Annotated in this window: 45 protein-coding genes, 1 tRNA gene and 2 pseudogenes (1 of these 48 cut by a window edge); 17 read left to right on the top strand and 31 right to left on the bottom strand. The window is 40.6% G+C overall.

What is annotated here, in order from left to right; all coding sequences use genetic code 11:
* Positions 1-118, bottom strand: partial view of an SIR2 family protein gene (locus BSHG_RS12295; RefSeq protein ID WP_005795771.1) — the 5' portion only. Its footprint begins 2,336 nt before the window's first position; 118 of the gene's 2,454 nt are visible here — the first part of the coding sequence; its start codon is at positions 116-118; the stop codon falls past the left edge of the window.
* Between the two features lie 97 nt (positions 119-215).
* Between BSHG_RS12295 and BSHG_RS12290 the strand changes: the two genes are divergently transcribed.
* From BSHG_RS12290 to BSHG_RS12265, 6 genes are read left to right on the top strand one after another with little or no spacing between them, the layout of a single operon-like run.
* Positions 216-419 (top strand): helix-turn-helix domain-containing protein, encoded by a 204-nt coding sequence (locus BSHG_RS12290; RefSeq protein WP_005795769.1) that lies wholly within the window; start codon positions 216-218, stop codon positions 417-419.
* 1 nt (position 420) lies between these two features.
* On the top strand, positions 421-3,651 hold the full coding sequence (locus BSHG_RS12285; protein WP_005795768.1) for a type I restriction endonuclease subunit R: 3,231 nt from the start codon (positions 421-423) through the stop codon (positions 3,649-3,651).
* A gap of 5 nt (positions 3,652-3,656) precedes the next feature.
* Positions 3,657-5,318, top strand: coding sequence for a class I SAM-dependent DNA methyltransferase (locus BSHG_RS12280; protein ID WP_005795766.1), 1,662 nt, complete (start codon positions 3,657-3,659; stop codon positions 5,316-5,318).
* Positions 5,311-6,312: a virulence RhuM family protein gene (locus BSHG_RS12275; protein WP_005795764.1), complete on the top strand. Its 1,002-nt coding sequence runs from the start codon at positions 5,311-5,313 to the stop codon at positions 6,310-6,312. Before BSHG_RS12280 ends, BSHG_RS12275 begins: the two co-directional genes overlap by 8 nt.
* A 30-nt stretch (positions 6,313-6,342) precedes the next feature.
* Positions 6,343-6,645, top strand: coding sequence for a hypothetical protein (locus tag BSHG_RS12270; protein ID WP_005795762.1), 303 nt, complete (start codon positions 6,343-6,345; stop codon positions 6,643-6,645).
* Positions 6,642-7,817, top strand: coding sequence for a restriction endonuclease subunit S (locus tag BSHG_RS12265; RefSeq protein WP_005795760.1), 1,176 nt, complete (start codon positions 6,642-6,644; stop codon positions 7,815-7,817). The genes BSHG_RS12270 and BSHG_RS12265 overlap by 4 nt, the downstream gene beginning before the upstream one ends.
* On the opposite strand, the gene BSHG_RS21685 is transcribed toward BSHG_RS12265, so the two are convergent.
* The 10 genes and pseudogenes from BSHG_RS21685 to BSHG_RS12230 form a co-directional block, all read right to left on the bottom strand.
* Positions 7,741-8,349, bottom strand: coding sequence for a restriction endonuclease subunit S (locus BSHG_RS21685; RefSeq protein ID WP_005795759.1), 609 nt, complete (start codon positions 8,347-8,349; stop codon positions 7,741-7,743). The two genes, BSHG_RS12265 and BSHG_RS21685, sit on opposite strands and share 77 nt — an antisense overlap.
* Positions 8,346-9,227: a DNA damage-inducible protein D gene (gene dinD / locus BSHG_RS12260; RefSeq protein WP_005795758.1), complete on the bottom strand. Its 882-nt coding sequence runs from the start codon at positions 9,225-9,227 to the stop codon at positions 8,346-8,348. Before dinD ends, BSHG_RS21685 begins: the two co-directional genes overlap by 4 nt.
* 69 nt (positions 9,228-9,296) lie before the next feature.
* Positions 9,297-10,289, bottom strand: coding sequence for a site-specific tyrosine recombinase/integron integrase (xerA, locus tag BSHG_RS23440; protein WP_005799512.1), 993 nt, complete (start codon positions 10,287-10,289; stop codon positions 9,297-9,299).
* 39 nt (positions 10,290-10,328) lie between these two features.
* A pseudogene (locus BSHG_RS23445) lies at positions 10,329-11,066 on the bottom strand (restriction endonuclease subunit S); the annotation flags it as partial.
* A 53-nt stretch (positions 11,067-11,119) separates the two neighbouring features.
* A complete protein-coding gene (locus BSHG_RS12255; protein ID WP_005795756.1) occupies positions 11,120-11,518 on the bottom strand; it encodes a hypothetical protein in 399 nt (132 codons plus the stop codon).
* Between the two features lie 35 nt (positions 11,519-11,553).
* Complete coding sequence (locus BSHG_RS12250; RefSeq protein WP_005795755.1) at positions 11,554-12,495, bottom strand: relaxase/mobilization nuclease domain-containing protein; 942 nt, start codon at positions 12,493-12,495, stop codon at positions 11,554-11,556.
* Positions 12,485-12,793: a MobC family plasmid mobilization relaxosome protein gene (locus BSHG_RS12245; RefSeq protein ID WP_005795754.1), complete on the bottom strand. Its 309-nt coding sequence runs from the start codon at positions 12,791-12,793 to the stop codon at positions 12,485-12,487. Before BSHG_RS12245 ends, BSHG_RS12250 begins: the two co-directional genes overlap by 11 nt.
* A 137-nt stretch (positions 12,794-12,930) precedes the next feature.
* Positions 12,931-14,010 (bottom strand): DUF6371 domain-containing protein, encoded by a 1,080-nt coding sequence (locus BSHG_RS12240; protein WP_005795753.1) that lies wholly within the window; start codon positions 14,008-14,010, stop codon positions 12,931-12,933.
* A 77-nt stretch (positions 14,011-14,087) separates the two neighbouring features.
* A complete protein-coding gene (locus BSHG_RS12235) occupies positions 14,088-15,464 on the bottom strand; it encodes a DUF3987 domain-containing protein (RefSeq protein WP_005795750.1) in 1,377 nt (458 codons plus the stop codon).
* Positions 15,465-15,475: 11 nt separating this feature from the next.
* On the bottom strand, positions 15,476-15,841 hold the full coding sequence (locus BSHG_RS12230) for a helix-turn-helix domain-containing protein (RefSeq protein ID WP_005795748.1): 366 nt from the start codon (positions 15,839-15,841) through the stop codon (positions 15,476-15,478).
* Between the two features lie 182 nt (positions 15,842-16,023).
* Here BSHG_RS12230 and BSHG_RS23640 point away from each other — a divergent pair, with 182 nt between their 5' ends.
* The 3 genes from BSHG_RS23640 (at position 16,024) to BSHG_RS12220 (ending at position 17,405) form a co-directional block, all read left to right on the top strand.
* Positions 16,024-16,158, top strand: coding sequence for a hypothetical protein (locus tag BSHG_RS23640; RefSeq protein WP_255343988.1), 135 nt, complete (start codon positions 16,024-16,026; stop codon positions 16,156-16,158).
* A gap of 148 nt (positions 16,159-16,306) precedes the next feature.
* Positions 16,307-16,522, top strand: a complete 216-nt coding sequence (locus tag BSHG_RS12225) for a hypothetical protein (RefSeq protein WP_005795746.1) — start codon at positions 16,307-16,309, stop codon at positions 16,520-16,522.
* A gap of 25 nt (positions 16,523-16,547) precedes the next feature.
* Complete coding sequence (locus tag BSHG_RS12220) at positions 16,548-17,405, top strand: reverse transcriptase family protein (protein ID WP_005795743.1); 858 nt, start codon at positions 16,548-16,550, stop codon at positions 17,403-17,405.
* Positions 17,406-17,435: 30 nt separating this feature from the next.
* Here BSHG_RS12220 and BSHG_RS12215 read toward each other — a convergent pair whose 3' ends face one another.
* The 5 genes from BSHG_RS12215 to mnmE all read right to left on the bottom strand — a co-directional run bounded on the left by BSHG_RS12215 (position 17,436) and on the right by mnmE (position 22,696).
* A complete protein-coding gene (locus BSHG_RS12215) occupies positions 17,436-18,317 on the bottom strand; it encodes a hypothetical protein (RefSeq protein WP_005795741.1) in 882 nt (293 codons plus the stop codon).
* 265 nt (positions 18,318-18,582) lie between these two features.
* On the bottom strand, positions 18,583-18,948 hold the full coding sequence (locus BSHG_RS12210; protein WP_005652581.1) for a hypothetical protein: 366 nt from the start codon (positions 18,946-18,948) through the stop codon (positions 18,583-18,585).
* A 9-nt stretch (positions 18,949-18,957) separates the two neighbouring features.
* A complete protein-coding gene (locus tag BSHG_RS12205; protein ID WP_005795739.1) occupies positions 18,958-20,064 on the bottom strand; it encodes a site-specific integrase in 1,107 nt (368 codons plus the stop codon).
* Positions 20,065-20,148: 84 nt separating this feature from the next.
* Positions 20,149-21,051, bottom strand: coding sequence for a helix-turn-helix domain-containing protein (locus BSHG_RS12200; RefSeq protein ID WP_005795737.1), 903 nt, complete (start codon positions 21,049-21,051; stop codon positions 20,149-20,151).
* Between the two features lie 247 nt (positions 21,052-21,298).
* Positions 21,299-22,696: a tRNA uridine-5-carboxymethylaminomethyl(34) synthesis GTPase MnmE gene (gene mnmE / locus BSHG_RS12195; RefSeq protein WP_008658947.1), complete on the bottom strand. Its 1,398-nt coding sequence runs from the start codon at positions 22,694-22,696 to the stop codon at positions 21,299-21,301.
* A 121-nt stretch (positions 22,697-22,817) separates the two neighbouring features.
* Between mnmE and BSHG_RS12190 the strand changes: the two genes are divergently transcribed.
* Both BSHG_RS12190 and BSHG_RS12185 read left to right on the top strand, forming a co-directional pair.
* Positions 22,818-24,725: an ATP-binding protein gene (locus tag BSHG_RS12190; RefSeq protein WP_008658948.1), complete on the top strand. Its 1,908-nt coding sequence runs from the start codon at positions 22,818-22,820 to the stop codon at positions 24,723-24,725.
* An 86-nt stretch (positions 24,726-24,811) separates the two neighbouring features.
* Entirely contained in the window at positions 24,812-25,462 is a 651-nt protein-coding gene (locus tag BSHG_RS12185) for an NAD(P)-dependent oxidoreductase (RefSeq protein ID WP_005801072.1), read from the top strand.
* Here BSHG_RS12185 and BSHG_RS12180 read toward each other — a convergent pair.
* From BSHG_RS12180 to BSHG_RS12160, 5 genes are all read right to left on the bottom strand, one after another.
* A complete protein-coding gene (locus tag BSHG_RS12180; RefSeq protein ID WP_008658950.1) occupies positions 25,446-25,973 on the bottom strand; it encodes a 3'-5' exonuclease in 528 nt (175 codons plus the stop codon). The two genes, BSHG_RS12185 and BSHG_RS12180, sit on opposite strands and share 17 nt — an antisense overlap.
* Positions 25,973-26,851, bottom strand: a complete 879-nt coding sequence (locus BSHG_RS12175; protein WP_005785714.1) for a nucleoside phosphorylase — start codon at positions 26,849-26,851, stop codon at positions 25,973-25,975. The genes BSHG_RS12180 and BSHG_RS12175 overlap by 1 nt, the downstream gene beginning before the upstream one ends.
* A gap of 126 nt (positions 26,852-26,977) precedes the next feature.
* Complete coding sequence (floA, locus tag BSHG_RS12170; RefSeq protein ID WP_005785715.1) at positions 26,978-27,979, bottom strand: flotillin-like protein FloA; 1,002 nt, start codon at positions 27,977-27,979, stop codon at positions 26,978-26,980.
* Between the two features lie 25 nt (positions 27,980-28,004).
* On the bottom strand, positions 28,005-28,475 hold the full coding sequence (locus tag BSHG_RS12165; RefSeq protein WP_005785717.1) for an NfeD family protein: 471 nt from the start codon (positions 28,473-28,475) through the stop codon (positions 28,005-28,007).
* A 6-nt stretch (positions 28,476-28,481) separates the two neighbouring features.
* On the bottom strand, positions 28,482-29,909 hold the full coding sequence (locus BSHG_RS12160) for a tetratricopeptide repeat protein (RefSeq protein WP_005795728.1): 1,428 nt from the start codon (positions 29,907-29,909) through the stop codon (positions 28,482-28,484).
* Between the two features lie 140 nt (positions 29,910-30,049).
* On the opposite strand from BSHG_RS12160, the gene BSHG_RS12155 reads away from it, so the two are divergent.
* On the top strand, positions 30,050-30,799 hold the full coding sequence (locus tag BSHG_RS12155; RefSeq protein ID WP_005801071.1) for an ATP-binding protein: 750 nt from the start codon (positions 30,050-30,052) through the stop codon (positions 30,797-30,799).
* A 13-nt stretch (positions 30,800-30,812) separates the two neighbouring features.
* Positions 30,813-31,181, top strand: coding sequence for a DMT family protein (locus BSHG_RS12150; RefSeq protein ID WP_005785723.1), 369 nt, complete (start codon positions 30,813-30,815; stop codon positions 31,179-31,181).
* Positions 31,182-31,517: 336 nt separating this feature from the next.
* Here BSHG_RS12150 and BSHG_RS12145 read toward each other — a convergent pair whose 3' ends face one another.
* From BSHG_RS12145 to BSHG_RS12125, 6 genes and pseudogenes are all read right to left on the bottom strand, one after another.
* Complete coding sequence (locus BSHG_RS12145) at positions 31,518-32,534, bottom strand: FAD:protein FMN transferase (protein WP_005785727.1); 1,017 nt, start codon at positions 32,532-32,534, stop codon at positions 31,518-31,520.
* A 71-nt stretch (positions 32,535-32,605) separates the two neighbouring features.
* Positions 32,606-33,191 (bottom strand): annotated as a pseudogene (locus BSHG_RS0220270) (manganese efflux pump MntP family protein).
* Between the two features lie 4 nt (positions 33,192-33,195).
* Positions 33,196-33,948 (bottom strand): DUF6048 family protein, encoded by a 753-nt coding sequence (locus tag BSHG_RS12140; protein WP_005785732.1) that lies wholly within the window; start codon positions 33,946-33,948, stop codon positions 33,196-33,198.
* On the bottom strand, positions 33,905-34,432 hold the full coding sequence (locus BSHG_RS12135) for a DUF6452 family protein (protein ID WP_005785734.1): 528 nt from the start codon (positions 34,430-34,432) through the stop codon (positions 33,905-33,907). Before BSHG_RS12135 ends, BSHG_RS12140 begins: the two co-directional genes overlap by 44 nt.
* Positions 34,433-34,456: 24 nt before the next feature.
* The gene (locus tag BSHG_RS12130; RefSeq protein ID WP_008658955.1) at positions 34,457-35,410 is read right to left on the bottom strand and encodes a glycosyltransferase family 2 protein; all 954 of its coding nucleotides are present in this window, start codon (positions 35,408-35,410) and stop codon (positions 34,457-34,459) included.
* 26 nt (positions 35,411-35,436) lie between these two features.
* Positions 35,437-35,985: a DUF4199 domain-containing protein gene (locus tag BSHG_RS12125; protein ID WP_032497371.1), complete on the bottom strand. Its 549-nt coding sequence runs from the start codon at positions 35,983-35,985 to the stop codon at positions 35,437-35,439.
* A gap of 307 nt (positions 35,986-36,292) precedes the next feature.
* Between BSHG_RS12125 and BSHG_RS12120 the strand changes: the two genes are divergently transcribed.
* Positions 36,293-36,366 (top strand) — tRNA-Thr (locus BSHG_RS12120).
* Positions 36,367-36,539: 173 nt separating this feature from the next.
* Here the strand turns inward: BSHG_RS12120 and eno are convergent.
* The 3 genes from eno to crcB form a co-directional block, all read right to left on the bottom strand.
* On the bottom strand, positions 36,540-37,829 hold the full coding sequence (eno, locus tag BSHG_RS12115) for a phosphopyruvate hydratase (RefSeq protein ID WP_005785741.1): 1,290 nt from the start codon (positions 37,827-37,829) through the stop codon (positions 36,540-36,542).
* 147 nt (positions 37,830-37,976) lie between these two features.
* Positions 37,977-38,642 (bottom strand): pentapeptide repeat-containing protein, encoded by a 666-nt coding sequence (locus BSHG_RS12110; protein WP_008658957.1) that lies wholly within the window; start codon positions 38,640-38,642, stop codon positions 37,977-37,979.
* 14 nt (positions 38,643-38,656) lie between these two features.
* Positions 38,657-39,040: a fluoride efflux transporter CrcB gene (gene crcB / locus BSHG_RS12105; protein ID WP_008658959.1), complete on the bottom strand. Its 384-nt coding sequence runs from the start codon at positions 39,038-39,040 to the stop codon at positions 38,657-38,659.
* A gap of 153 nt (positions 39,041-39,193) precedes the next feature.
* Here crcB and BSHG_RS12100 point away from each other — a divergent pair, with 153 nt between their 5' ends.
* Positions 39,194-41,353: a glycoside hydrolase family 97 protein gene (locus BSHG_RS12100; protein WP_005795718.1), complete on the top strand. Its 2,160-nt coding sequence runs from the start codon at positions 39,194-39,196 to the stop codon at positions 41,351-41,353.
* Positions 41,354-41,764: 411 nt separating this feature from the next.
* Here BSHG_RS12100 and BSHG_RS12095 read toward each other — a convergent pair whose 3' ends face one another.
* Entirely contained in the window at positions 41,765-42,124 is a 360-nt protein-coding gene (locus BSHG_RS12095) for a helix-turn-helix domain-containing protein (protein ID WP_032496694.1), read from the bottom strand.
* A 227-nt stretch (positions 42,125-42,351) separates the two neighbouring features.
* On the opposite strand from BSHG_RS12095, the gene BSHG_RS12090 reads away from it, so the two are divergent.
* A complete protein-coding gene (locus BSHG_RS12090) occupies positions 42,352-43,866 on the top strand; it encodes a hypothetical protein (protein ID WP_008658962.1) in 1,515 nt (504 codons plus the stop codon).
* Between the two features lie 45 nt (positions 43,867-43,911).
* A partial coding sequence (locus BSHG_RS12085) for a BT1926 family outer membrane beta-barrel protein (RefSeq protein WP_008658963.1) occupies positions 43,912-44,276 on the top strand: 365 nt, incomplete at its 3' end.

Consider the following 44,276-nt stretch of genomic DNA (forward strand, 5'->3'; position numbering starts at 1 on the left):
GAGTTGCTGTCTCGATTTTTTTATTCCCCTCATTAATTGCTCCAAGTGAAAAACCAGAACCAATAAATAATATGGCATCACCATCTAATGCATGAATAATTGCTTCTCTAATTTCCATAAAATCGTTTATTTAAAATTATGCTTGCAAAAATACGAAATAATCCTGATTATTGAATATAATTCACTATATTTGCACTACAAAATCACATCAAAGAATGAAATTGAATAGAATAAAGGCTGTCCTTTTGGAAAAAGGCATTTCTCAAACATGGTTGGCGAAGAAGCTTGATAAAAGTTTCAGTATGGTAAATGCTTATGCTTGTAATAGGATTCAACCAAATTTAGAGACCTTGCAACAGATAGCAGAGATATTGCAGGTCGATTTGAAGGATTTGATAACCGACAAAAAGGATAGGTGATATGAAACAGTTTTCGGAAGCTACACGGGTGCAGATGCCTGCAATGGTTCACCTCACCCGAATAGGATATACTTACTTCGGCAAGTTGAGTGAAGATAAGAATGGCACGGTCTATGACAGTGACACGAATATTCTTTTGCAGGTATTTGAACAGCAGTTTAAGAATCTGAATCCCGGACATGAGGGAGAGTTTCTTCAAATTTTGAAAGATATTCGTAAGGAACTGAACGATGATGACCTCGGTCGAGGCTTTTACAACCGTCTCAAAGCTGTTTCGCCTGTAAAGCTGATAGACTTTGATAACATTGGGAATAATACGTTCCATTTCACAGCCGAATTTACCTGTAAGAACGGACAGGACGAATTTCGTCCTGACATTACTTTGTTCGTAAACGGATTGCCACTTTGCTTTGTAGAAGTGAAGAAGCCCAACAATCAGGGTGGAATGTTGGCGGAGAGCGCACGAATGAACAAAGAACGTTTCCCAAATAAGAAGTTCCGTCGTTTCATTAATATCACACAGTTAATGATATTCAGTAACAATATGGAATATGATGCACTTGGTGGCATTGTACCCATACAAGGGGCTTTCTATTGTACTGGAGCACGCTCATATTCTCCCTTTAACTGTTTCCGTGAAGAAAATCTGTCTGCGCAAAAGATTGCACCTTTCCATTGTGATTATCCATATAAGGACATTGACAAGACAGCGGAAAAGCAAATATTATCAGATTATAATTGCCAAGTCATTCATACAAGCCCAGAATATCAAACCAATCTCGATTTCAATACGCCTACTAATAGGATACTGACTTCCATGTGTTCACCGGAACGTTTGCTGTATATTATTAAATACGGTATAGCATACGTTAGAATGGAACGAGAGGTAGATGGAAAGATTGAATCTACCGACCAAAAACATATCATGCGTTACCAACAATTGTTTGCATCATTGGCTATTCGCAAGAAACTGGCCGAGGGGGTGAAATCTGGCGTAGTCTGGCATACACAAGGAAGTGGTAAAACCGCCTTGTCATACTATCTGACCTATATTCTCAACGATTTCTACTCCAAACAGAATAAGGTCGCCAAATTCTATTTCATAGTTGACCGTCTTGATTTGTTGGAACAAGCTACACAAGAGTTTGAAGCTCGTGGTTTGGTGGTATCAACAGCCAATTCAAGAGCTGAATTGATGGCGCAATTCCGTAGTAATCAAGCACAGCAGGGGGTAAGTGGTCAGGCTGAAATAACGGTAGTAAATATACAACGCTTTGCGGAGGATAAAGAAAAAGTACGTATTAACGACTATGCAACCAACTTTCAGCGTATCTTTATTCTTGACGAGGCACATCGTGGGTATAAACCCGGTGGCTGTTTCCTTGCTAATCTGTTTGATGCGGACACTGATGCAATAAAAATTGCTCTTACTGGTACTCCGCTATTGAAGGAAGAACGTGCTAGTTGTAAAGTGTTCGGAAACTATTTGCATACTTATTATTACGATAAATCCATTGCAGATGGTTATACGCTGAAAATTATTCGTGAAGATATTGAAACTTCCTACAAAGAGCGTTTGTCTGATGTGTACGACAAACTGGAAACCCTTGTGCAAAAGAAAGACATTCGTAAGTCGGAAATCATAGAGCATCCAAGTTATGTAAGCGAGTTAGCCCGTTACATTATGACGGACTTAAAAGAGTTTCGCAAGATACAAGGAGATGATACTTTAGGCGGTATGGTCATTTGTGAAACCAGCGAACAGGCAAGGCGGCTTTATGATGTATTTCAAGAAGAATGGCAGAAGTATCAGCCGAAGCCCATCAAGATAAAACTTTCCGATGGTTCGTATGTAGTGGGTGAACCGGAAGTGGATTACAAATCAAAATACAGACCGCTGAAAGCTGGAATCATTCTTCACGATACGGATGACAAGGAAACTCGCAAGCAGATAGTCAAAGACTTCAAGAAAAATATGACAGTGGATATTCTCATTGTCTTTAATATGCTTTTGACTGGTTTTGATGCGCCACGCTTGAAACGCCTGTATTTCGGGCGCAAACTGAAAGACCACAATCTGCTTCAAGCCATAACACGTGTAAACCGTCCTTATCCCGGTATGCGTTACGGTTTTGTCATTGACTTTGCCGACATCAAGCGCAACTTCAAGGAAACCAACGAAGCATATTTACAAGAATTAAACCGCTTTAATGACGTGGATGAGACTGGCGAATCCGCTGCCGCCGATACCTTTACCCAAGTCATTGAGGACAAGGAAGAGATATTGAATCAGATGAAGAAAGTTCGGCAAACGCTTTTCAATTACACATACGATAATGCGGAAGAATTTTCTTCTGAAATCTCCACCGAAGAGGATAAAGCTGTATTGCTCGACCTCAAACAGGCATTGGAATCAGCCAAGAACATGGCGAACATCGTGCGTACATTTGGTGATGATGAAATGAAAGAGCAATTTGCCAAACTCGAAATCACCAAGTTGCCGCAACTACTCTCTGAGGTGCAAAGACGGATAAGTATCATCAATCAGAAAGAGGCTTTCAATACAAATGAGGAAACGAAAACTCTAATCAATGAGGCAATGATGGATATAGAGTTCACTTTCTCCAAAATAGGACAAGAGGAAATGCGCCTTATATCCGGTGGTGTGGAATTGAAAGAGAAATGGCAACGTACCATTTCTTCATTTACCCAAAACTTCGACCAAGACGATCCGGAGTTTATCTCGTTGCGTGAAGCCTTTATGGAACGCTTCAAGGAACACGGTTTTGTGATTGACACGATAGCCAAGTTCAACGAAGAAACACAGGCTTTGGATGAAATCATCGGTCGTCTGCAAGACTTACAAAAGCGCAATAATGTCTTGTTGAAAAAGTACAAGGGCGATGAAAAATTTGCTCGTGTACACAAGCGTATTCGTGAAGTGAATAAGCAGAGGGAAGATAAGGGACAGAAGCCTATGTTCTCTTTCCTTGACGAAGAGATTGCTGCCATTCTCAATATTATAAAAGAGGATGTGGATGCCAAAGTGTATGATCGTAACGACATTCTGAAAAAGGATGCTTATTTCGGACGCACGGTGATGGCTCTTATCAATGGATGTTTGTTCCATTTCCCACAAATAAAGCCCGAAATGGAGGATTACAAATTTATTCAGACACGCATTTCACAACAGTATATCAACCAATATAACGCCACTTACGGCATTGCATAAAGATTATGTCAGATATTAAAGAAAAAACATTAAGGCTCATCGACGGACTTAAAGCCACCTGCCAATCATACGGTATGGGAAACGATGGTAACGAATATAAGATTATCACTCAGGTATTTCTCTATAAGTTCCTGAATGACAAATTCGGTTATGAATTAAAAAATGCGAAAAGTGAGATTGCCAAGAAACTGACCGGGGATGTAAAATGGGAAACAGCATACGAGAATCTTTCTGATGATGAACGTATGCTTATTCAGAGTGCCATCTCTCCAGATGTTCCGATGCTTGAACCTTATCATCTGATAGCCAATCTTTGGAATCAACAGGGAAAAGGGGATTTTGATACTATCTTCGATTCCACTATGACAGATATAGCGGAACAAAATGCAGATATATTTTCCACGCAGACCACAGCCAACACGAAGATTCCATTGTTCGAGGCATTGACACCGTTTGTGACCGATTCGGCACAACGTGCGCCATTCGCCCGTGCTCTGGTGGATAAACTCGTGAATTTCTCCTTTGAAGAAGCGTTTGCACAGAATTACGATTTCTTCTCCAGCATCTTTGAGTATTTGATTAAGGATTATAATACCGCTGGAGGTGGAAAATATGCGGAGTATTATACGCCTCATGCCATAGCAACGATTATGGCTCGTCTGTTAGTGGGGGATAATGTTGATTTGCATAGCATGGAATGTTATGACCCCTCGGCAGGAACAGGTACGCTTCTGATGGCACTTAGTCATCAAATAGGAGAAGAACGCTGTACCATATTTTCGCAAGATATTTCCCAGCGAAGCAACAAAATGTTGAAACTTAATCTGCTACTTAACGGACTTGTGTCTTCGCTTGATAATGCCATTCAAGGCGATACACTTGTAAGCCCTTACCATAAGAGCGATGACGGACAACAGTTACGCCAGTTTGATTTTGTGGTGAGCAATCCTCCTTTCAAGATGGATTTCTCTGATACCAGAGAGAAGATTGCCGCCATGCCAGCCCGTTTTTGGGCAGGAGTTCCAAATGTACCCGCCAAAAAGAAAGAGTCAATGGCTATATATACCTGTTTCATTCAGCACGTTATCAATTCACTGAAAAAGACAGGCAAGGGTGCAATTGTCATTCCGACAGGTTTTATCACGGCCAAAAGTGGCATTGAGAACAAAATTCTTCATAAAATTGTAGATGACAAAGTGGTATTTGGCTGTGTTTCTATGCCAAGCAACGTGTTTGCCAATACAGGTACAAATGTCAGTGTGCTGTTCTTTGACAGGTCTGCAACTGCCGACAAAGTAATTTTGATTGATGCCAGCAAATTGGGCGAGGAATATAAAGATGCTAACGGATTGAAAAAGGTGCGTCTGAACGATGAAGAGATAGAAAAGATTGTCGGCACATTCCAGCGAAAGGAGGCTGTGGAAGATTTTTCTGTGGCTGTCTCTTACGATGAGATAAAGGAAAAGGGATATTCTCTTTCTGCTGGGCAATATTTCGACATCAAGATTGATTATGTAGATATAACGGAAGAAGAGTTTAATTTCCGAATGGCGGACTACAAGCAAATCCTTTCCGAGCAATTTGCAGAGAGCCATCGTTTGGAAGAGGAAATAATGAAACAGTTGGATGCTTTGCAGTTCAACGCAAATGTAGGCAACAATGAGTAACGAGATACAGTTTTTATTATACAGCCTGCCAGATGAACAAGGGAAGGTGCAAGTCGTTATCAAAGACGAAACCATTTGGTGTACGCAAAAGGCTATGGCAGAGCTTTTCGGTATTGATAAATCCGGTATTAGTCGCCACATATCCAATATTTTTAAGGAAGATGAACTTCAGCAAGACACGACAGTTGCAAAAATTGCAACCGTCGTAAATAGAGGTATCAGAGGGGAGGTTGAAGAACTGGTTGACTTTTATAATTTGGATATGATTATTGCAGTGGGTTATCGTGTTTCTTCGCCTAAAGCAACCAAGTTTCGCCAATGGGCAACCAAGATTCTCAATGAGTACATCAAGAAAGGATTTGTACTTGACGATGAGCGTTTGAAGCAAGGCACGGCTGTATTCGGGAAAGACTATTTCCGTGAATTACTGGAAAGAGTACGCTCTATCCGTGCCAGTGAACGCCGTATTTGGCAGCAAATTACTGATATATATGCAGAATGTAGTGTTGACTATGACAAGAACTCGCCCACAACACGTGATTTCTATGCTATGATACAGAACCGTTTTCATTATGCCATTACAGGACAGACAGCTGCCGAAATTATCTACACAAAGGCAGACCATCGCAAAGAACACATGGGTTTGACCACATGGAAGAATGCTCCCGATGGACGTATATTGAAGTCTGATGTATCAATAGCCAAGAACTATTTGCAGGAAAAGGAAATCCGCCAGTTGGAACGTGCTGTAACAGGTTTCTTTGATTATATAGAAGACCTTATCGAGCGTGAGAATACATTCAATATGTCCCAATTTTCTGAAAGTGTCAATGAATTCCTCACATTCCGCCGTTATCAGATTTTACCGGACAAAGGGCGTATTTCTGCCTCGCAAGCCAAAGCAAAGGCAGAAAGCGAATATGATATTTTTAATAAGACACAGCGGATAGATTCTGACTTTGACAAACAGGTTAGGGGTATATTGGATAAGTAATTATTGTGGTGTAAAGTAATATGGATTTGAATGATTGATTACGATAAAATAAATGAATATATAGCCACTATGATTTCAAAGTCAGGTGGATGTGCGCAGTTAACAGGTGTGGCTTTCAATGATTTATTTGGAGCAGGAAATCTGGTTATATCGGAAAAGGATTTGCATGATGGCTTTGAGTATATAATTGCTCGTCATAAAAAGGAAATAGAAGAGAACCGTTATGCTACCACTGAACAAAAAGAAGTGGAAAAGAATATTCGAGAGCTTATTCTGAAATCCATTGAAGAACAAATCAATGTGTATCTTAAAAGCCAAAATAGATTATTATGAAACTTACGAGATATAAATTGGGAGAAATTCTTGAGTTGCAGAGAGGATATGATTTGCCCTCTTCTCAAATGAAAAAAGGAGATATCCTTGTTGCTGGTTCTAATGGTGTTATTGGTTATCATAACGAAGCTCGTAGTAATCATCCTTGTATTACAGTAGGGCGAAGTGGCAGTGTGGGAAAAGTTCATTATTATGAACAGGCAACATGGGCGCATAATACTGCTTTGTTTGTGAAAGATTTCAAAGGAAATGACCCTAAGTATTTATATTACTTCCTTAAGAATTTACATTTAGATAAGATGTTTGATAAAGGAAGTAGTGTTGTCCCTTCACTTGATAGGAAAGTTGTTCATTCTTTGAATGTTCCATGTCATAAAGACATAGATTGTCAAAAACGTATTGCTGCAATATTATCAAAAATAGACCGCAAAATAGAACTTAATTGTGCGATAAATCAGAATTTAGAGGCAATGGCGAAACAACTCTACGATTACTGGTTTGTGCAGTTTGACTTTCCGAATGAGGAGGGTAAGCCTTATAAATCAAGTGGAGGGAATATGGTTTGGAATGAAAAACTGAAACGAAATATACCAATAGGATGGAATAATGGCACACTTATAGACATCGCCAATATAACAATGGGGCAATCACCAGACGGTACCAGTTACAATGAAATAGGGGAAGGGGTGCTCTTTTATCAAGGAAGTACAGATTTTGGGATGAGATTCCCATCAGTCAGACAATATACAACGGCACCATCTCGATTTGCAAAGAAAGGTGACATACTAATGAGTGTGCGAGCACCTGTTGGCGCCGTTAATATAGCAAACAATGACTGCTGTATTGGACGAGGTTTATCAGCACTTAATTCAAAAATAGGTTCTACAACGCACTTGTATTATATACTCAATGATTTGAGAATTGCATTTGATCAAAGGAATGCTGCTGGTACAACATTTGGCTCTATTACTAAAGAAGATCTATACAACCTACCAATTGTTATTCCCGCAAAAGAGGTTATAAGTGCTTTTGACAAGATTTGCTCACCTATGTTTGATAGACAAATGCTTTTAGGTGAAGAGATTGATACTTTGATTAAGCAGCGAGACGAACTTCTCCCACTTCTGCTGAATGGTCAAGTGTTGGTAAATTCTGATTTATCTGACGATTGATAGCGATTTTCCTCTCTAAACCTTGGAGAATAGCTACAATATTGTTTTGGATGCTTTCACTAATATCTTCAATTGGTATAGCAGCAAAGGCTGCATCCAATTGGAGATTTTTTATACCGGATGTTTTGCCTTCGAAATTAAAAAACGCCCCAAGATTATAGATAAACTGAAGATAATAGTAGACATAGAGGGGAATCCAACCTTTCTTTACTCGAAAGGCAGTACAAAAATTGGAGCATATAACAGCCCCGGCATGGTCAAGTAGCTCTTGTGATACCAAAGATACACGCCCTGTGGATTGAGTTGGGCTACCACCTGACTTTTCAATGATAATGTCTCCTACTTGAAGACATTTTCTTGCATATGCTTGTTGGTTAATATAGCGGACTGGAATTGCCGAGAAATCATATTCTGATATTGGAATAATATCAGCCCCACGTACACAAGTTACCGCACAAGGTGTTTCTTTAGAGTAAGTTTCCTCGCCCCAATCTCCAGCAATGAATACTTCTATAATGTCAATTAATTTCATTTGTTGTCTTCAGGTTTAAGTTTAGGGAGTTTTGAAGAAGACTTCTCAATTTTCTTTTCATTGGAAGCAACGCGTCGTTCTACCTTCTTGATGTCCTCAGCTGCTGGCAGTTCTTCCGGGCGTATGCCTCGCTGACCGAGCATTTGTCGGATGCTGCGGTTGTTGTCCATATGTTCGGTAGTTATACTATGCTCACCATAAAGGTCTTTTTGTTCGACATTGTAATTTGTCATTTCTGTGGCAAGGTTTTTTGCTGCAATTGTAAGAGTTGGAAGAAAATCTGCTAATGGGCGTGTCGATTTAATGCCAAGCCGGTTCTTCATATCTTCTGTTGTATGCCCACCGAATAACACACCATCACCTTTAGAACGAATGCGTCCAAAACCTTTATCATCCACTCCGCGCTCATAAATATTACGTGATAATTGTTTTTCGGAAGAACGCAAACGATCTCTCGTTTCAAGTCGCGACAATTGTTCTATATGCTCCGCAATAAGTTCTGCGCGTCGAGTTTGTACGGCAAAATAACCTTGTGCAAAAGCTATTTCTTCTTTCTTGGGGTCGCCATTCTGTGCGACAAGATAGCACGCATAACGAGTCAGCATGAAATCTTGTATTTCACGCTTAGCTCCGCTACCCAAAGTAACCATTTTCGTGACCTCACGAAAATGGTCGTCGATGTTGATATTCTGTGTTTTACATGATTCAACAGCGCGAGTCAATGCTACTTGAAAATTCTCCCATCTTGCATATCCCAATATAATCTGCAACTCTCTCGCAAACCATACTTCTACTTTATCCGCTCCATTATCGTCTTCGATATAATGGCAAATGTCATCAAACGATTGCTTATGTTTATTGATTCTCTGCAAGTCCATAGTGCTTTTATTAGCGTTCCATATTAGATTGCAAAAGTACAAATTTTAAAGCAGAAATCAGCACGGTTATTATCCCAAATATTTCTTATGCGCCAACTTTACATTATTTTGGTTCACAATGGCATAGTGCAGTGTTGTGTCAATGCGTACATGACCAAGTAGTCGCTGCACCTGTTCGATGGGCATACCTTTGTCGATAGCCATTGTTGCAAGGGTACGACGGAACTTGTGAGGATGGACTTTGGGCATAGAAAGTGTGTGTCCTAATTTTCGGATTCTCACTTCTACACCACTGATTGTAAGGCGTGTGTGAGGAGAATGGAGTGAGACGAATAAAGCAGGATTGTCGTCAGTACGCCCATTGAGGTATTGTTGCAAATGTAGTTTTGTACGGGCGTTGAAGTAAACTACACGCTCTTTGTTACCTTTTCCGAATACCACGCATTGACGCTCATGGAAATCTATATCCTCACGGTTCAGTTTAACCAACTCACCCACACGGATGCCCGTGGATGAAAGAAAGTCTATAATAGCAAGGTCTCGTTTGGTCGTGCAACTATCTCGAAGTTGCTCCAACTGTTCGTCAGAAAGCACCTCTTTTACAAGTGAATCTGTCTTAACTTTGTGAATGCGTCTTACCGGGCTTTTAGCGATATAATCTTCATCTTCCAACCATGCAAAGAAGCTGGAAAAGATGCGTCGCATATTGTCAATGGTCACTTTGCTCGATTGGTGTTCTTCTTGATAATTGGATAGATAAGTACGAATATCTGTTGTCGTGATGTGACAAATTGCCAATGAAAGCGAGACTAACAACCGTTCAATGGTATTACGGTAGTAAGTTAATGTCTTTTCTGAACATCCCTCTATCTTTTTGGCTGATATAAAAGAGTTCAGAAGATGTTCATTCTCCTGCGTTTGCAGTGTGGCACAATCGCTCTTTTCAATGATTTCTACATTATGCAGTTCTGATGTAAGCACAGCTTTAAGCCGTGCCATTTGTCGGCAATCTAAGTCACGCTGCATTTCCGCAACTATCGCCTGAATAATGTTCTCTTTCATAATTCTGATATTTATGTCTTTATATATAATATAAGAGACTGCTAAATCAGAATTTACCGACACTTGACCATTCATCAGAAGTGGGAGAAGTTCGTCTCGCTGCTTAGTCAAGGAATCTATTTGTTGGTAGTTATTTACAATCGTTTGGTAAATGCTTCCAATCTTTTCATCAAATAGTTTCAGAATATTTCTTGTTGGTATGGGCAATAAGATATTCTTGATTGTATCTTGAGAAATATTATCCCTTGCAGAACCCGTACTGAGTGTAATGAAATGGCTATACAATGATGATATATGGAAGTACACATAGTATAACATATTTTCTATTGTAGGGATAACGCCACAAACGGCTTGATTAGAACAAGCCTCGAATGTAAGCAAGCTAACTTTACCTGCTGTTGCGCCATACATTGCGACCAATATACTGTTGCTTGGATATAACTTTGCACTTGAGTTTTCTAATCCACATTTTGTAATATAATTGGTAGTCTTAGTGATTATAGGACTATTCAGTTCCCCACTGTTTATCCAAGCTATTTCTCCATTATCGTAGTATTCTATATTTGTTGATTTGGGTGTACCTCCTGAATATGTGGTAGCAATATCTTTTATTAAAGATATATCCCATCCTTCGGGAATTTCTCGCTTCAACTTCTCATTCCAAACCATCTTACCTCCACTAGATTTATACGGTTTCCCCTCCTCATTCGGGAAATCAAACTGTACAAACCAATAATCATAAAGCTGCTTTGCCATCGCCTCTAAATTCTGATTTATCGGTATATAAGAAAAGGAGAGGAAAAATCCCCTCCTTAACTCTAAACCATGTCTCAGACATTCAAATCCTTCAGTGCAAGTGCATAATTGGGATAAAAACCGTCCATTATACACTTTAAACCAAGTGTCTGATAATACTTGTAGTCATCATCTTCGGTGCAGAGGTATTTGTAACCGTAGCGTGGCATGTACTCCTTGAAGAACCGAGCCAAGTCTTTCAGGCTTTCTTCTTGGTTCTTTTTGAAATTACTGCGCACAATGATGATAGACCAGTCGGGAAAGTTGCCTCTTCCACAGCTATACTCCCAGAAGCGGATATAGCAGTCCAAATCACGTTCACGAATGTCCACACAAAAGCCGTTGGCATGGGACATCACGCTACAGCTTTCTCTGTAGCCAAATTTCTCACACAAGTAGAGATTGAAATCAAGAATTAAATCTTTTTGTACCATAAATAATTGGGTTTTAAAAATTAATAAATAGAGAATTATAAATGAAAGCCTCGCTTACGCTTAGCCTTTTTCTTTTTCATTAGGCGATTGAACTCTGCTTCTTCTGCGGCAGTGGCATCGTAGGATGAGCTACCGTTTAGCAAACCGAGACTGATGCCAAAGCTATCATCGGAATGGGAAACGCTTTGCTGTACCTCTTCTTTTTGTTGTTTGGATTCCTGTTTGGCAGACTCCAACAAAGATGCACAAGCATTCTCTTCCAGTCGGTTGTCGATATTCAAGTAGCTGAACTCTCGACCTACTTTTGAGCCGGAGAAAGAAAAGCCGTTATGTTCAAACTTGACACCTTGTATTTCCCGTGTAGTCCGGCTGACTTTGAATTTCATATCAATCTCCCGGTCGGCAAGCGCATCTTTCAAATCATCCCAACTATGAGCTGTGGGCAGTTCTTTTTTCAATGCCTTGTATATCTCGTACTTTGCCTTATCGTATGGGCGCAAGCGTTCCTCTTTGATATGGTCTTTACCATTGGCAAAGTGCAAGCGATATTTGGCGGTCAGCATTTTGCAGACTTTCTCATTCTTACGGAAGTCATTCTTGTCGCTAATTGTTTTACCGTCATTGTCCACCCGGTTGAATACGATATGGCAATGCGGATGCTCACGGTCGATATGTCGGGCAATGATGTATTGCGTATTTTCAATACCCATCAGCTTCATATAGTCGTGCGCTATGTTTAGCATCAGAACATCATCAGACTTTAGCCTTGCACTGTCTTCTGGTGAAAAGTTGAGCGAAGTGTGTCCGACAATATTCTTTACCTTGTCATTGAGTAATGCCTGTAATTCAAATTGCTCTGCTATTTGTTCGGGTGTACCTTCTACTCCGGCCGCTTCTAATAGCTTGGATTTTTCCTCTTTGAGGACATAGCGGACACAACCACCGAACGATGTTCCTTTAGTCTGTTTACCTATCATTTTTCAGTTGTTTTATAAGTTGATTAATATGCTGAGCCATTTCCTCGCATCTATCCGCAACGGCAAAGAAACCGTAGGTGTTCGCTTGTCTTGCCAACTGGTTAAGATTGGTACTTTCACCAATCAGTTGCCGGATGATGTGAATATGCTCTTGCGTGATTCTTTCACGTACCGAACCGTTCTCGATGAGCGAACGGATGACTTCACTTTGAGTCTGCTTGCTCCGTCTGCAAAGCGCACCAAGCCATGCGTGTTGCTGATATGACAGACGGATTGTTATTGTATATTTCTTTTCCATTTGAATTTGTTTTAGTGAATAATTTGTGACCATCGGGAGCTGCCTCCTCAGACTTTTTGAGGAGCAAGTGGTCGGGAAATGTAATACACCGACATTAACTTGCTACAGTAAAAAAGTCTCAATTTCTCTCTCTGAGTTCAAAGTCTGAATCCTCGTTTCTTAGGTGGTGAAACCTTCGGTTGTGGAGTGCCTTGTTGTATGCTAATGAGTTTCAAATCGAATGTTTTTATCAGTATTTTCAAGGCAGGATTCATCATTATCATCTGTTGGAGGATAGCTTCATCAGGCTTCACTTTGAGCAGATAATCGGCTATGTCGTACCCCTCTTTTCGCTCGTTTTCGGTGGCGTTGGCTTCCAGATAATCGAACATCTGCACCTTAATTCCGTAGCTTTTCATCAGACCGATTTTGCTCTGCCAATAGTCTGTCGCTCCTAAATCGGGAAATAATACAACGCTTCTTCCAGCCAGAACGGATAGGCTGTTGGCATTGAAGCAACCGTTCTTTCCACCGGATGCTATCCATAGGAATTGCGGTAGATAGTAGGAAGCAATGAGTGTCGTTTTCTCACTTTCGACCAGTGCAACAGGACGGCTTTTGTCTTCAGGAAGCAAATGCTCACCGAAGAAGCATTGCTTCAGATTATAATCGCCCTTGTGCAGTACGGAGTGTACCCATGTGACATGATTGTATGGCTCTTTTATCCGCTTGCCAGTTTCGGAATTGTAAAGCATTATCTTACCCGTGCGGACTTTATTTTGGTTATCCGTCTGCCAGAATACAGTTGCACCGTCCCAATACTTGGATGTACCAACCTTGTATCTCTTCATGAGCTTTAATGTTTCTGTTTCTCCGAACTGAGCCGATAGAAATTGAAACAACTTGTTTGCAGGATAGCCACGCAATGATTGATTGACTATATCCAAATCAATGTAGGAAGTGGCTATGGGTTTTGCTTCCTTAATAGGGGCATAGCTCCTGAAACTATTCTCTGCGAACTTTTCTTTCTCAGACGGGTTCTGCTCAAAGTAATCACGAGGCGTGAAGTGATAACCACATTTCTGCTCATGGTCACAACGCCCCACGTATTCTGGGAACTTGATTTGCTTCTCCGTATCGATGTACTTTGAAAAGCATCTTTGACGGTGGCAGTTCGGACAAGTATGCCGAGTGCTGACACCTTTGTAGGGTTCTAATATGAATCTATGTGTACTCATTGTATGTTTCTTTTTGGTGTGTCACTTTTGTCGTTATTGTCGTTTTCGTTTGGAAAGTGTCAAAACTGACAAAAATGTCACGGGTTAATCTTTGAATATTCTCCATGCTTCTCTTTGCGGAACAATGTTCCGATGTTATCATTGAGAAAGCGTTGAAATGTGCGTTCCTTCATTCCATTTTGCTCGGCTATCTGTATAGCTTGGGCAGTTGTAAAGGATGGAGGAAGTAGATTGACTATCGCCTGTTGTTGGCTGTTGAGCATGTTCTCATTGAGTATATTTTGAACGCTCAATGCGGATTCCTTGAAATACTCCGTCAGTTTAATGGCTCGTTCTACCGTCAACAGGTCGATATATGTTTTACCACACTCTCCGCAAGTCCATCGTGCTAATTGGATAATCAGGCAGAAACGGATGATGTATATCTCCAGCTTGCAATAGATACTCACAATGGTGTCATTTGTCTCTTGGTCGCACAATTCTGAGAAGTGGTGCTGCCATTCGTAAAGCCGTCTCTTGGCATCCTCCGTGAAAAGAAGAATCTGCGGTTCTATCTCTCCAAACTCATTGAGGGCATACTCTTGTTGTATCAGTTTGTCAATAATGGCATTCCATTCTTGTTCAATGTTCTCCGGCAGCTCCTTGTCATTCCAACGTGCCTTCTGTTGCAGGTTTGGCATCACGAACAGAATGCGGTCGATGAATCCGTTACTGGAACGTTCCCCCTTTGCCAATTCACTAAGAATCTTCTTTTGGATAGTGCCAATAACCGAAATATACGGTCGCTTGATGAAGATGGAACTCTTGGCGTTCTTGCGGTCGGATATAGTGGTCTTGGCACTGAACACTGACAACCAAAACTGTTCTTCCGAACCGTTGTTGTAACGGTTGAAGTTCTTGAACCAAGCGGATAATTCATCAGCCCACAAGCATAAACCACGTTTGTTCTGCGCATGAATGAGGCTCAATCCTTCAGGTGTTACATCCGAAATCAAGAAGCGTTTACGGACTGGTTCCTGTGGAAATTGCTCTTCACCGCTTTCTGTTCGTTCTTTGCGGCTCATACTCATCAGTTCATCATACTTGGTAAGAGCCTTTTCAAAGACTTGATTCTGCTGATAGTCATAATCAAGAAACGGTTTCATCGCAAAGCTAAGCGGATGGCTTTTGTTCGCTCCCGGTCTTCCTATCAATGCCATATACAGGATAGGGCTTTCTATCCAGCCTTGCTTGATTTGGGCAAGGTGCGTGTTGCCGATGCCCACCGCTATTGCCGTAAGGATAGCAGCGGCAATGTAGTCAGTAGGGTAGTTATGGCATTTGTGAACTTCACTGATGATGCGTTGGATTTTTGTCGGGAATATGCTGACCGGAAAATCAGTACCAGCCAATCGCATACTTAAATCAACCGTTTCGTCAATGATGGACGCCGGATTAATAGAAGATGTATCCATAGCTATATCCATTAAAATTTCACTGACGATTTGGGCTTATGACGGACACCGCCTTGCATATTGGCAAGCATTTCTTCGTATGTTTGTTCGGAAGTCTTTCTACGCCCGTTCTCAATCCAAGCCAGAAGTTCGTCCTCGTAGAAATAGAGCTTCTTACCTTTCTTATAGGCAGGAAGCAGCCCCTTGCGTACCAAAGTATAAATGGTAGGCTTGGCTTTTCTGATGATACGGCAAGCATCCTCAATTTCAACCAACACGTGTTTGTCTGATGCAGGTGGTTGAAGTTCCGACACCATTCTTTTCAACTCAATGATCTGTTCGGTCAGATAACCCACCGCTTCGGGCAGTTTATCAAATGTTACTGTTTCTTTTTGCATACGTCGCTCGTTTTTAATTGTTCGACGGCAAAGGAAACAGGTGTTTCAATGGTGGAATCATTCACCAAAATATAACTGATGAATAACTTTTTGATGTAGTTGGTAGAACAATTGCGAAGATTTGTATATCTTTGCGGCGTATTAGTTCTTTGATAGACTGAGAAGGCTTTGGAGACTAAATTATGCTAAAACCTAAAGCGAGCAATCGCACCAAGTCATTGGTAAAATGGGGCGGATATAGTTTTGAAGTATGGCAGAATGGAGATAAGAACATCTCATATAGTTCGTTCATTATTTCCGATTGTCGATATATGTAAGATTCGTATCTACTTCATTATTTTGTGTCCATTTTTTAGGCACGTGAAAATAGAGAGTACAATGGAAGACAATGTCTAAGCATATTTTAGTTAGGTCATATTGATTTTAGGCACGTGGCAATATTGCCCGAACTAAAATTAAATGCTTATGACTAAAAAAAAGAAGAAGCCTTCAAAGAGAGGGAAGAAGGCTAACAAAAATTCCCTCCATTGTTCTCCAATGATTGTAACACAGGAGAAGAAGATAAAAAATTTGGCAAAATGGATTAAAGCCATTGCTGAATTTATAAAGGCATTGATTCAATTATCAAATGCAATGAAGCCTTTGATAGAATGGTGCAAATCTTTTTTTGAATTGTTATAATCAACTCTCTAATTTCTTTTTTTTGATGATAACAAGCGAAAAATATTTACTATATATACTGGGTGTTAATAAGGAACAGTTGGATTACTTGTTGACACATATAGAAGATTATTATTATTCTTTTGAAAGAGTAAAATTTAATAAGTTTACTGACAAACCAAAGAAGAATAGTAGTGGAGAAATTGCCACTAGACAAATAAACTCGTCTAAAGGAAAACTAAAAGAGGTTCAAACGCGTCTTTATGATTTTATGTCAAAGCAAGTTGAAATTCCTCAATATGTTTATGGTGGTGTTCTGAGGAAAAATAATGTGCGTAATGCTCGTCTTCATCAAGGAAATAAATATATATTTACGACAGACTTGAAGTCATTTTTTCCATCAATTTCTCATAAGCAAGTTTTTCAAATGTTTCTTCGAGAGGGCTGTACGCCTGCTATAGCAAGAATATTAACTAAACTAACTACTCATAAATATCAAGTTCCGCAAGGTATTCCAACCTCAACTTTAATTGCTAATTTGGTATTTAAACCCATAGGCATGGAAATTGACCAGTTAGCAAAGGAGCATCATATTAAATTTTCAATGTTTGTTGACGATATAACTTTATCATCTAAAGTTGATTTTAAAAATCTAGTACCTCAGTTCCTTGCAATCATTAAAAAGTCTGGATTCAGAATCAGTCACAAAAAGACACATTATCAAACTAAAAATCCTATTATAACAGGTGTAATATGCCAAAACAACCGACTTCTTGCTCCTTTGGGTTATAAAAAAAAGATAGCAATACTATCCAAGCAACTCTCAACGCACGAATCTATAAAGAATAAGCTACAAGGAATAAAAGCGTATTTGTCAATAATTGAAAAATCAAGTTCGCTTTGACTATTTATGTTGTCATTATATGTGGTGATTTTATGCTATTCTCCTATCCAATTTAATCTTGCATACGGATTCCGTGTGCGACATTTTACGTTCAATGGTAGATATTTCCGAATCACTGAGGGTATGGGCAAATACCCTCTTTATAAATGTGGCAGTCTGTAAACGTGGTTTGCCGAATGCCTTACCGATATTCCATCCAAAGTGCATAATGTCGATGGTCTTTAATTGAGAATCTACCTTTATAGGTTCGACTTTAGGCAAAGAATCTGATAAGTAGTATTCTGTAACATATCCACATAAGCGATTAAGGTCAGTTTCGTTAAGATAGAGAACCAAAGTTTGTTTTATATATGTGAGAACTTTATCTAATTTTTTTTGCGATGCTCGTTCTTTTTCAGCCATAGCGGTAGCGTGGTATATCTCATATTCTGTTGGCTGGCTGGATTCTTCTATGGGAGTATTATTGATAATAGAAGATGTGGCTTCATTCTTTGGAAGCTCTGTACTGTCTTCATTGGATTCTGAAAGCGAGAGAGTAGAAACTTCTTCTGTGGTGTCAGATGGAGTTTCATTTTCGATTTCAGATTCTGAAACGATAGATTCTATATCTGCTGCACTTTCAATAACTTCATGATGTTCTATTGGAATTTCAGCTACCACCGTTTTGTTGCGATAGCTCTCAAATCTCATAAAGCATCTTTCTATTGTTGGGGAAAGGAGTTGTCTGAATGCTATTTGCAGATTGAGATAGATTGCTCCAATGACAATAGAGCATACTACAAGAATAAGGTAGCTGCTGAACTCGTCCCAACCATAGTGAAGTACGGTCTGACGGGCTAAAACACCAATGATTGCGATTGTACCAAAAACAATCAGATGCAATGTTATATGTTCTATCTTTCTCTGTTCCATAGTGAGATGTATTAATCGTTTGTGTGCAAATATATAGGATTAATTTTTGAGAAAATCCATAGTTTTGCTTGTTAATGGGCTTTTGACGATATATTTCATCACTTTTCACCACGTTACACTCCTAATAATAAGCGTATTGCAAATTTCTTGTTTTTGAATGAAAATAGTTGGGTAAATAGACTTGTGTATCTTAAAAACAGAAATTATCTGCATCATTTGGGGTGAAACAATGCAGATAATCAATAGGGTATAGAGATATAGCTTATTAGCAATACAATGTATGGTTTGTACCCTTGTTGAGATATAAAAGGATGTTGTAATCTTGATTATGAGCGACTTTGTTTATTAGCCATTCTCTGAATACTATGGAATGTCCGGTGTCTATTTGATAAGATAAGGCTACAACCATATCGAGATTATACACATCGGCATTGTTCCCATTCTCCAATTTGATGTACTTACAAACTTCGTGGCTCTTCAAAATATTGGTTTTCAAGATTCTCTTGATTGCTGCATGGATAGCTCCAGCCGTTGTATAAAACAAGTCTGCAAGTTCCCAAGTGGTCATCCATACTTCGCCATCAGAAATATGGATGCCTAGCCCTTTGTTGGTTATGATTCCTCGTTTCATAGTTACAATTTACTTGAGTGATATTTTATTGGCTGTTTCTCGCTTCTTGGAATTGACCAAATCGGCATATATTTGAGTTGTGGACACGTTCTTATGCGTTAGCATCTTTGATACTGTGTAAATATCTGTACCTAAGGATATTTGTATGACGGCATACGAGTGACGAAATCCGTGGAAGGTTATCGGTTTCGTTATTCCTGCCTTTTTGAGCCAGCTTTTCAGTGGGTAATTAATCATACTTCGCTTCAAATCCTTGAAAACCTTGCCTGTTCCGGGTGTGCCGCATAGTTCGTAGGCTTCGTAACTGATGGGGAGTGTCGCTTCCGTCTGGGTTTTCTGTGTTCTGATACGTAAACAATAGCCTTGGTCGGGGGCGATAGTGAAGTCTTCCCATTGCAGGTTTAGAATATCACTGATGCGTAAACCTGTCAGACAAGCAAACAAAGAGGCTGCTTTCAATACGGGGATGTCGCAAGGAGTGGCTGCGAGTTGCTTCACTTCGTTCAGAGTCAGATACTCTTTCTTCACATCTTGTGGCTCAATCTTATCAAGATAGTCATTGATGTTCTCACGAAACCATTTGTCCCGATAGGCAATCTTCAATAATCCTCTGAAAGTAGAGTAGTAGCCGGATGCCGAATTGAGGGACATGGGTCGGTTGCTATGTTTGAGTTGCTTGGCATTCAGCAAGTATTCACGGAATTTTTTGCATAAGTCTACATTTACATCGCCAAAGGTACATTGTCCCTTGACGAAGTTGTAGAAATGCTGATAGACGAATTGCCATTTCTGGTCTTTGTTCCGACACATCTTCTTGAAATAGGCGAGGAAATCGGCTTTTTGCTTGGTCTTATCCAAGAAACCAAATTCTTCATTGATGAGTGATTGTACCCGGATGCAACGGATAGCCTCTGCCTTGTTCAACATATCGTTGTTGAACTCCCGTTCCATTTCGTTTTTGGGGTGGGCATAGATGTAGATACCGAGGTATTCCCTGCGGCTCATCTGCATCGTTTCGGGGTTACGGACTGCCGGATAATAATCCAGATACAAGGAAATACGATTATTCCTAATCGCTCTTTGTCGAACTGTTACTTTTGTACACGTGTGTGACATACTGTTTAATATTTAGAGTTTTACATTTGTTTGGTGCAAAGGAATAGAGTGATTCAATGGTGGGTACATTCACCGATAAATAACTTATTCAATCTTTGGGGCGGCAAGTAGTTTATCCAATTCAAGTTTGGAGATAAGCGTGTATTTGCCTTTCTTGACCTTGTGGATATTATGGTACTTCGCATAATGATAGAGCTGGTCACGAGTAAGATTGAACTTTTCCATTGCTTCGGCCACCGTATAATATTGTGGTTCTTCGGGTGCTGCAATGCCCTTAGCTATATCTACATGCTTCTTGGAATAGTACACTATGATTCCCTCTTTCTTCTTCGGAATGGCATTCTTAGAAGCGAAACAGTAGATGGCGGATAAGGTCATACTGAATTTTTCCTGCATTTCCTGTGTGCTATACCATTCGGTAATGTCAGGATTTGGGGCTTTCTTGGCAAAGTAAGCGTCCATGTGCTTCTTGCTCCAGTAGGTCTTGCCACGATTGAAAGTTCGAGGGATATTGTTCTTCTTGGCTACCACAAATATCCATGACTCGTTTACATGGTATTTCTCTTTCACTTCTGCTGTGGTGTAGAAGTCGGTGATAGGGGCTTTTTCTTTTAACTGTTTGTTCTCTGTTTCTGGAACAATAAAGTCTGTCATATCTTCTATGTCAGCTCTACGAACAAGGGTTTTTCTTTCAAATCGGATTACCTTGATTACTCCATTGCGGATATAGCGATATATAGAAGTACGCCCAATGTTTAATAACACGGCTACTTCTGACGGAGTAAGATACTCCTTGTTCAAATTAGGAGGTGTCTTTATGATTTTCCCTAATTCGTGTTGCAAACTTTCAATACGCTGTTTCCTAACCCTGTCTTTATAGGCAAGGTTGACACATCGGTGAGAACAATACTCCGTGGTGCTCTTATGGGCTGTGAAAACAGCATTGCACCACTTACATCTTTTCTGAATGTCGATTTTACTACTCATTATTTATCCGTTTATTTCGCCAAATCTGTTTCATCGCGTACCACCACGTACCATGACGTACCAGTGTGTCCACGACCTTTCCGACCTAAAATCGGAGAGTAACAAGCGAGCAACAAATACGGTACAAAAATGAGCTGAAAAAGCCCTATAAACGATAATCATCGCTTATAAGGCTAAAAAGAAAGGCGTTCAAAATGAACGCCTTAATAATCATTGATGATATATACTAATCGTTGGTAATCACCACTTACTTGCCGATGCAGAAATGCGCAAATATATTTTGCAGCACCATATCATTTGTCACTTCCCCTGCTATATCGGATAAATGGAAAATACATTCGCGTATGTCTTGTGACAGAAAATCTCCGGAGATATTTACGTCCAATCCTTCTTGTACCCGGTGAATTGCATCCAGCGCACGTGTTAGTGCTTCGTAATGGCGGATGTTTGTTACAATGACATCATTCTGGGTGACTGTTGGTAAATGAGCGGCTGCTACGAGTCTCTGTTGGAGTTCATCCGTGTGCAAACGTTGTTTCGCAGAAATAAAAATAGATTCTATTTCCGAACCTATATGCTCAGAAAATTGTGAGGCAAGTTCGTTTTTCTGAGTTTCATTTATCAGTTCTACCTTATTAAAGACTAAAATCAATTGTTTGTGTTCACAACGAGGAAGAATCTTATCGGAGAGCAGTGTTAACTGTGAAATTGCGTCAGCCGAATCAATCATCCACAGTACAATCTCTGCCTGATCGAGTTTTTGAAAAGTCCGTTCGATACCCAGGCTTTCTATCGTATCACTGGTCTCCCGGATACCGGCTGTATCGATAAAACGGAAAGTGATACCACCTATATTCACAGTATCCTCGATGACATCCCGTGTAGTGCCGTGAATATCGCTTACAATAGCCTTGTCTTCATTCAGCAGGACATTCAGTAGAGTTGATTTTCCTGCATTGGTTTCTCCGATAATAGCTACCGGTACACCATTTTTTATGACATTCCCTACACTGAACGAATTGGCCAGACGTGCAATGACTTCTTCTATCTCGTCAGCCAGTCGGCGTAGGGCGGAACGGTCCGCAAACTCTACATCTTCTTCACTGAAGTCCAGCTCCAGTTCAATCATTGAAGTGAAGTTCAGCAGTTTCTCACGTAGAGTTGTCAATTCTTTGCTAAAGCCACCTCGCATTTGACTCAAGGCAAGACGGTGGGTAGCAGCAGAGGAAGAGGCAATCAGGTCGGCAACGGCTTCGGCCTGACTTAAATCCATTTTACCATTAAGAAACGCTCGTTGAGTATATTCTCCCGGTTGCGCCATGCGACACCCGTTCTTAATCAGTAGTTGCATCACTTGTTGTAAAATATAAGATGATCCGTGACAGGTGATTTCAGTGCTGTCTTCCCCTGTATAAGAGTGTGGAGCCCGGAAGAGACTGACAAGAACTTCATCTATCATTTCTTCTCCGTTATAAATTCGGCCGAAAGTAAGCGTATAAGGTTTCTGTTCACTCAGCAGCTTTCCGGATTTGGCCGGGGTAAAAATACGGCTGGTGATGGTAATAGCTTCAGGACCGGAAACACGAATGCTTCCGATGGCTCCTCCTTGAGCGGTTGCTATGGCGCAAATTGTGTCTTGATTCATTATCTAATTCATTTTGAGAGGCAAAGATAGAGCTTTCTTGGTAAAAAACAGAGCAAACAGATAGAAGTTATACTTTATTATTTTATCTTTGTTCGCATACAGCAAGACAAACTTTATAGCTATGGAACACACACTGGATTCATTCCCGGATACCGGAGACCTTGAGAATTTGAAAGATAATTATCAGAAAATCACTTCTGTCCTGGCAGGACATCAGATTGCATTTTGGGAATATGACATTCCTACAGGAGAGTGTAATTTCACAGATGAATATTTCCATATTTTAGGGTTGAAGGAGGCCGGAATCATATTCAGAGATATTAATGACTTTTATCGGTTTGCCCATCCGGAGGATGTTATCTCTTACCAAACGACTTTTGCGCGGATGCTTGAATCGGAAACCAAAATCTCCCAAATTGTGGTACGTTGTGTAGGGAGGCAAGGAGAAACAATTTGGCTTGAAGATAATTTTATTGCTTATAAGAAGAATAAGGAGAATGGCTCTGATAAAATTATAGCATATACTGCCAATATCACTTCACGTTGTGAAAAAGAAGTCCAGATCAGGCAGCTTGAGGAACGAAACCGGAAAATTATTGAAGCACTACCGGAGTTCATATTTATTTTTGATGATAATTTTTTTATTACGGATGTATTGATGGCACCCGATACAGAGTTGTTGCATCCGGTGGAAGTGTTAACAGGAGCAGATGGGCGATCTATTTATTCTTCTGAGGTCAGTGACTTGTTTATTAGCAGTATTCATGAATGCCTAAAAAGTGGGAAGTTAAAAGAAATAGAGTATCCTGTGGATGTCGAAGCCGGCAGACATTTTTTTCAGGCACGCATTGCTCCGTTTGAGGGAAATAAGGTGCTGGCCTTGATTCATGATATTGGTGATCGGATGCGACGTTCGCAAGAGCTACTTGAAGCCAAGCAACGGGCAGAAGAGGCTGATCGGATGAAATCAGTATTTCTGGCCAATATGAGTCATGAGATACGTACTCCTTTAAATGCCATTGTGGGCTTTTCGGAAATTATAGCTTTGACTGAGGATGAAAAGGAGAAAGAAGAGTATTTAGGGATCATTCAGCAGAATAGCAATCTACTGTTACAACTGATTAATGATATTCTCGATTTGTCACGAATCGAGTCGGGTAAGTCGGAAATGCATTGTCAGTTGACGGAAATGAGCGGATTGGTAGATGAAGTGGATAAAGTACATCGTCTTAAAATGAAAAAAGGAGTCAAGCTGAATGTGATTCGTCCATCAGAGGAAATTTGGATTTCGACAGATAGGAATCGGGTGACGCAGGTATTGTTCAATTTCTTGTCGAATGCAATTAAAAATACCATTGAGGGTAGCATTACTTTCGGACTTGTAAAAGAGGAAGAATGGGTTAAACTTTATGTAACAGATACCGGCTGCGGTATTTCCAAAGAGAAATTACCTTTGATATTTACCCGCTTTGAGAAGTTGAATGATTTTGTACAAGGAACAGGGCTGGGATTACCTATCTGTAAGAGTATTGTAGAGCGGTTGGGCGGTCGGATTGAAGTGGAATCCGAGCTTGGGCAGGGGAGTACTTTCATTCTTTATTTGCCCAATAGGCAAGTACAGGAAGTTGTGGTTGGCGAAAGAGAAAACGCAGCGGGTAATATGGGAGTGGAGAACCGGCAGAAGAAGATACTGATTGCGGAAGATGTGGAGTCCAGTTATCTGCAGATTAATGCCTTTCTGAAAAAAGAATATACGATTCTTTGGGTGCCTAATGGAGAAGAAGCTGTGAAGAGTTTCATACGCGAGAAGCCCGACTTGATTTTGATGGATATCCGAATGCCGGTGATGAATGGTATTCAGGCAACAGCAAAAATTCGTGCTATCTCGCAAGAGATACCGATTATAGCAATTACAGCATATGCCTTTTGTCCGGAAGGAGAGCGAGCTCTTGAAGCAGGGTGTAATGAAGTGATTGCAAAACCATATCCTCTGGAGAAGCTGAAAGAAACGATCGAAACTTATTTATAGGAGGGAGGAATAGTCGGTCTTTCAATGCAACAATTTATCATATAGTATGTTCTGTAGTAAATAATGCTATAAAGATAAATTGGATTATGAAGAAAGTAGTACTAATCGGGGCCAGCGGCTTCGTCGGTTCGGCTATTCTGAATGAAGCTTTGAACCGTGGATTCCATGTGACGGCGGTAGTTCGTCATCCTGAAAAGATCAGGATAGAGAATGAAAATCTGGAAGTGAAGAGAGCTGATGTTTCTTCATTGGATGAAGTATGTAAGGTTTGTAAAGGTGCTGATGCCGTGATCAGTGCTTTCAACCCGGGGTGGAATAATCCCGATATATACAAGGAAACCATTGAGGTTTATCTGACGATTATCGATGGTGTAAAAAAGGCTGGAGTTAATCGTTTTTTGATGGTGGGTGGTGCCGGTTCACTGTTTATTGCTCCCGGCATCCGACTGGTCGATTCGGGAGAAGTTCCCGAAAAGATATTGCCTGGTGTGAGAGCCTTGAGTGATTTTTATCTTGATTTTCTGAAGAAAGAAAAAGAGGTTGACTGGGTTTTCTTCTCGCCGGCGGCAGATATGGCTCCTGGAGTACGTACAGGCAGATATCGCCTGGGGAAAGATGAGATGATTGTGGATATGGTAGGTAACAGTCATATATCTGTGGAAGATTATGCGGCTGCCATGATTGATGAGCTTGAGAAGCCGGAGCATCATCAGGAGCGTTTCACCATAGGGTACTGAGCGGACGGTATTTTTCAAGGAAATTGAGATATAGCTTTGCACATCCCCGGGCATCGGAAAGTGCTTCGTGGTGTTTAAGTTCGATGCCTTCCCGTTCGCAACAGGCGCTTAGGTTGACCGGCTTGTATCCTAAAGAACGATAGATGCGGCAGGTACATTCCCAACGTTCCGGAAGCGATAACTCATCATAATCCAGTCCGTACATCCGCATGCTATTCTTCAGTACATTGCGGTCGAATTGTTCATTGTGCGCAACTACTACGTTGCCTTGTAAGCGCTTTTTGACTTCGGGATAGATGGCATGAAATCCCGGGAGTGACTCTGTCATTCCCGGCGTTATTCCATGTACAAGCATATTTGCACGCCAATATTCATTCTCCGGTGGTTGAATCAGGCTGTAATATTCGTCTGTAATCTCTCCGTCTGTAACGGTAACGATACCTACCGCACAAGCACTTTCCATGTATCCTGTGGCGGTTTCAAAGTCAATGGCGGCAAATGATAAATTCATCAGATTCGATCGAGAACTGTTTTAATTAATGTATCGATGGTATTCTTATAGCCTGTGTTCGCTTCTTTGATCAAGCGGTTAGCTATAACCATACAAACGGTCATGGCTTTGTGTCCCATCAGCTTGCTGAGGCCGGCAAGGGCGGAACTCTCCATTTCGAAGTTGGTTATCTTGTAACCTTTATATTCAAACTTTTCGATTTTATCATTCTGCTTAGGGTCCGCCAAGGGAACACGGAGTTCGCGTCCTTGCGGTCCGAAGAAACCACCGGCTGCAATAGTAACACCGCGCACCATATCTTCTTGGGCAATACGGTCTATTAATTCTGCATTGGCATCAATAACATAAGGTGCGGGAGCACACATGTTACCGGACCAGCCCATGTGATTCAGAAATGCCCGTTCAAAGGGAAGGTCACAAACAGCATTGCGTCCGGCATAGAAGTTCAACAGTCCGTCAAAGCCGATTGACTTTTCAGAACAGACGAATGTGCCGACCGGTGTGTTGGGTTGCAATCCTCCGCATGTACCGATGCGAACTAACTCTAAAGAGCGGAGATGCTCTTTTTCTTCCCGAGTCTGGAAGTCGATATTTGCCAAAGCATCCAGTTCATTGACCACGATATCGATATTGTCACAACCGATACCGGTAGAAACGACAGTTATCCGTTTGCCTTTGTAAGTTCCGGTAACCGTTTTAAATTCGCGGCTTTCCACTTCACATTCTTTATTTTCGAAGTGAGAAGCTACGAGTGCCACCCGTCCGGGATCACCTACCAATATTACTTTGTCTGCCAACCATTCCGGCTTTACATGCAAATGGAATACCGAACCGTCTTCGTTGATAATTAATTCGGAGGAAGGAAAATACTTTTTCATGTTATTGAAAGGTTTTAGTTTAATAAATATGTTCACCACAAACTACATGGATTAACCGCTTGTTTCCCGAGATTGTTCTCTCCGGCGGTTATACTGCTCTCTGTTGTTTGTGGTGAAATGCTTTCTCTAATCGCTCAACGGTTTACTGGTAGCTCCACCGATAGGTTTAGCTATGTTTTCACGCATTGATGTATCAGCTTGAATATTTTTCATTTTATAATAATCCATAATACCGAGATTTCCACTACGGAAAGCTTCAGCCATGGCCTTTGGAACTTCCGCTTCTGCCTGAATTACATTAGCACGGGCCTCTTCCGCTTTGGCTTTCATTTCTTGTTCGGTAGCCACAGCCATTGCGCGGCGTTCTTCCGCTTTTGCCTGCGCGATATTCTTGTCGGCATTTGCCTGGTCTATTTGCAGGGCAGCACCAATATTCTTACCTATATCAATATCAGCGATATCAATAGAGAGAATTTCAAATGCAGTACCGGCATCGAGTCCTTTGCGCAGCACTAGTTTTGATATGGAATCAGGATTCTCAAGTACTGACTTATGGTTTTCAGAGGAACCGATTGACGAAACGATACCTTCACCTACACGTGCCAGGATTGTATCTTCGCCGGCACCACCCACCAATTGGCGAATATTGGCACGTACCGTCACACGTGCTTTGGCTATCAGCTGGATACCGTCTTTCGCAACAGCTGTTACGGGTGGTGTGTCGATAACTTTAGGATTAACCGACATCTGCACGGCTTCGAAGACATCGCGACCTGCAAGATCAATTGCAGTAGCCATTTGGAATGGAAGTTCGATATTGGCCTTCGATGCAGATACCAATGCATGGACTACCCGTTCTACGTGTCCGCCTGCCAGATAGTGTGCTTCAAGTTCATCACGGGTGATGTTGCTCAGACCTGCTTTATGTGCTTCAATCATACCCGGTACGATGATGTATGGCGGAACATTACGGATACGCATTAGAAAAAGTTGTACCAAAGAGATATTAACTCCTGATACTTTGGCTGATAGCCATAGGAAAAAAGGTACATAATGAAAGAAAAGAACCAGGAAGATAATACCTCCCGCTATCAAGAAGATAGTCAGATACATAGGTTCGACATTCATAATTGTGCTTGATTTTAAGTGAATATTAGGATTTTAATTTTTCGACAAAGATTATTCCATCAGTGATCCGATTGACAACAATCGGAGTTTTTTCATTCAGTAATCCGTCCATTGACTTGACTTCTATGATATTGCCATTGATTTCAGCATTGCCAATTTGAGCCAGTCGGGTAATCGTGATACCTGTATCGCCAACTTTTACTTTTTCGGCAGCGCTTCGGTCTATTTTGGATGTTATGTCTTTCTTCAATGCCAATTTATCCAAGGTTTTCGACCGCATGAACCAGACAAGCGAGCCGATACAGGCAATTCCCGATATAATAAGTGTTATAAACCCTGCACCTGTTCCCAGGTTAGCAAAAGCATAATAGTTTGCATAGATAATGCAGACCAAAGCTGAAATACCGGCGAGGCTGATACCCGGAATTACGAACAGTTCAACTAAAAAGAGTATTACTGCGGCGGCTATCAGTGCAATGATGATCAGTACATCCATAGTTTGTTATTTTAAGTTTTGTTTTTCTGCATTCCGGACTTCAATAGCCTGTTTATCCAGTTCTTCTGACATCTGAAGTACCCTCTTCTCAAGATCGCGGATAGCCGGTGCCATTTTACTTTGTTCGTCTTTATTAGACCGTGCGAATCCTTCACGCTGGCTCTTCAGTTTACCGGTTTGCTGGCGGTAATCTTTTTCCATCTGTTCATATTTCAGGTACAGTTGTTTGGCTTTTGGAGACTTGAAATCCGTTAAGTGATGGTAGGTAGAGTGGTCATCAATGATAAATTCAAAATCAAAGTTTTGTTCTACAGCCGGTTTATGGTTGATAACCGCTTCAAGTCGTTGACGGGCATCATCCACTATTTTAGAGTCTTTCCAAGTGCTCTCTAGAGAATGGAGCTGGGCTAGTTCAATCATTTTTTCCGGTTCCATAGCTTCGTAGTTGTAAGTTCGTTTAGAATCATTGGGTACGAATACGTAGATACAAACTTTATCTTCAGGTTGATACCTGTCAGAAGCAAACCATCCTAAATTATTATATTCATCAATGACATACATGTAGTCGTTATAAGGTGAGTTGAAAGGCATACCCACGTTTTCCGGTACCAGATAGGTATCAGTATTTGTGTTATATCGGGTTACAAAAATGTCATATCCTCCCATGGAGCCATCACCATCCGAGGCATAATAAATGGTCACTCCATCCGACAGGACATACGGATAATTGGCATTTCCGGAGGCGTTGATACTTCCCGGAAGTGGTTTTCCCTGACTCCACTCGTCCAGCATCTTGGTTTTAGACAGAATATTCAGACTCTCTTCTCCCTGCTCGCTGTAGTAAATACGGTTTCCGATTTCTGTTTCGTAAACTGTTCCCGGATGATAGCCTTTCGTCTTGAAATAGTCATTGTAAGTGAAGAGCTTTCCGGATTCTTCACTAATTTTATAAGCTTTGAGGAAATTGGCTTTGTCTATTACAAAACTGTCAATAACACATACGTCTTCCACCCCTTTCAGCATGCGAAGGTTTCCTTTAGCCTTTTCTAAAAGCTGCTCGGCTTCTTCTGTCGGTTTTTTGCGTTTAGACAAGTCTGCAATGTATTCTTCGTAGCAATCTACTGCATCTTGAAAGCGGTATAAATCATTATAAGTCTGAGCCAGATATAGCTGTCCGCTCGGAATGCGTTTCTTTACTGCCGTCTCCAGGTATTTTAGGGCCTCGGCAGCATTACCTGTTTTGAGGCAACACACACCGTACCATAGGTTGTAATTACCGTTTGCCGGTTGCGATTTGACATATTTTTGAAAAACAGGTTTGGCTTCAGCGTATTGCCCTCTGCCATACATGCCTCTTGCTTGTTCCAAAGTTTGTGCCGATAGGCTTGTCAGGAGAAAGCATAATAGAAAGAATAGGATATTTTTTTTCTTCATAAATGGTCTTGGGTTATTATTCAGAAGTTCAAAAATACAAATTAATTGGAAATAAACCTTTTTTCTCTTCTTCTATTATGTTAATTCTTCTTTAAATCATTCTTTTCTCTTACTTTTGCAGCCGATTTTTCAAGAGAGTTATGGCACAGTTTACGGAAGAAGAGAAAACCATTCGGCGTATCGAAAAGCGTTTTAACAAAGGTATGGTTCAATATGGGTTGATTGAAGAGGGTGACAAAGTGCTTGTTGGCCTTTCAGGAGGAAAAGATTCCCTGGCATTAGTCGAATTGCTGGGTAAACGTTCGCATATTTTCAAACCTCGTTTTTCGGTGGTAGCTGTACATGTGGTTATGAAGAATATTCCATACCAGAGTGATTGGGACTACCTCCGTGAACATGCTGAAAAGAATGGTGTTCCTTTAGTTGTCTACGAGACTTCTTTCGACCCTTCTACCGATACGCGTAAATCACCTTGTTTTCTCTGTTCATGGAACCGGAGGAAAGCTCTGTTTACTGTGGCTAAAGAGCAGGGTTGCAATAAAATAGCCCTTGGACACCATATGGACGATATTTTGGAAACTTTATTAATGAACATTACCTATCAGGGTGCATTCAGTACAATGCCACCACGTTTGGTAATGAACAAATTTGATATGACCATTATTCGCCCGATGTGCCTGGTGCATGAAGCGGATTTGTTGGAGTTGGCGCAAATAAGGGGATATCGCAAGCAAGTGAAAAATTGTCCTTATGAATCCCAATCGAGCCGTAGCGATATGAAGGGGATACTCCGACAATTGGAAAAGATGAATCCGGAGGCTCGGTACAGTCTGTGGGGGAGCATGACAAATGTACAGGAAGAATTGTTACCCAAAGAAGTGGAGTTTTAATTTTGAATAAAATATGAAAGGTATTTATGCTATTTCGTTGTTGGTCGTTTCCAACATTTTTATGACATTTGCCTGGTACGGGCATTTGAAGCTACAGGAAACAAAAATAATCAGTAATTGGCCTTTGTATGGCGTGGTTTTGTTTTCATGGGTGATTGCGTTGGCTGAGTATTCTTGTCAGGTTCCTGCCAACCGGCTGGGGTTCAGCGGAAACGGAGGGCCGTTTTCATTGATGCAACTTAAAATTATCCAAGAGGTGATCACACTGATTATATTTACCGTTTTTTCTACCTTATTATTTAAAGGGGAGTCACTGCATTGGAATCATGTGGCAGCTTTTGTCTGCTTGATAGCAGCGGTATATTTCGTGTTTATGAGGTAGGCGGTTTGTGCCGGTATGGGGTGTCAAAAGCATTTGGTTTGATATGCAGATAGATGTATTTGTTATCCTATCCGTTTATATCATTTAAAGCAGTTTGTTTTTCTTAGTATCTTTAGTGAAAATGGTAGGGAGCTTATCTTGGACCACATGCCCGGGTATGTGGGTTCGTGAACCTGCGTACCCGAGCTGAGATAAAGATGCTTTAAAAAGAGATAATATGCTTATTGATAATGCGTTATTCTTGCTTCGGAATCAACTTGCTTTTTTGGTAATTTCTGTGCCGGTCATTCTGAATACCTGCTCCCATGGGGCCGGTTATGGGAGCAGGTATTCACGCTATTTGTCAAGATATTGCTTCATGTTCTTTGTAAAATAGCTTTTCACCTCCCCTTTTTCATCACTGTAGATAAAATAAGCACCTATGTTGGGGTGTGATTTTGTAAAAGCTTCCGCTTCATCCAGCCCCATTACCATAAAAGCTGTGGCTAATGCGTCGGCAGTCATACAATCGTCGGCAACTACGGTTGCTGAAAGAATATTATGTTGAACCGGATATCCGGTACGTGGGTCGATGGTGTGGGCATACTTCTTGCCATCTTTGTAGTAAAAGTTGCGATAGTTTCCGGAAGTTGCTATACCTACATTGGTCAGTTTTAATGTTGTTTGTATCTCTTGGTTAAGCGACAAGGAATCGTCTACAGGCTTGTTTATGCCGATTCTCCATGCTTCCTCTTTGGGATTCACCCCTTTTACCACCAGTTCGCCACCTATATCTACCATATAGTTTTTGATACCTTTGCTATCCAAATACCGGGCTACTACATCTACGGAATATCCTTTGGCTACAGCACTACAACTTAGCATCACCCGAGGGTCTTCTTTGATCACTTTGCCGTTTTCCAGTTTAACTTTTTGGTATCCTGTGATTTGGAGTAGACTATCTATCATGATCGAGTCGGGGAAGGCTCCTTTTTTGAAACCGAATCCCCAGGCATTGGCTAATGGGGCTACTGTGATATCGAAAGCTCCGCGAGTTTCGGCTGAGATCTCCATAGATCGGTTAAAACAGGTTTGGAAGAAAGTGTCTGTGACGATTTCTTCATTACGATTAACACGGGTAATGACAGATGTATCATTGAATGGAGAAAGTGAACCGTCGAATTTTTTTAATTCGGCATCGATCTCCGCTTTCAGATTGCCGTCATATTGATAGGTAATATTATATACTGTGCCGAATACAAGCCCATTGATACTGTTGTAAGGTATTTGTTTATTTCGTTGGGCTAGTATCCAAATTGTTCCCAACAGCAGGATAGCTAGCCAAATGAAGCTTTTTCTTGTTTTCTTTTCCATAATAAGTAAAAAGTAAGTAAGCAACAAATCTGTTTATGATTACACAGCCTTTTGTTGTTTGAGGTTGATAGCTAATTATTAAAAAATAAGTGTTCGATTAATATTTTCGTTCCAATAAGGATCAGTATGATTCCTCCCCATAATTCAGCACGAAGTTTTCTGGCAATGCCGCATCCGAAGCGAATGCCGAAGATTAATCCTATAAGGGACATAAAAAAAGAAACAAATCCGATGATTCCTGCCGGGTAAAGGATAGACGAACAGCTTTTGATACCCAGAAAAGCAAAGGATACTCCTACGGCCAATGCATCAATGCTGGTTGCAACGGCCATTGTTATCACTACTTTCAGGCTTGCAGGGTTAAATCTTTGGCAGCAATCTTCTTCTTTAAAAGATTCTTTGATCATTCGTCCGCCTAGAAAGGCCAGAATAGCAAAGGCAATCCAGTGATCGACCGATTCGATAAGGTGGCTGAATGTGCTTGCTCCTAACCACCCCAATAAAGGCATTATAGCCTGGAAAAGTCCGAAAAAAAAATGCCATGATGAGCATAGGCCGCCATTGAATACGCCTTAAAATAATACCACTTGCAATAGAGACAGCGAGGCAATCCATCGCTAAACCAATTGCAAGTAGCCAAATCTCTAATCCTGTCATGTCGTTAAAATGGTAATTTATAAATCAGTGTATATGTGATACCTATGTTTGAGGAGTCATATTCACCAAAACCCGGTACATACCATGGATTTCCATGTTCGCTGATCGAGCCCGCTGTTTTAAATTTAAAGCGTAAGGTCCATCCCATATAGAAGCTTTTATAGATTTGAACATTGACTCCGGCCACCAGTTCAAGCCATTGCATGTTAGATTTCAGTCCGTTGTAATGATAAGGTACGCTTCCTCCCCAAATGCCGTCTATCAATCCGGGATTAGCCATACTGCCTCCATAAATAGGGTCAGAAAAAGGTGTACTTGAGATGTCGTACTTGAAACTGCTAAATCCATAACGTAGTCCTACATACAAATATTCTTTAACAACATTATAGTCAGCCCCAACGCGAAAATAAGGAGCGGCACTTTTATAATGGATACCGGTATCACTCCAGGTATCTGTTTGTCCGAAACCGATTTCTACTGTAGGAATAAATTTCTTTTTTAAGTTTACTCTCACATTTACCTCAGAACTTAGAAAATCTCCTCCGAGTAGTTTACTGCCCAACCCGAATAAGTCCACACCGACATACGTCCCATTGTAAAAGGGAATCGTATCCGCTTTTATCTCCTCTTTTGCTTTCTGCTTGACAGCAGGACGTGCACCGGGTCTTTGCTGTTGTGCTTGGAGCGGAAGGCTGAATATGAGGCACAGCAGGCTAACGATTGTAGCGGTAGAATATTTTGAGATTTTCTGTTCCATTAATGTTAGCTGCATTTGATTTGATATATAGAGAGTCTATGCTATGATATTTCTTTTTATTGGTTTCCGTATAATCAATCGGATGAATACTGATGATATTTTGTTTCATACTGTATCCGCAATCCATCGACTGAAAGTAAGGAGTATTGGTTTGCAGGATCACCATTGTATCTCTTAACAACCGGGTGTAATGAAACACAAGAATAGTCGAGTCACTTGTATAGCGTAGTGGGAGAGCGATATCATGTACCTTTTTCTGGTTATTGATGATTATTGAATCAGTTCCGAATGCTGTCACACTCAATGAATCGAGGGTGTCATTCAGTACAGCCTTGGTTTCCGGATTGATGGTATACATTTTGGCGTAGACCATCGGGCGTCCGGTCATGGAGCAATCACTCTCTTCCGAGCAAGCCGAAAGGATAGCCCCCGTTAGTGGATAGGCTACCATCAGGAAGAGTACCAGTTTTATTAATTTTTTCATCGTACAGGTTTCATTAATCGTTCGTTATATTATTTTTTCTATCTGATAATTATTGCGTTCCGGGGCGTTGCGTGAAATCAGTTCGCCAAGAAATCCTGCCAAAAAGAGTTGTGTTCCAATAATCATGGCAGTCAACGACAGATAGAAATAGGGAGAATCTGTTACCAGCCGATAAGGCATACCGTGATTCATACTATATAATTTACTGGCTCCGACAATAACCACTGAAATAAATCCCAGTATAAACATCAATGAGCCTAATAAACCGAAAAAGTGCATTGGTTTAATTCCAAACTTTGAGAGGAACCAAAGAGAGATTAAATCGAGATATCCGTTAAAGAAGCGATTCCATCCTCCAAATTTAGTTTTTCCGAATTTACGTGCTTGATGGTGCACCACCTTTTCGCCTATTTTCTGGAATCCGGCATTCTTAGCCAGATACGGGATGTAGCGATGCATCTCTCCGTATACTTCGATGTTTTTTACAACAGCTTTGCGATAAGCTTTCAATCCGCAATTAAAGTCGTGCAGATTATGAATCCCTGAAACTTTACGTGCCGTGGCATTAAATAGTTTGGTAGGTAGAGTTTTCGACAGCGGGTCGTATCTTTTCTGTTTATAGCCTGAAACAAGGTCATATCCGTCTTCAGTAATCATACGGTATAATTCCGGTATTTCATCGGGACTATCCTGTAGGTCGGCATCCATCGTGATCACCACATTTCCTTCGGCACGTTCAAAGCCACAGTACAGAGCCGGGGATTTTCCGTAGTTTCGTCGGAATTTGATCCCTTTCACAGTGGACGACTGTTTCTGAAACTCTTCGATAATTTCCCAAGAACGGTCGGTACTACCATCATTTACAAAGATAACTTCGTATGAAAAGCCATTGGCCTTCATCACTCTTTCAATCCAGGCAAAAAGCTCCGGAATGGATTCTTCTTCATTGAACAATGGTACGACAACAGATATATCCATTTTACTTATAAATTAGATATTACAAACTATAGAGGTTGCACCTCCGGTGATTTGGGCTTTCTCATCACAAACAAGGCAGTGGGGACAGCCAATATGCTGCCATAGAACACATTCTGTGACATCAGTTGCATAGTAATGTCTATCGGTGTCAATGTACTGATCATTTCCATCACTTCTTTCAGTTGGCTGATGTACCCTTCTATTCCCGGTACTTCTTTATTGCTCAGTTCGTCAAACATTCCCATGTAAGTGTTTACAATGAAACCATGGTCGATGAACCGGAAATAAATGTAGTGGGCCACTGCCGTGAGGAGTGCCGCAAACATATACATAAAAACGATGAATACCCATGCTTGCAGGAAGCGGATCGAGCCGCCACATACTTTGTCACGATAGGTACGTGCATAATAATATCCCATGAACGGAACTCCTAAAGTAAGCCCGAAAAACAGGAATAAAAGAAACGGAATGGACAATCCCAATGGGAATAGAATGAACTTAAGTATCCAGTATACTCCCATATAGGTGCCAAAATGCATGGCATATTTTTGTAAGTTACTTCTGCTTTCTGTCATTTTATTAATAAATAGCGCACAAAGGTACAAATAATATTGTTTGGTATGGAATTTATGCCTGTTAAAGTTAATAAAGCTATCCGGTCAGAAAAAAAACATTTTTTTTTCGATTTTAAATATCTGAAAAGTAGGAGTTTACCGGTAAAGCATGCAAAAAAGTACCGATCCCCTATTGCAGGTTTAATAAAAATACCTACCTTTGCACCCGGGTAAGTCCTATACGGCCAGCTCCCTTCGAATCCTCCAGGGCTTGATCGCAGCAAAGGTAGTTGGTTGTAGCGGCGCGATATAGTAAGCTTACCCACTTGCCTCTTTAGCTCAGTTGGCCAGAGCACGTGATTTGTAATCTCGGGGTCGTTGGTTCGAATCCGACAAGAGGCTCAAAAAAGGAAAAGCATCTCGGCACTGCCGGGGTGCTTTTTTTGCGTTTATTCTTCTGATGGCTCATGAAAAAGGAAAGGGATGAACCTGTTTATGATACATCCCTTTTCGCATTTACATTCAATTATTATAAATAACTAACCTTTTATCATGCTATGCTATCATGATTTTGTTTAGCCTTTTACTACAATTCGTTTATATCCGTATACAGCGCGGTCTCCCAACTCTTCTTCAATACGAAGCAGCTGATTGTATTTTGCCATACGGTCCGAACGACTTAGAGAACCGGTCTTGATTTGTCCGCTGTTGGTTGCTACGGCAATATCTGCAATGGTTGCATCTTCTGTTTCGCCTGAGCGGTGTGAAGTGACCGTTGTATATCCATGGCGGTGTGCCATTTCAATAGCGTTCAGTGTTTCTGTCAGTGAACCGATTTGATTAACCTTGATCAGGATAGAGTTAGCGCAACCCTTTTCAATACCTTTTGCCAGGAAGTCAACGTTAGTTACGAATAAATCGTCGCCTACCAACTGACAGCGATCCCCGATGCGTTGAGTCAATTTCTTCCAGCCTTCCCAGTCATTTTCGCTCATACCATCCTCAATGGAATCAATCGGATATTCGTTGATAAGTTTTTCCAAATAGTCAATTTGTTCGTCAGCTGTACGTTTTTTGCCTTTTTCACCTTCAAATTTGGTGTAATCGTAAATACCGTCATGATAGAATTCGGAAGAGGCGCAGTCCATGCCAATCATTACATCTTTGCCCGGTTCGTAGCCTGCAGCTTTGATAGCGGCAAGAATAGAGTTAAGTGCATCTTCTGTTCCTTCCAGGTTGGGAGCAAAACCGCCTTCATCACCAACAGCTGTACTCAGACCACGGTCTTTCAATACTTTTTTCAAAGCATGGAATACTTCGGCACCCATGCGCAACCCTTCTTTAAAAGAACTTGCACCTACCGGACGGATCATAAACTCCTGGAAGGCTATCGGAGCATCACTGTGTGAGCCTCCATTAATGATGTTCATCATTGGTACAGGCAATACATACGTATTCGTACCTCCGATGTATCTGTAAAGAGGAATATCGAGATAGTTGGCAGCAGCTTTAGCTACGGCAAGCGAAACACCCAGAATAGCGTTGGCACCCAGTTTGGCTTTTGTCTTTGTTCCATCCAATGCCAACATGGCATGATCAATGCCTATTTGGTCGAGGGCCGACATACCGATCAGATGCGGAGCAATGACTTTATTGACGTTCTCTACTGCTTTCTGTACACCCTTGCCGCCATAACGATGTTTATCACCGTCGCGGAGTTCAAGCGCTTCGTGTTCACCGGTCGATGCACCCGATGGAACGGATGCACGTCCCATAATGCCTGATTCCAATACTACGTCTACTTCTACTGTAGGGTTACCTCTTGAGTCGAGAATTTCTCGTCCTGTAATTTTTTCTATTTTCATTGTTTCTCTTGTTTTTTAGTCTCTGCAAATTTACTCACTTATGGGAAGCGGAAGAATCACTATTAATAGGTATTCCGTTCGGGCTCTTTCCCTATAAATCAGTATCATTACTTTTATATTATAAAACAAAGAAAAGAGAAGAAAGGTTCAATCGTCTTCTATTTTGACCCCTAGTAGAGGTAGCAGATCTATTGCTTGTAACGAACTGACTATGGCTCCTTTCAGATCGGCTATATTGAGTTGAATACCTGCTATTCTAGAGTTTCTCAGGTCGATACCTTTGAGTGAAGTGTGCGAAAAGTCGGCTTCTAACAATTCGCAAGTATCAAAAGCTGCCGGCATCAGTTTGCTGTCATTCAGGCTGCCGTTTCGGAAATTGCAATGGCTGAAACGGACTGTTCGCATTTTTACCATGGAGAGATTGATGTATTGTCCGTAGCAATGATCCATTAAAACATGATTGAGGGTGGCTTCCGGGAAACCGGTTCCCAGCAATTTGCAAGATATAAATTCTACCCGGTAGAAAGTAGTTCCGGCAAACGAAACGTTGGATAAATCGCAATTTTCAAAACGTACGTCTGTCAGTTGAGCTGATTTAAACTGACATTCGCTGAATATTTGTTGTTTGAAAGTGCAATTATTAATACTTAGATAAGGTTTAGCTATTTGATGTACGGTTCCCTTAAGGAAGTACAAATCGGAAACTTTCTCTTGGTCGGTAAGTGCATCCAGTGGGACCGGACTTTCGGACTGACTGTTAAGGAACGGAGCTACGACTTTGACGGGTTGCACTTTTTTGATTGTTGGCTTCATATATGATTCGTTTGTTATTTAAATTGTTCGCCAAGATATCCTCCGGCCAATACAGCCAAAAGTCCAAGCAATATGCTGATGAATACATAAAAGGTGAATATGCCATAAAAACCTCCTTTCAGCAAACTCAGACTGTCGTTGGTCAAAGTGGAGAATGTGGTAAAACCGCCACAGAAACCAACGGTCAGAAATAGCCTCAGTTCGAAAGATAGATTGAAACGCTCCGAAAATGAATAAAAAAAACCGATTAATAAGCTGCCTATGATATTTACGGCAAATGTTCCCCATGGAAATGGGAAGAGAGCCGGGCTAAGCCGTTCGTTGACGGCGATTTGTGTCAGATAGCGGGTTACACTGCCCATGCCTCCTCCGATAAATATATAAATAATCTCTTTCATCTTTTTTTGATTTTATCGGCAAAGTTACCACTGTCAACTGTTTATGCAAACGTTTTCTGATAATTCTTCTTTGTTTCGGTTCTATTCATCGAACATGAATCTGCTTCTTGCTTATCTTTGCTGCATGATTACTAATTTTTATTGAACCATATCATGAAGAACATGAAAAAACTGACTTTTAAGTTAGCTTGCTTTTTTCTCTCTCTTTTAGTGAGTAGTGTGGCAATGGCCGAAAGTATTACTTCTCCCAACGGACTCTTGAAACTGAATGTATCTGTGAATGAGAAGGGGGAACCTGTGTATGAACTTTCTTATAAAGGTAAAGAAGTGATTAAACCTTCTAAACTGGGTCTTGAACTGAAAGACGATCCGGGGTTGATGGACGGTTTTACGTTGTCTGATGCCAAAACTTCTTCTTTTGACGAGACTTGGGAGCCTGTTTGGGGCGAGGTTAAGCAGATTCGCAATAATTATAATGAACTTGCGATTACTTTAGACCAGAAAGCTCAGGATCGCAAAATGGTGATTCGTTTTCGTCTGTATAATGACGGACTCGGATTTCGCTACGAATTTCCACAACAAAAGAATCTGAATTATTTTGTAATTAAAGAGGAACATTCTCAATTTGCTATGGCCGGTGATCATACTGCTTTCTGGATACCGGGAGATTATGATACGCAGGAATATGATTATACTCGGTCGAAGCTTTCTGAAATACGCGGCTTAATGAAGACGGCTGTCACTCCCAATGCTTCTCAAACTCCTTTTTCTCCTACCGGTGTACAGACTGCTTTGCAGATGAAAACAGACGACGGGTTGTATATCAATCTGCACGAAGCTGCTTTGGTGGATTATTCTTGCATGCATCTCAATCTGGACGATAAGAATTTTGTTTTCGAATCGTGGTTGACTCCTGATGCCCAAGGGACCAAAGGATATATGCAAACTCCTTGCCACTCTCCATGGCGTACGGTTATGGTTAGTGATGATGCGCGTGATATTCTTGCTTCTAAATTAACATTAAATCTGAACGAACCTTGCAAACTGGAGGATACTTCCTGGATTAAGCCTGTAAAATACGTAGGTGTATGGTGGGAAATGATTACCGGAAAGAGTACTTGGGCTTATACGGATGATGTTTATTCAGTGAAGTTGGGCGAAACCGATTATACTAAAACTAAGCCTAATGGTCGTCATGGTGCCAATAATGAGAACGTGAAACGTTATATTGATTTTGCTGCCGAACACGGTTTTGATCAGGTGCTGGTCGAGGGCTGGAATGAAGGCTGGGAAGATTGGTTCGGCAAGTCAAAAGACTATGTGTTCGACTTCGTTACTCCGTATCCTGATTTTGATGTGAAAATGTTGAATGAGTATGCTAGAAGTAAAGGAGTGAAGCTGATGATGCATCATGAGACTTCTGCATCTGTGCGTAACTATGAACGTCATATGGATGAAGCTTATCAATTTATGGAAGATAACGGTTACAATGCGGTGAAGAGTGGATATGTTGGCAATATCATCCCACGTGGTGAACACCACTACGGTCAATGGCTGAATAATCATTATCTGTATGCGGTGAAGAAAGCTGCGGATCATAAAATTATGGTGAATGCACACGAGGCTGTTCGCCCTACCGGATTGTGCCGTACATATCCGAATCTGATTGGTAATGAATCTGCCCGTGGTACAGAATATGAAGCCTTCGGAGGCAATAAGCCTTTCCATACTACGTTGCTTCCATTTACGCGTCTGATAGGTGGTCCGATGGATTATACTCCGGGTATTTTCGATACTCAACTCTCTTTCCTGAGTGGTGAGCATAGTTTTGTACATACTACTTTGGCCAAACAGTTGGCTTTGTATGTCACTCTTTATAGCCCATTACAGATGGCTGCCGATCTTCCGGAGAGTTATGAACGCTATATGGATGCCTTTCAGTTTATTAAAGATGTAGCAGTAGACTGGGATGAAAGTAAGTATATTGAAGCAGAACCGGGAGAGTACATCACTGTGGCCCGTAAAGCTAAAAACACCAATAATTGGTTCGTTGGAGGAATTACTGGTGAAAATGCACGCACATCTACGTTTGTACTTGATTTCCTGGAACCGGGAAAGCAATATGTAGCTACTTTATATGCCGATGGTAAAGATGCGGATTATGAAAAAAATCCGACTTCTTATCAGATTAAAAAAGGTCTGGTGACTTATAAGACGAAGATTTCCACTGACTTGGCCCGTAGTGGAGGTTTTGCTATTAGTTTGATAGAGGCTACCCCTGCCGATAAGAAAGCACTTAAAAAGTGGAAATAAAGATAGTTGGTGTAAAAAAGGTTAGTTTGGTTATTTTTTGAAATGACAGAGTCCGGATATATTGAGTATATAATCCGGACTCTTTTTAATTTATAGTTGTTGTATTCTTAATAATATATACTGTTTGGAAGCTGGACTTTCTTTTTGTTATAGCTTTGTCTTTAGCTTATATATCTATTATTCAGTTGATTGCTTCTTAACTCTAATTGTTTATAATATTAGCTTTAACATGATGTTAAAACAAGTCTTGTAAATGCAAAGAACAAGTTATTTGTCTGCAGAAGCTTTGTTCTTTGTACAGGGAAAACCAATAACCTTCTGCCTTTATTAACATTGTTAAATTATTCTTCCCGGATGATATCTTTTTATTGGAAGTTTCTGTTCGCTATATATAATAAGGTATAAGAAGATCTATTTATTAGCCCCTCCATCCAACAGTTCTGCTATTTTCTTTTTCAAATTAAGCTTTATAATTTCATCTTGCTGTAATTCTATCTCTACCATAATTTTGGCATTTCCTAGTTTATATCTGATACCTTCGTTATCAGAATTTCTCTGTTCTCGTTTGATACTATATAAAAGGGAAAAATCATAGTCTAACGCTATTGAAATATTGTATAATGTATCCGTGTCGATGCTTTTCCTTGTCAGTAAGTAATCTACACTTTGAGGCTTAACATCCAACCGTCTTGCGAGTTCGGCCTTTGTAACCTGTCTCTCAGACATCACATTTTTGATAATTTCACCTATATAAATATTGCTTTTTTTCATTTGCATGAAAGTACAACATAATCTGAAGAGTTAGGTTTATAGGTATAAAAGAATATCTGTTTATTTTTGTATTTTGTTCATAATTTATTTGTTTTATCAGATAAATTAGGATATATTTGCAGCGAATCACCAAGAGGGATGAAGCAACACTTTCCGGTAGCGGGAGAGAAAACAGAGTGAAACATAACATTTATATTATTACTATTATTCATTTAAATTTTGAGATTATGAAAAAGAAACTCATGATGGTAGCAGTGCTCCTGGGTGCTTTGTCACTGGGAGCTTGCGTTGATAACAACGAATCAGCTTCTGTGGAGGCGGTACGTAATGCGAAAGCTGAACAGTTGAAAGGCTTGGCAGCATTGGCAAATGCGCAAGCTGAGGCTACAAAAATTACAGCTGAGGCTGAGGCAGCATTAAAAAATGCACAAGCTGAATACCAAAAAGAAATGACTGAAGAGGCCAAACAGGAATTTGCAGTTGAAATTGAGAGGATTAAAGCAGAAGCAGAAAGAGCAATTGCAGAAGCAAAAAAAGCTGCTTCTGAGGCTGAACTGGCTATTTTAAAAAATGCTGATGAACGTGTTCAGTGGTTATACGGACAGTATACTACGGCTGCTGATGAATTGGCTACTTTGAATGAAAAACTTCTTACCAAAACAGCTGGTCTTGCTCAATTAGAAGCAGGTATTACTACAGCAGAAGCAAATGCTAAGGTTAACACTATTGCTTGGAATAGAACTATTGCAGCGGAAACTGCTAAATTGGAGGTTCTGAAAGATCCAGCTAATACAAATATTGATAAGGATGCGCTTAACGCTAAAAAGGAGGCTGCTTATCAAAAGTATACATTAGCCTATAGTACACTGATGAATAATGAAGGTGCTGCTTTGGATGCAGACGCCAAGGGTATTCAGGAGGCCATTGATGCTTTGGATAGAGATGCTATTGAGGCGGTGAATAATCTTTATAGTAATGTGGTTGCATTTACTGGGTATGAATATTTGAGCTGGGAGACTACTTCTGGATCTACTTCTCGTAGCTTGCCATCAGGAGCTTATGTAAGTGAAGCTCAAAAACTAAATGCTGAAAACTATTTTGCAACGAACTTGGAAGATGCAGCAAATGCTTTGGGTACATCAGCTGATACTAAAGATAAAAATACTGCTTATGGCCATCTTGCTGCTGCCAATGCACAGTTGGAAGATGCAAATAAAATGGGTGAAACGACAGATGCTGAAAAGGAAGCTAAGAAGCAAGCTATAAAAGATGCAAAGACTGCAATTGCTTTGGCGAAAGATGAGATTGTGAGGGCACAAGCTTCTTATGATGAAGAAAAGGCTGCTTCTGATGAATTTACGGCTGCTCTCGCTGCTGTTGATGTAAAAGCATATAATGATGCGGTTAGTGCAATTGTAGCATTGGTTAAAGCGAATGAAACTGTTGCCAAAGCATTTAGTGATGCTAGTGAGACTTCGACGAAGCTTTGGAATGAATATAAGGTTCTCAATGCACTTTATGATAATAGTCAGAATCTTGAAGAATTAATTGCTCAATGTGAATATAATATTGCTTATGCTAAAGAGCAGATTAAATTCTATGAGGCTAATATCACAAATGCTGAGGCCCAATTAGCTAAAGGAAAAGAAGAATTGGATAACCTGGAAAAAGAAATTGCCGCTAAAAAAATTATTGTTGACAATGCAAAAGCTGCGTTAGACGCAGAATTAAACGCTGAATAATTCCTAAAGTAACGGCAAAAAACAACAAATTAAAAAAAGTATCGTATGAAAATAAAAAGACTTTTAGTGTTGGCCGTTCTACCCATGCTGTGTCTTGCAGTGAATGCACAGAACTCCAGTAAAGACAATACTCCTAAAAAAGGAGACTTTACGGTAGCAGCTACTGTTGGATACAATAGTTACACAAGTGTCACAGCCCCTTCGGGGCTGCTGACTGACTATGAAGTCAGAGCGCTCTCTACCAACTGGGCAGACAAAAAGCTGATGGTTGGTTTTGAAGGAGGCTGGTTCTTCAAAGATCAGTGGAAACTAAATTTGGGTGGCGGTGTCAGCTTCACGAATAACCCCGGTTATCCGGCTGTTCCCGGCACAATAGACGATTCGAATAAGAATAACTCGGCTGACGAGAA

It is taken from the genome of Bacteroides sp. 3_2_5 (assembly GCF_000159855.2).
Taxonomy (GTDB): domain Bacteria; phylum Bacteroidota; class Bacteroidia; order Bacteroidales; family Bacteroidaceae; genus Bacteroides; species Bacteroides fragilis.

What these genes read in the sequence shown, in the direction of transcription:
- xerA (WP_005799512.1), bottom strand. Translation starts at nt 10,289, where the DNA reads ATGAAAGAGAACATTATTCAGGCGATAGTTGCGGAAATGCAGCGTGAC.
- BSHG_RS12215 (WP_005795741.1), bottom strand. Translation starts at nt 18,317, where the DNA reads ATGGAACAGAGAAAGATAGAACATATAACATTGCATCTGATTGTTTTT.
- BSHG_RS12205 (WP_005795739.1), bottom strand. Translation starts at nt 20,064, where the DNA reads ATGTCACACACGTGTACAAAAGTAACAGTTCGACAAAGAGCGATTAGG.
- BSHG_RS12175 (WP_005785714.1), bottom strand. Translation starts at nt 26,851, where the DNA reads ATGAAAAAGTATTTTCCTTCCTCCGAATTAATTATCAACGAAGACGGT.
- mnmE (WP_008658947.1), bottom strand. Translation starts at nt 22,696, where the DNA reads ATGAATCAAGACACAATTTGCGCCATAGCAACCGCTCAAGGAGGAGCC.
- BSHG_RS12150 (WP_005785723.1), top strand. Translation starts at nt 30,813, where the DNA reads ATGAAAGGTATTTATGCTATTTCGTTGTTGGTCGTTTCCAACATTTTT.
- BSHG_RS12160 (WP_005795728.1), bottom strand. Translation starts at nt 29,909, where the DNA reads ATGAAGAAAAAAAATATCCTATTCTTTCTATTATGCTTTCTCCTGACA.
- BSHG_RS12250 (WP_005795755.1), bottom strand. Translation starts at nt 12,495, where the DNA reads ATGATAGGTAAACAGACTAAAGGAACATCGTTCGGTGGTTGTGTCCGC.
- BSHG_RS12100 (WP_005795718.1), top strand. Translation starts at nt 39,194, where the DNA reads ATGAAGAACATGAAAAAACTGACTTTTAAGTTAGCTTGCTTTTTTCTC.
- BSHG_RS12200 (WP_005795737.1), bottom strand. Translation starts at nt 21,051, where the DNA reads ATGAGTAGTAAAATCGACATTCAGAAAAGATGTAAGTGGTGCAATGCT.
- BSHG_RS12180 (WP_008658950.1), bottom strand. Translation starts at nt 25,973, where the DNA reads ATGAATTTATCATTTGCCGCCATTGACTTTGAAACCGCCACAGGATAC.
- BSHG_RS12165 (WP_005785717.1), bottom strand. Translation starts at nt 28,475, where the DNA reads ATGGATGTACTGATCATCATTGCACTGATAGCCGCCGCAGTAATACTC.
- BSHG_RS12290 (WP_005795769.1), top strand. Translation starts at nt 216, where the DNA reads ATGAAATTGAATAGAATAAAGGCTGTCCTTTTGGAAAAAGGCATTTCT.
- BSHG_RS12210 (WP_005652581.1), bottom strand. Translation starts at nt 18,948, where the DNA reads ATGAAACGAGGAATCATAACCAACAAAGGGCTAGGCATCCATATTTCT.
- BSHG_RS12280 (WP_005795766.1), top strand. Translation starts at nt 3,657, where the DNA reads ATGTCAGATATTAAAGAAAAAACATTAAGGCTCATCGACGGACTTAAA.
- BSHG_RS12090 (WP_008658962.1), top strand. Translation starts at nt 42,352, where the DNA reads ATGAAAAAGAAACTCATGATGGTAGCAGTGCTCCTGGGTGCTTTGTCA.
- eno (WP_005785741.1), bottom strand. Translation starts at nt 37,829, where the DNA reads ATGAAAATAGAAAAAATTACAGGACGAGAAATTCTCGACTCAAGAGGT.
- BSHG_RS12255 (WP_005795756.1), bottom strand. Translation starts at nt 11,518, where the DNA reads ATGGTACAAAAAGATTTAATTCTTGATTTCAATCTCTACTTGTGTGAG.
- BSHG_RS12125 (WP_032497371.1), bottom strand. Translation starts at nt 35,985, where the DNA reads ATGACAGAAAGCAGAAGTAACTTACAAAAATATGCCATGCATTTTGGC.
- BSHG_RS12095 (WP_032496694.1), bottom strand. Translation starts at nt 42,124, where the DNA reads ATGAAAAAAAGCAATATTTATATAGGTGAAATTATCAAAAATGTGATG.
- BSHG_RS12265 (WP_005795760.1), top strand. Translation starts at nt 6,642, where the DNA reads ATGAAACTTACGAGATATAAATTGGGAGAAATTCTTGAGTTGCAGAGA.
- BSHG_RS12155 (WP_005801071.1), top strand. Translation starts at nt 30,050, where the DNA reads ATGGCACAGTTTACGGAAGAAGAGAAAACCATTCGGCGTATCGAAAAG.
- BSHG_RS12110 (WP_008658957.1), bottom strand. Translation starts at nt 38,642, where the DNA reads ATGAAGCCAACAATCAAAAAAGTGCAACCCGTCAAAGTCGTAGCTCCG.
- BSHG_RS12130 (WP_008658955.1), bottom strand. Translation starts at nt 35,410, where the DNA reads ATGGATATATCTGTTGTCGTACCATTGTTCAATGAAGAAGAATCCATT.
- BSHG_RS12235 (WP_005795750.1), bottom strand. Translation starts at nt 15,464, where the DNA reads ATGGATACATCTTCTATTAATCCGGCGTCCATCATTGACGAAACGGTT.
- BSHG_RS12220 (WP_005795743.1), top strand. Translation starts at nt 16,548, where the DNA reads ATGATAACAAGCGAAAAATATTTACTATATATACTGGGTGTTAATAAG.
- BSHG_RS23640 (WP_255343988.1), top strand. Translation starts at nt 16,024, where the DNA reads ATGCTAAAACCTAAAGCGAGCAATCGCACCAAGTCATTGGTAAAATGG.
- BSHG_RS12185 (WP_005801072.1), top strand. Translation starts at nt 24,812, where the DNA reads ATGAAGAAAGTAGTACTAATCGGGGCCAGCGGCTTCGTCGGTTCGGCT.
- floA (WP_005785715.1), bottom strand. Translation starts at nt 27,979, where the DNA reads ATGAATGTCGAACCTATGTATCTGACTATCTTCTTGATAGCGGGAGGT.
- BSHG_RS12240 (WP_005795753.1), bottom strand. Translation starts at nt 14,010, where the DNA reads ATGAGTACACATAGATTCATATTAGAACCCTACAAAGGTGTCAGCACT.
- BSHG_RS12190 (WP_008658948.1), top strand. Translation starts at nt 22,818, where the DNA reads ATGGAACACACACTGGATTCATTCCCGGATACCGGAGACCTTGAGAAT.
- BSHG_RS12245 (WP_005795754.1), bottom strand. Translation starts at nt 12,793, where the DNA reads ATGGAAAAGAAATATACAATAACAATCCGTCTGTCATATCAGCAACAC.
- BSHG_RS12285 (WP_005795768.1), top strand. Translation starts at nt 421, where the DNA reads ATGAAACAGTTTTCGGAAGCTACACGGGTGCAGATGCCTGCAATGGTT.
- BSHG_RS12140 (WP_005785732.1), bottom strand. Translation starts at nt 33,948, where the DNA reads ATGGAACAGAAAATCTCAAAATATTCTACCGCTACAATCGTTAGCCTG.
- BSHG_RS12270 (WP_005795762.1), top strand. Translation starts at nt 6,343, where the DNA reads ATGATTGATTACGATAAAATAAATGAATATATAGCCACTATGATTTCA.
- BSHG_RS12230 (WP_005795748.1), bottom strand. Translation starts at nt 15,841, where the DNA reads ATGCAAAAAGAAACAGTAACATTTGATAAACTGCCCGAAGCGGTGGGT.
- BSHG_RS12275 (WP_005795764.1), top strand. Translation starts at nt 5,311, where the DNA reads ATGAGTAACGAGATACAGTTTTTATTATACAGCCTGCCAGATGAACAA.
- BSHG_RS12135 (WP_005785734.1), bottom strand. Translation starts at nt 34,432, where the DNA reads ATGAAAAAATTAATAAAACTGGTACTCTTCCTGATGGTAGCCTATCCA.
- BSHG_RS12225 (WP_005795746.1), top strand. Translation starts at nt 16,307, where the DNA reads ATGACTAAAAAAAAGAAGAAGCCTTCAAAGAGAGGGAAGAAGGCTAAC.
- dinD (WP_005795758.1), bottom strand. Translation starts at nt 9,227, where the DNA reads ATGGACTTGCAGAGAATCAATAAACATAAGCAATCGTTTGATGACATT.
- crcB (WP_008658959.1), bottom strand. Translation starts at nt 39,040, where the DNA reads ATGAAAGAGATTATTTATATATTTATCGGAGGAGGCATGGGCAGTGTA.
- BSHG_RS12145 (WP_005785727.1), bottom strand. Translation starts at nt 32,534, where the DNA reads ATGGAAAAGAAAACAAGAAAAAGCTTCATTTGGCTAGCTATCCTGCTG.
- BSHG_RS21685 (WP_005795759.1), bottom strand. Translation starts at nt 8,349, where the DNA reads ATGAAATTAATTGACATTATAGAAGTATTCATTGCTGGAGATTGGGGC.